At 29.9% G+C, this 56,033-nt stretch carries 53 protein-coding genes; 47 read left to right on the top strand and 6 right to left on the bottom strand.

The genetic code is table 11. From position 1 onward, the window contains the following. The 6 genes from WBG30_RS14825 to hslU all read right to left on the bottom strand — a co-directional run. On the bottom strand, positions 1-105 hold a 105-nt coding region (locus WBG30_RS14825), incomplete at its 3' end, for an adenylyltransferase/cytidyltransferase family protein (RefSeq protein WP_424505429.1). A 60-nt stretch (positions 106-165) separates the two neighbouring features. Beyond that, entirely contained in the window at positions 166-909 is a 744-nt protein-coding gene (locus WBG30_RS14820; RefSeq protein ID WP_424505427.1) for a hypothetical protein, read from the bottom strand. A gap of 11 nt (positions 910-920) precedes the next feature. Continuing rightward, the gene (lpxK, locus tag WBG30_RS14815) at positions 921-1,907 is read right to left on the bottom strand and encodes a tetraacyldisaccharide 4'-kinase (RefSeq protein ID WP_424505426.1); all 987 of its coding nucleotides are present in this window, start codon (positions 1,905-1,907) and stop codon (positions 921-923) included. Positions 1,908-1,946: 39 nt separating this feature from the next. After that, on the bottom strand, positions 1,947-3,626 hold the full coding sequence (locus tag WBG30_RS14810) for a P-loop domain-containing protein (protein ID WP_424505425.1): 1,680 nt from the start codon (positions 3,624-3,626) through the stop codon (positions 1,947-1,949). Positions 3,627-3,638: 12 nt separating this feature from the next. Continuing rightward, the gene (gene smc / locus WBG30_RS14805; RefSeq protein WP_424505424.1) at positions 3,639-7,151 is read right to left on the bottom strand and encodes a chromosome segregation protein SMC; all 3,513 of its coding nucleotides are present in this window, start codon (positions 7,149-7,151) and stop codon (positions 3,639-3,641) included. Between the two features lie 107 nt (positions 7,152-7,258). Then, positions 7,259-8,578 (bottom strand): ATP-dependent protease ATPase subunit HslU, encoded by a 1,320-nt coding sequence (gene hslU, locus WBG30_RS14800; protein ID WP_424505423.1) that lies wholly within the window; start codon positions 8,576-8,578, stop codon positions 7,259-7,261. Between the two features lie 290 nt (positions 8,579-8,868). Between hslU and folE the strand changes: the two genes are divergently transcribed. The 47 genes from folE to WBG30_RS14565 form a co-directional block, all read left to right on the top strand. Then, entirely contained in the window at positions 8,869-9,429 is a 561-nt protein-coding gene (folE, locus tag WBG30_RS14795) for a GTP cyclohydrolase I FolE (RefSeq protein WP_424505422.1), read from the top strand. A 158-nt stretch (positions 9,430-9,587) separates the two neighbouring features. Continuing rightward, the gene (locus WBG30_RS14790) at positions 9,588-10,454 is read left to right on the top strand and encodes an alpha/beta fold hydrolase (RefSeq protein ID WP_424505421.1); all 867 of its coding nucleotides are present in this window, start codon (positions 9,588-9,590) and stop codon (positions 10,452-10,454) included. Further along, positions 10,451-11,833: a phospholipase D-like domain-containing protein gene (locus WBG30_RS14785; protein ID WP_424505420.1), complete on the top strand. Its 1,383-nt coding sequence runs from the start codon at positions 10,451-10,453 to the stop codon at positions 11,831-11,833. The genes WBG30_RS14790 and WBG30_RS14785 overlap by 4 nt, the downstream gene beginning before the upstream one ends. Positions 11,834-12,281: 448 nt before the next feature. Then, a complete protein-coding gene (locus WBG30_RS14780; RefSeq protein WP_424505419.1) occupies positions 12,282-12,821 on the top strand; it encodes a hypothetical protein in 540 nt (179 codons plus the stop codon). 2 nt (positions 12,822-12,823) lie between these two features. Continuing rightward, a complete protein-coding gene (locus tag WBG30_RS14775) occupies positions 12,824-13,408 on the top strand; it encodes a Maf family protein (RefSeq protein WP_424505418.1) in 585 nt (194 codons plus the stop codon). Positions 13,409-13,417: 9 nt separating this feature from the next. Beyond that, complete coding sequence (locus WBG30_RS14770; RefSeq protein WP_424505417.1) at positions 13,418-14,473, top strand: rod shape-determining protein; 1,056 nt, start codon at positions 13,418-13,420, stop codon at positions 14,471-14,473. A 19-nt stretch (positions 14,474-14,492) separates the two neighbouring features. Further along, a complete protein-coding gene (locus WBG30_RS14765) occupies positions 14,493-16,145 on the top strand; it encodes a hypothetical protein (protein ID WP_424505416.1) in 1,653 nt (550 codons plus the stop codon). Between the two features lie 2 nt (positions 16,146-16,147). Further along, positions 16,148-16,678 carry an SMC-Scp complex subunit ScpB gene (gene scpB / locus WBG30_RS14760; RefSeq protein WP_424505415.1) on the top strand — a complete coding sequence of 177 codons (531 nt, stop codon included), beginning with the start codon at positions 16,148-16,150 and terminating at the stop codon, positions 16,676-16,678. A 175-nt stretch (positions 16,679-16,853) separates the two neighbouring features. Next, positions 16,854-17,564 (top strand): pseudouridine synthase, encoded by a 711-nt coding sequence (locus WBG30_RS14755; protein WP_424505414.1) that lies wholly within the window; start codon positions 16,854-16,856, stop codon positions 17,562-17,564. Positions 17,565-17,580: 16 nt separating this feature from the next. Further along, on the top strand, positions 17,581-18,021 hold the full coding sequence (locus tag WBG30_RS14750) for a GtrA family protein (protein WP_424505413.1): 441 nt from the start codon (positions 17,581-17,583) through the stop codon (positions 18,019-18,021). Between the two features lie 12 nt (positions 18,022-18,033). Then, positions 18,034-18,759 (top strand): polyprenol monophosphomannose synthase, encoded by a 726-nt coding sequence (locus WBG30_RS14745; RefSeq protein ID WP_424505412.1) that lies wholly within the window; start codon positions 18,034-18,036, stop codon positions 18,757-18,759. A gap of 57 nt (positions 18,760-18,816) precedes the next feature. After that, positions 18,817-19,110, top strand: coding sequence for an Asp-tRNA(Asn)/Glu-tRNA(Gln) amidotransferase subunit GatC (gatC, locus tag WBG30_RS14740; RefSeq protein WP_424505411.1), 294 nt, complete (start codon positions 18,817-18,819; stop codon positions 19,108-19,110). 11 nt (positions 19,111-19,121) lie between these two features. After that, positions 19,122-20,567 (top strand): ArnT family glycosyltransferase, encoded by a 1,446-nt coding sequence (locus tag WBG30_RS14735; protein ID WP_424505410.1) that lies wholly within the window; start codon positions 19,122-19,124, stop codon positions 20,565-20,567. After that, on the top strand, positions 20,567-21,391 hold the full coding sequence (locus WBG30_RS14730) for a phosphatase PAP2 family protein (protein WP_424505409.1): 825 nt from the start codon (positions 20,567-20,569) through the stop codon (positions 21,389-21,391). The genes WBG30_RS14735 and WBG30_RS14730 overlap by 1 nt, the downstream gene beginning before the upstream one ends. A gap of 104 nt (positions 21,392-21,495) precedes the next feature. Continuing rightward, the gene (gene gatA, locus WBG30_RS14725) at positions 21,496-22,956 is read left to right on the top strand and encodes an Asp-tRNA(Asn)/Glu-tRNA(Gln) amidotransferase subunit GatA (protein WP_424505408.1); all 1,461 of its coding nucleotides are present in this window, start codon (positions 21,496-21,498) and stop codon (positions 22,954-22,956) included. 289 nt (positions 22,957-23,245) lie between these two features. Beyond that, entirely contained in the window at positions 23,246-24,691 is a 1,446-nt protein-coding gene (gatB, locus tag WBG30_RS14720) for an Asp-tRNA(Asn)/Glu-tRNA(Gln) amidotransferase subunit GatB (protein ID WP_424505407.1), read from the top strand. 154 nt (positions 24,692-24,845) lie between these two features. After that, positions 24,846-26,861 (top strand): penicillin-binding transpeptidase domain-containing protein, encoded by a 2,016-nt coding sequence (locus WBG30_RS14715; protein WP_424505406.1) that lies wholly within the window; start codon positions 24,846-24,848, stop codon positions 26,859-26,861. 7 nt (positions 26,862-26,868) lie between these two features. Then, the gene (gene priA, locus WBG30_RS14710) at positions 26,869-29,010 is read left to right on the top strand and encodes a replication restart helicase PriA (RefSeq protein ID WP_424505405.1); all 2,142 of its coding nucleotides are present in this window, start codon (positions 26,869-26,871) and stop codon (positions 29,008-29,010) included. Positions 29,011-29,020: 10 nt separating this feature from the next. Further along, on the top strand, positions 29,021-29,533 hold the full coding sequence (def, locus tag WBG30_RS14705; RefSeq protein WP_424505404.1) for a peptide deformylase: 513 nt from the start codon (positions 29,021-29,023) through the stop codon (positions 29,531-29,533). 50 nt (positions 29,534-29,583) lie between these two features. Continuing rightward, positions 29,584-30,537: a methionyl-tRNA formyltransferase gene (fmt, locus tag WBG30_RS14700; protein ID WP_424505403.1), complete on the top strand. Its 954-nt coding sequence runs from the start codon at positions 29,584-29,586 to the stop codon at positions 30,535-30,537. 10 nt (positions 30,538-30,547) lie between these two features. Further along, positions 30,548-31,195, top strand: a complete 648-nt coding sequence (locus WBG30_RS14695; protein WP_424505402.1) for a redox-sensing transcriptional repressor Rex — start codon at positions 30,548-30,550, stop codon at positions 31,193-31,195. A 27-nt stretch (positions 31,196-31,222) separates the two neighbouring features. Further along, positions 31,223-32,071 (top strand): bifunctional methylenetetrahydrofolate dehydrogenase/methenyltetrahydrofolate cyclohydrolase FolD, encoded by an 849-nt coding sequence (gene folD, locus WBG30_RS14690; protein WP_424505401.1) that lies wholly within the window; start codon positions 31,223-31,225, stop codon positions 32,069-32,071. 17 nt (positions 32,072-32,088) lie between these two features. Next, complete coding sequence (locus tag WBG30_RS14685) at positions 32,089-32,535, top strand: ACT domain-containing protein (protein ID WP_424505400.1); 447 nt, start codon at positions 32,089-32,091, stop codon at positions 32,533-32,535. A gap of 78 nt (positions 32,536-32,613) precedes the next feature. Next, entirely contained in the window at positions 32,614-33,069 is a 456-nt protein-coding gene (gene accB / locus WBG30_RS14680; RefSeq protein WP_424505399.1) for an acetyl-CoA carboxylase biotin carboxyl carrier protein, read from the top strand. Between the two features lie 219 nt (positions 33,070-33,288). Next, the gene (gene rimO / locus WBG30_RS14675) at positions 33,289-34,629 is read left to right on the top strand and encodes a 30S ribosomal protein S12 methylthiotransferase RimO (RefSeq protein ID WP_424505398.1); all 1,341 of its coding nucleotides are present in this window, start codon (positions 33,289-33,291) and stop codon (positions 34,627-34,629) included. A 24-nt stretch (positions 34,630-34,653) separates the two neighbouring features. Further along, positions 34,654-35,211 carry a CDP-diacylglycerol--glycerol-3-phosphate 3-phosphatidyltransferase gene (gene pgsA, locus WBG30_RS14670; protein WP_424505428.1) on the top strand — a complete coding sequence of 186 codons (558 nt, stop codon included), beginning with the start codon at positions 34,654-34,656 and terminating at the stop codon, positions 35,209-35,211. A 12-nt stretch (positions 35,212-35,223) separates the two neighbouring features. After that, on the top strand, positions 35,224-35,490 hold the full coding sequence (locus WBG30_RS14665; protein WP_424505397.1) for a YggT family protein: 267 nt from the start codon (positions 35,224-35,226) through the stop codon (positions 35,488-35,490). A gap of 132 nt (positions 35,491-35,622) precedes the next feature. Beyond that, positions 35,623-36,564 (top strand): 16S rRNA (cytosine(1402)-N(4))-methyltransferase RsmH, encoded by a 942-nt coding sequence (rsmH, locus tag WBG30_RS14660; RefSeq protein ID WP_424505396.1) that lies wholly within the window; start codon positions 35,623-35,625, stop codon positions 36,562-36,564. Continuing rightward, positions 36,561-36,848, top strand: a complete 288-nt coding sequence (locus WBG30_RS14655; RefSeq protein ID WP_424505395.1) for a hypothetical protein — start codon at positions 36,561-36,563, stop codon at positions 36,846-36,848. Before rsmH ends, WBG30_RS14655 begins: the two co-directional genes overlap by 4 nt. 95 nt (positions 36,849-36,943) lie before the next feature. Then, positions 36,944-38,299, top strand: coding sequence for a 23S rRNA (uracil(1939)-C(5))-methyltransferase RlmD (gene rlmD, locus WBG30_RS14650; protein WP_424505394.1), 1,356 nt, complete (start codon positions 36,944-36,946; stop codon positions 38,297-38,299). A 27-nt stretch (positions 38,300-38,326) separates the two neighbouring features. Continuing rightward, positions 38,327-38,938, top strand: a complete 612-nt coding sequence (gene plsY, locus WBG30_RS14645; RefSeq protein WP_424505393.1) for a glycerol-3-phosphate 1-O-acyltransferase PlsY — start codon at positions 38,327-38,329, stop codon at positions 38,936-38,938. Positions 38,939-38,986: 48 nt separating this feature from the next. Continuing rightward, positions 38,987-39,985 (top strand): NAD(P)H-dependent glycerol-3-phosphate dehydrogenase, encoded by a 999-nt coding sequence (locus WBG30_RS14640; protein ID WP_424505392.1) that lies wholly within the window; start codon positions 38,987-38,989, stop codon positions 39,983-39,985. Positions 39,986-40,004: 19 nt separating this feature from the next. Further along, a complete protein-coding gene (locus tag WBG30_RS14635; RefSeq protein WP_424505391.1) occupies positions 40,005-40,832 on the top strand; it encodes a sigma-70 family RNA polymerase sigma factor in 828 nt (275 codons plus the stop codon). A gap of 105 nt (positions 40,833-40,937) precedes the next feature. Next, on the top strand, positions 40,938-42,050 hold the full coding sequence (gene dnaN, locus WBG30_RS14630; RefSeq protein ID WP_424505390.1) for a DNA polymerase III subunit beta: 1,113 nt from the start codon (positions 40,938-40,940) through the stop codon (positions 42,048-42,050). Between the two features lie 155 nt (positions 42,051-42,205). Beyond that, the gene (locus tag WBG30_RS14625) at positions 42,206-42,736 is read left to right on the top strand and encodes a DUF116 domain-containing protein (protein ID WP_424505389.1); all 531 of its coding nucleotides are present in this window, start codon (positions 42,206-42,208) and stop codon (positions 42,734-42,736) included. 9 nt (positions 42,737-42,745) lie between these two features. Beyond that, entirely contained in the window at positions 42,746-45,631 is a 2,886-nt protein-coding gene (locus WBG30_RS14620; RefSeq protein ID WP_424505388.1) for a tetratricopeptide repeat protein, read from the top strand. A gap of 56 nt (positions 45,632-45,687) precedes the next feature. Continuing rightward, positions 45,688-46,044 carry a hypothetical protein gene (locus tag WBG30_RS14615; RefSeq protein ID WP_424505387.1) on the top strand — a complete coding sequence of 119 codons (357 nt, stop codon included), beginning with the start codon at positions 45,688-45,690 and terminating at the stop codon, positions 46,042-46,044. Positions 46,045-46,235: 191 nt separating this feature from the next. Beyond that, on the top strand, positions 46,236-46,850 hold the full coding sequence (locus tag WBG30_RS14610) for a MotA/TolQ/ExbB proton channel family protein (RefSeq protein WP_424505386.1): 615 nt from the start codon (positions 46,236-46,238) through the stop codon (positions 46,848-46,850). Positions 46,851-46,859: 9 nt separating this feature from the next. Continuing rightward, entirely contained in the window at positions 46,860-47,300 is a 441-nt protein-coding gene (locus tag WBG30_RS14605; protein WP_424505385.1) for an ExbD/TolR family protein, read from the top strand. 11 nt (positions 47,301-47,311) lie between these two features. Then, positions 47,312-48,280, top strand: coding sequence for an energy transducer TonB (locus WBG30_RS14600; protein WP_424505384.1), 969 nt, complete (start codon positions 47,312-47,314; stop codon positions 48,278-48,280). Then, on the top strand, positions 48,281-49,675 hold the full coding sequence (locus WBG30_RS14595) for a sigma-54-dependent transcriptional regulator (protein ID WP_424505383.1): 1,395 nt from the start codon (positions 48,281-48,283) through the stop codon (positions 49,673-49,675). Between the two features lie 16 nt (positions 49,676-49,691). Further along, positions 49,692-51,215, top strand: a complete 1,524-nt coding sequence (dnaX, locus tag WBG30_RS14590) for a DNA polymerase III subunit gamma/tau (RefSeq protein WP_424505382.1) — start codon at positions 49,692-49,694, stop codon at positions 51,213-51,215. Between the two features lie 70 nt (positions 51,216-51,285). Continuing rightward, entirely contained in the window at positions 51,286-52,080 is a 795-nt protein-coding gene (locus WBG30_RS14585) for a hypothetical protein (RefSeq protein WP_424505381.1), read from the top strand. Continuing rightward, on the top strand, positions 52,081-52,530 hold the full coding sequence (gene rplI / locus WBG30_RS14580; protein ID WP_424505380.1) for a 50S ribosomal protein L9: 450 nt from the start codon (positions 52,081-52,083) through the stop codon (positions 52,528-52,530). It abuts the gene before it with no gap. An 8-nt stretch (positions 52,531-52,538) separates the two neighbouring features. Beyond that, on the top strand, positions 52,539-53,879 hold the full coding sequence (gene dnaB / locus WBG30_RS14575) for a replicative DNA helicase (RefSeq protein ID WP_424505379.1): 1,341 nt from the start codon (positions 52,539-52,541) through the stop codon (positions 53,877-53,879). A gap of 152 nt (positions 53,880-54,031) precedes the next feature. After that, positions 54,032-55,267: a peptidase U32 family protein gene (locus WBG30_RS14570; RefSeq protein WP_424505378.1), complete on the top strand. Its 1,236-nt coding sequence runs from the start codon at positions 54,032-54,034 to the stop codon at positions 55,265-55,267. A 134-nt stretch (positions 55,268-55,401) separates the two neighbouring features. Continuing rightward, the coding region (locus WBG30_RS14565) for a peptidase U32 family protein (RefSeq protein ID WP_424505377.1) at positions 55,402-56,033 on the top strand (632 nt) is incomplete at its 3' end.

The raw sequence follows: 56,033 nt of genomic DNA, 5'->3' as shown, positions 1-56,033 counted from the left end.
TTTTTTAATAGCTAGGTTTGCCATCTCTATATGTCCTCTATGGATAGGGTTAAAACTTCCCCCGAAAATTCCTATTTTTTCTATTTTATTATTTTTATTATCCATATATTAACATCCTTTTATGTCTTTTCTTTGTATTTAACTGGATGCAACATCACGTTGCTATTATTTTAGTTTTTCTTTTAATATCTCTGTGTAGATATCTTCTTTTTTATATGTAAATTCATTTAGTATATTCCCATAACTAGAGATCTCTAAAGAATCTATAGTTTTAGATGCTCTAATTACTTCTACTTTAGGTGTAGGAGTAAAAGTAGTACTTATTACTCTTTCGAAATCATTAAATTCTGATCTTTTTTGTAAGATATATGACATTCCTACATAAAATACTTCATCTAAAAAATAATTGTCTTTTAATTCTTTCATAAGTTGGTATAAACTCCAAGCCATAGTTGATTTTTCACTCTCAATATCTTCTAATAAAATATAATCAAATAACATCTTAAAAAATAATTGTTTATCTCTTAAAAAAAGTTCTTTTCCATATCTTAATCCAAATATTTTGTCCCCGCTTGCCATAACTTTATTAAAATTATTAGTTAAAGTGTCCATAGAATATTTAGATAACCTTTCAATTTTTTTTATCTTTTCCCTTTGAGTTAGATCAACCATTTCTTCAAGGAGAGTAGTTATGATCTCTTTATAGTTATTGTTATTTATAGTTGTTATAAGTGGGAGAGCGTGATTCATTGATTTTCTTTTAATAGTTCCATCACAATCAATAGTAAAATATGATCTTTTCCCCAATCCTTCTGCTATAGCTTCAATTAATTTTATTTTCCCACCTGTAAGATAAATTTCATAAAATTTATCTATATTTTTTTCTCTGATATCGTCTATTTGAAACATTATTCCTCCTACTATTGAAACAGATTATCTTCTAGCATAGTTAGTTCTACTTTTAGTACATATGTTCTTGGCATATGAAAATTTTGCGGAAGTTTTACAATATCTTTTTCTGTAGTTATTATATAGTCTGCTCCCATTTCATCTGCTCTTTTCATTATTTTTTTAAAGTCTCTTTCTTTAAAATTATGGTGATCTAAAAAATCCATTCTGTCAGTTGCAGAAGGCATAAGGGAAATCACTGTTTTTTCAAAGTTTAGTGGGTTTGCTAATCCACTAAATAATAAGACCTTTTTTTTGTTTACCCAGAAAAGAGGCTTTCTGTCTCCCTTAAGATCTTTTAGGGAAACTACTCCATATTTAGCTACTGAGATATTTTTTTTATATTTAGATAGGTATTTCTTAATTTTTTTTATCTCTCTATCATCTACAAGATCAGCCTTAGTAATGATAAATTCATCTGCTCTTTTAAGTTGTTTTAAATCTTCTCTAAGTGTTCCTAGAGGTAAAAGTCTTCCTCCACCAAATGGATTAGTAGCATCTATTAAAACAATGTTGCAGTTTCTTTCTAGTTTTCTATGTTGATAACCGTCATCTAATACAATTGTATCTATATCAAAATGTTTTTTAGCTAACATGCAAGCAGAATATCTATCTCGACCTACAATTATTGGGACCTTTGTATTTATAGCATGTAAAAGTGGTTCATCACCACTTTCTTTAGTTGTTGCTAAAATGTTTTTTCCATCACTAACGATCATGGGGTCAACCTTTCTTTTTCCTTTGTATCCCCTAGATACTATAGCGACTTTTTTTCCCTCATCTAAAAATCTTTGAACTAAGTACTGTACAGTAGGGGTCTTTCCTGTTCCTCCTACTGTAATATTTCCAACACAAAAAATCTCTATATCGTCTATTTTTTTAGACTTCAAGATTTTTTTGTCATACAATCTATTCCTAAGATTTGTTATTAAATGATATAGGTACGCTAAAAGTTCCATGTAATTCCTCTTTTCGACTATTTTTTTTGTTCATAATAATTATTTTTCAAATATATCTTTACGTAATCTAGTAATAGCGCCTGCAATCTCATATTTTCTAGCTTCTACTAGACTACCACTATTACTCTTTAGTAATTTACTTAAGTTGTTCCTATCTATTTCTATCTGTACATTATCTAATTGATCTTTAAAAGTTTCACATTTTATTTGTGTAAAGATCTTTCTAATAATTTCTCCTGTAAATGTTATTTGACCATTTTCAACATATTGTTCTAAGTGACGAATATCGATGTTTTCTTTATCTATTAGGAGTTCATCCAATTCTCTAGTCTTTACCTTACAACGATCTGATGTAAAGAGTTTTTTTGTTTTCTGGGGATCTAATCTTCTAAATGGAATTGTAAACTTTTGATTAACTCTTCTAACATTTGAATTTTCAAATTTTTTAGAGATGAGCTTTGCCTTTTCAGTGACATCTAAAAGTTTATATTCGTCTAGCATAATAACTCTATCTGCTGTAGAAAAATAATCTCCTAAACCTCCTACTACAATGATAACAGAAATATCTTCAGCTTTCATAGACTCTATTCTTTCAATAAATGGAGTGATAGGTTCCTTTTTATGGGAGATAAGTTCTTGGATCTTTCGATCTCTTACCATAAAATTTGTAGCAGTAGTATCCTCATCGATGAGGAGTGTTGTTGCTCCTAATTCTAAAGCTTCCATTATGTTGGCAGCCTGAGATGTAGAACCACTTGCATTTTCCGTAATAAAATTATGGGTATCTTTTTTGTGAGGTAAATTATTTATAAAATTACTGATATCTAGTCCACCAATCCATCTTCCATCTTCAGCTCTGATCTTTACAGTGTCTCTGTCAGTTATAACTCCTTCACGACCATCTCCTAAAATGTGATTATACACACCCTTTTCAATGGCAGTAAGTAGAGTAGATTTCCCGTGGAATCCACCGCCAGTAATTACAGTGATTCCTTTAGGTATTCCCATTCCATAGACAGTATCACCATTATCGAGACAGAGAGTAATTTCCAAAGATTTAGGAGTTTGAAATGGTATTCCATCTATTAAGACTCTGTCATCGATAGAGCTCATTCTAGCTAATTTTGAATTGTTTTCGATAAAAACTATTAAATTTTCTTTTTTTATAGCACGCCTTATAGAGTCAGATTTCAGATTAGTTATAATGTGTTGTTGTAATCTTTCTAAATCTATATGGGTAATTTTTATTTCTTTAGAAATCTTAGGGATCTCATTAAAGATCATTGTAACGGCACATCTACTGGCAATCCTTCTACCATTAGCAGGTAGTCCTCCATAAAATTTTATGATGAGGATATCGCCTATGATCTCAACGGCTGATCTCTTTAAAATTTCTTGTTTAGGAGATAGGATATTTAATTGTCCGCTTTTCCCTGATCCAGATTTTTTTCCTAGTTTTGAGATCAGTTTATTTAGTTTTCTTAAAATGTAATCCTCAAAAGCTACTTTTTTGCTAGAATTATCATAAGAATCTTTTGAATAACCATATTTTAAAAGGTTTATCTCTACAGAAAAAAGTGATGGAGAAGCAAAGGGGTCTCCTTGAACTCTTAATATTTCCAAGGTATAATCTATAAAATTATATCTTCCCTTGATCTCTTTATAGCCACCATAACTTTTCCCGTCTAGTCTATTAAGTGTTTCTTTTAATTGTTTCATTCTACCTCTCTTTTATACACTTACCGATATTATCTTAGATTCGCCTAATTCTTTATTCATAGTAACACCGTAGAGAGTATCGGATCTTCTCATAGTTTCCTTATTATGTGTAATTAAAATAAACTGTGACCTGTCGGTAAATTCCTTTAATTTACTAATAAGTTTTTTTATGTTTGTTTCATCTAGTGCTGCTTCAATCTCATCAAAGAAAGTAAATGGGCTTGGTTTATACATAAATAGTGCCATAATAAAGGCAATAGCAACCATTGATTTTTCTCCACCTGAGAGCAAAGTTATAGATTGAGACTTTTTGTTCTTAAATTTTACCATTAAGTCAATACCACTTTCAAGGATATTTTCATTATCTACCAATTGTAATCGACCTATAGAATTATTTAGGACCTCTTTACACATATATTCAAAGTTTTTATCAATCTCTTTATATGCACTAAAAAATTTAGTTTCGATAATTTTTTCAATATCTTCTACTAATTTTAAGAGAGCTTTTTTACTAATAATAAGATCATCCCTTTGAGCTGTTATAAATTCATGTTTTTTCGTTAATTCTATAAATTCTTCAATGGCTAAAAGATTTACTAAACCTAATCCTTTGAGTCTTGCCTCTAAACGATATAGAATTTCCTTGGATTCTGAAACAGATGATTCTAAAACAATTTCTTTTATATCTATTAAAGCAGATAGTTTTTCTTCTATTTGAGAAACCCAGCCTGTAGTTTTTTCTAATTTTTCAATGAGGACTTTTAATTTATTCTCTCCTAATATGAGATCTTTTTCAATATTTTTAGTGGCTAAGATTTCTTTTTTTTCCAAAGTTTCAAGTTCCTCTTGAAGATTTTTCTTTTCTTTTATCTCTAGAAATTCTTTTTCATATCTTATATTTTCACTATGGAATTCATTTTGGATATTATTTAATCTTTCATTTAGGTTTTCTATGTCTGAAATAAGTTTCTCTATTTCTAACATAGTTTTTTTACTTTCACTTTGGAACTCTTGAAGGAATCCATTATTTCTTTGGATCTCTCTTTCTAGTTGTTTAACTTGTTCTTTTTTATTTAAATAGTTTATCTTTATATTAGAGTAAGATTTATTAATTAGTTCTATTTCTTTTTTTAAAGATATTAATTTTTTGTTGTTGTCTGCTAAACGATCTTTAGATTTTTTTAAAAAGGCTTCGGTATCAAATTTTTGAGTAGTAGCGTTTTGAAGTTGTTTGTTATATTCATTTATATAATTTATTTCTTCAATTTTTTCCATCTCTATAATTTTTAATTTTTTAACCTCTTTTCTATGACCGTCTGTTAGGTCTGTATGAGTTCTTAAAATTTCTCTAAAGGAATCTTCTTTTGCAACTCTAAGATCGTCGATGTTTTCTAATTTTTTTTCATATTCATCCATATTTTTAGAGTATCCATTATATAAGTCATCTAATTCTTTATGTTTTTTATCTAATTCTGCTACTATCTTATCTAATTTTTTAATCTCTTTTTTTCTTTCAAAGATAATTGAACTAGCAGATTTTATATGTTGTCCACCAGTAATCCGGCCTCTACCTGAGATAAGTTCTCCATCAAGAGTAACTATGTTTCCACGATGAAGGTTGTTTTTAGATATTTCTAGAGCTACATCTGTAGATTTAACTACCAAGAGGTTCCCTAATACAAATTCAACAGGCTTATTATAGATTGAATCGTAATTAACTAAATCGCTAGCATAGCCTAAAACACCATTTTCTGAGATTGCCTTTTTAGAGTTATTTAATTTTATACTATCAAATGCTAAAAATGAGGCTCTACCTCCATTAGACTGTTTTAGGTAGGAGATACATTTTTTAGCTACCTCACTATTTTTTACTACGATATCTTGTAATGATCCACTGACAGCTGATTCTATAGCTGTTTCAAGATGTTCTGGGATATCTATAAGACTTATAAAAGCTCCAGCTACGCCATCAATATTGGCATTTAAAACAGCTTTTACACCTTTAAAGAACCCTTCGTTATTAGCCTCTAATTTTTTTAGGTTTTCTAGTTTTGCATCTTGTCTGCTGAGGTTATAGGCCACTTCTTTTCTCTCATCATAGACTGTATTCATCTTTTGACTCAGGGCGTCTATGTGTTTTTCAGCATCTTCAATGGTATCATCTATTTTTTTTATCTCTATTTGGATATTTTTTTGTTTAGTTTCAAGTAAGTTTAACTCAATGGTTAATTTTTCAATTTTTTTAGTGTATTCAGTAGATTCTTCATCTAATCCACGGATCTTATTAGCACTACTTTTAGTTCTTTTTTCAGAGTTTTCTATCTCGGCAATTAATTTTAGTCTATCTACTTCAGAATCCATAACATGTTCTTTTTGTACTCCAATCTCAATCTCCAGATTTCTTTGATTGAGTTCAAATTCACCTATTTGTTTTTCATATTTGAGGTTATCCCCTTCTAAATTTTTCAATTGTTCTATAACAACATCTTTTTTAGAGTTTAGTCTGTCTAATTCACTGATTTGGTGTTTTAATTTTACATTTAAACTTTCTAAATTTTCTTTTTTGCCAGAGACCTCACGATTAAATCCTTTAATTCGTTCTCCATATAGTACTTTGTCATTGACTAATTTATCTACATCTTTTTTTAAATCAATATTTTTATCTGTCAGTGCATTGACTTCATCGTTGAGGAGGTTTCTTTTTTTATTTATTTCCTCTAACGCAGTTTCTTTTTCTGTGAATTTTTCTTGGAGTTCTTTTAAGGTAAGATTTAAATCAACTCTTTGTTTAGAGAAATCATCTACGATTTTTTGATTGACTTGATATTCTTCTAAGTAGATAGATTTTTTTAGAGTGTTTATCTCGTCTTCTAATTTTTTATATTTAATAGCTTTTTCAGATTGTTTACCGATTTTGTCTTTATTTTCTTCTAATTCACTGACAATAAGATTTATTTTATCGGTTTCTAACTCTACCTTAGAAAGTTTTTTTAAAGCTTCGTCTTTACGAAGTTTTATTCTTTTTATTCCAGCAGCTTCCTCAATGATACTTTTGATCTCTTTATTAGAGGCACTGATTATTTTTTCGACTTTTCCTTGTCCAATAACAGAATAGGCACTTTTCCCTACACCTGTATCTAAAAATAATTCATTGATATCTTTTAGTCTACATCTTTGATCGTTTATGTAGTATTCATTTTCACTTTTTTTATTGATCTTTCTTGTTACTTTGACTATTTCATCTTCTATCTCTAAAGCTTTGTCTTCATTATCTATATATAGTGATACAGTAGCAGTACTTCTAGGTTTTTTATTCTTTCCCCCAGAAAATATTACGTCACTACTCTCTTTTGCTCTTATATTTTTATAAGACTGTTCCCCTAATACCCAGAGAATAGCATCTAATATATTAGATTTTCCACTTCCATTAGGGCCTACGATAGAGGTTATTCCCATATTAAAATCAAGTTTAATCTTATCTGCAAAGGATTTAAATCCATCTATTTCTATACATTTTAAATACATAATTTCCCTCACTTTTCTCTTCTTCAATTTTATAATTTAGTATTATGATAATTTTTTTAACTACTTCTGTAAATTATTGTGTGTTTCAAACTTTAAATTATTCTTTTTTATAGTATATAGTTATCCAAGTTTTCCTCTATAAGTTCATAACTAAATATTTTAACAACATCTTTTTTTCCAATTTTTATAGTGGTTTCTTTTTCATATGGAGCTTCAAACATTATGTTATTTAAGATTTTTTCAATAACACCAGCTAATCTTCTAGCCCCTATATTTTCAATATCTTCATTAAGTTCGATAGCTATTTCTGCTATTTCGTCTATAGCACCCTTAGTAAAACTTAAATTAACTTTATCAGTTTTTAGTAGTTCTTGATACTGAGTCAATAAGTTAAAGTCTATTTCAGTCAAAATTTTCACAAAATCATCTTTATTTAGAGTATTTAATCTTACTTTTATAGGAAACCTTCCTTGTAGTTCAGGCATTAAATCACTAGGGCTAGCCTGTGTAAAAGCTCCAGCTGCAATAAATAAAATATGCTCAGTTCGAACAGAACCATATTTTGTCATAACTGTGGTACCTTCAATTATTGGGAGGATGTCTCTTTGAACACCTTGACGTGAAACTTCACTATTACTACCTTCTCTTTCTGCAATTTTATCTATCTCGTCTATAAACACGATTCCATCTTCCTCTACTTTTTCTACAGCTAATGGTTTTAATTCTTCTAGATCTATATTTTGCTCGATCTCAGTTCTTAAAAGGTATTCAATGGCATTTTTAACACTCATCTTAACTATTTTTTTCTTTCCACCTGGGAAAGAGCTCATAATATTATCGATAATGCCCTTTACACCGTCCTCTTCTGGCTCATTACCAGTGGCAAACACCTCAACCATTGGAGCGTCTGAGCTTTGGTGTTTTTCAACTTCAATTTCTTGGTTATCGTACTTTCCAGTTTTTATTTCTTCTAATAGAGTGTTTTTTTCATTAGGATTGATAGTACCATAAGGTTTTATAAGTTTAGCTACCTTTAGGAAAGTGGAATTCTTATATTTTTCTCTTAATATTTCTATTTTTTCTGATTTTAATTTGTTAAAAGTCATGGAAACAAGGTCTTTTATCATAGACTCAACATCTTTTCCTACATAACCTACTTCGGTATATTTAGTAGCTTCTACTTTGATAAATGGAGAATTTGTAATAGTTGCTAATCTTCTAGCAATCTCAGTTTTTCCAACACCTGTAGGTCCTATTAAGATTATATTTTTTGGAGTGATTTCGTTTTTTAATTTATTATCTGAAATTTGTTTTCTTCTATATCTATTTCTGAGTGAAATAGCTACATTTTTTTTAGCGTCTTCTTGAGAAATTATATATTTATTTAATTCTTCTACAATTTTTTTTGGGATTAAATTTTCTTTCATTTCTTCCTCCTCATAACAGTGTCTAACGACATATTATATACTATTTATGTGGCTATTACAAGAAATGTGTTTATAATATAGGAAGAAAAATAAAGTGTTTTTGATCTTTTAGAATTTTTTTTAGTATAATAAAAAAAATTTGATTTTTTAATGAGAAGAAAGTTTATTTAGAGGTGAAAATGGATGATTTTAAATGAAAAATATGATAAGATGTAAAAAACTATAAGTCATAAATATTTCTATGAATAATTTCATGAAATTATAAAAAGAGAGAGAGGGGAGGGAATTTTATGGACAAGAAGAAGATAATGGATGGAGTGAAGTTGATCTTAGAAGGTATGGGAGAAGATGTAAATAGAGAGGGGTTACTTGGAACTCCAGAGAGAGTAGCAAGGATGTTTGGTGAGATTTGTGGAGGGTTAGGGAAAGATCCGGCAAATGAAATCTCTGTATTTTTTCATGTAGAACATAATGATATGGTTATAGTAAAGGACATTCAATTTTATTCGTTGTGTGAACATCATTTATTACCATTTTATGGGAAAGTACACATAGCTTATATTCCAGAAAATGGAAGAGTAACAGGACTAAGTAAATTAGCTAGAGTAGTAGATATAGCATCTAAAAAACCACAACTTCAAGAACGTCTTAATAGTGAAATTGTAGAAGCGTTAATGGGGAAACTCAGTGCAAAGGGAGTTTTGGTCGTAATAGAAGCAGAGCATATGTGTATGACAATGAGAGGAATACAAAAACCAGGATCAAAGACAATTACATCAGGAGTAAGAGGTATTTTTAGAACAAATCTTGCAACTAGGGAAGAAGCTCTGTCATTGATAAAACATATGTAATAAAAAATTAATTGTAAGATGAGACCTGATAACGAGGTCTCTTTTTTTTTAGAAGAAAAAAATAAAGGGTATAAAAATAAAACACGATACAAATTAGGAAAAAACTTAGAATTACAATATAATTAAACTAATAATAGAAGGTAGGAGGAACATTGGAAATGAAAAAACAAATTAGATTATGGGAGCCTTCTGTAGATGTAACTACAAAAGGAACGATATTTATAATTCACGGTATGGGGGAACACTCTAAAAAATATGAAGGTATAGGTGATTATTTAAAAAAAAATGGATATAGAGTGGCTATAATAGATCACATAGGACATGGAAACAATATAAAAACCTTGGATGAGTTAGGATTTATAAAAGATGAGTTTAAAGCTTCTTTAGAGGAAATTATGATCTCTATTGAAAAACTTAGAGATGATAAACCATTATTTATATTGGGGCATAGTATGGGATCTTTTATGGCTCAAATTTTATTGGATAATGGGATGAAGAATGACGGAATCATCTTATCAGGATCTGCAAGAATATCTAGAATTTCTATTGAATTTGGATGTTTTATATCGCGATTTCTTTTGTTGTTTAGAAATAAAAGAGACACAATATTAAATAAATTATTATTTGGGAGAAATAATCTAAAGTTTTTAGGAAATAAAAAGTTTAGATGGCTATCTAGGGACAAAAAGAGCGTAGAGGAATATGAGAACGACTCTTTATGTGGATTTATCCCTTATACCAGTTATTTTCAAGGTTTATTTTTTCTTTTAAAAAAATCTTCAAAGATTGGAAATAAAAGAAAGTGTATAAAAACTCCTATGTATATTTTTTCTGGTTCAAATGATCCTATTGGAGCTTATGGGACAGGAACTAAAAAATTATATGAATTTTATAAAAAACTGGGATATAGGGATATAACATTAAAAATATATACAGAAGGTCGCCACGAGATGTTAAATGAGATAAATAGATATGAAGTTTATAAGGATCTTTTAGTGTGGCTAGACAGGTGGTCAAGGAGATGAGATGGATTATAAGTTTGTTATTTTTTACTTTTTATGGATGTAGTAATCTTCCGTCAAATATATCTATGGAAAGTCCAATCTATAAGACAGATAATATAGAATTTTATTATGATTTGACTCACAAAAAAGAAAATACAGTCTATACAGAGCATAGAATTTTTAACCAGATGGAAAAAATTATAGAAAATGCTGAGGAATTTATAGTTATGGATGTATTTTTATTTAATAATTTATACAATGCCAGTGAATTTAATTTTCCTAAAGTATCTTCTGGGATAAAAAAAGCTCTAATTAAAAAGAAAAAAGAAAATAAAGATATAAAAATATATTTTATAACTGACGAAATAAATACTTTTTACGGTGTTTATAACACAATTGAATTGGAGGAATTAGAAAAAACTGGGATAGTAGTTATCTTAACCGACCTCACAGAGACTAATGGAGCAAATAAAGTTTATTCAACATTTTGGAAATATTTTTTTAGTTGGTTTGGAACAGGAGGAGGAGGATGGCTTACAAATCCATTTAGTCCAGAAGCTCCTAAGGTAACTATAAGAGCCTATTTGAAATTAATTAATCTAAAGGGTAACCATAGAAAAGTATTGGTGACGGAAAAAGAAGTTTTGGTAACTTCAGCCAACCCTCATAGTGCCAGTGGATACCATTCTAATATAGGTTTTAAATTTGATGGTGGAATAATAAATTCAGTAGTAGAATCTGAAAAAGCTGTAGGAGAGTTATCAGGAATTAAAATGGATCTGCCTACAGTTAAATTTCATAATAAAGGTAAGTACAAGATACAATTACTTACTGAAGGGAAAATAGGAAATATTTTAGATAGAGATATAGATAATGCCAAAAGTGGAGATGAGATTTATATAGGAATGTTTTATTTAGGAGATAAAGTTATTGTTAAAAAATTAATTGGTGCAGCAAAAAGAGGTGTCAAAGTAAGACTGATATTAGATGAAAATAAAGAAGCATTTGGGATGAAAAAAACAGGAATACCAAATAAAGTTACGGGTAAAAAACTAATAGATAAAAGTAAGGGGAAGATAGAGGTGAAATGGTATAGATCCTCAGGGGAACAATATCACACTAAGTTAGTGGTTGTAAAAACTTCTGATAAGATGATCGTAAATGGTGGGTCAGCTAATTTAACTAAGAGAAATATTAGAGACTATACTTTAGATACTAATATAAGAGTCGTAGCGCCTTTAAATTCTAGGTTAGCTATAGATGTAGATGAATATTTTGAGATGTTATGGAACGACGATAGAGACACTTATATAATGGGAAAAGAGAAGTTAGAGAATGGGTATATAAGTAATAAAATTTTATACGATATTCAAAATATAAGCGGGTTTTCAACCTATTAATTTTTAAATAAACTTGAAATAGGCAATTATACAAGTTATTGATGTATTTACTGGATATTTGAATGTTCTAAACTTGTATTTTGCTACTTCATATGATAAAATTATAATAAAAGTTCGATTTTGGATAGATGGGATGGTCAAATTGGAGAAGAAGAGAAAATTTCTTATTTTATTAAAAATTATTTTGATATTATTTTTGGTATATGTTTACATTACAAATGGAAAAAAAATATATTTAAGTGAAACTTATGAGTCTTTGGGAGAGGTATTGGGAGGCTTTAGGAGTGTATTGATTCCATACTTGATATTGAATATTTTTTCGGATTTCATATCAGACTTAAATAAAAGATCAGTCTTTCTAATGAGACTTAATTTTTTCTTTGTTTTTTTGATATGTATTAGTAATTTGCAGTTGTTATTTCACATTGCTGATTTAGATACAGAGGGTTTGGATAAAACAATATTTATCTATCTCTACGGAAATAAAAATTTAGGAATGTTAATAACAATGATCCTATATAAATTTTATTTCTTAGTACCTATTAATATTAATATTGCAGTTACAGGGACAATTCTGTTCTTCTCCTCATTTATCCTCTTTGGGAAAATAATAGGAAATATGATCAGGGGAATACTAAATTATTATCAGAAGGGAAGTCGTGAAAAACGAAAAAAGGTCAGAAAGTTAATAAAAGAAAAAAAAGTAATAAAAAAGCAAATTTTAGAAAAAGAAAAACAGGAAAGAATAGAATCTGAAAGGCAAAGTATAGTTGAAAAAACAGTAAAAAAACAAAGGGAAGAAAGAATTCTACAGTTAAAAAAAAATATGGAAAAAAATAAAAAAATATTAGTAGAAAAACAACTAAAAATCAATGGAATAAACTTAAAAGAAAAAAAAGAAAAAATAGATAAAAAAAATAAAGTATATGAAATAGAAAAGGTGACTAAGGGACAGTTACGCTTTAAATTTAAAAAAGAAGAGGTGTAAAGATGATATTGGCTTCTAAATCTCCAAGAAGATTTGAAATTTTAAATAATTTTGGAATAAAAAAAATAAAAGTAGTTGTTGCCGACATAGAAGAAATAAGTGATAAAAAAGTTTTGGTTGAACAAGTGGTAGATATAGCAGTCAAAAAAGGGGTAGGGATAGCAAATGATTATCCAGATGAATTTGTATTATCAGCAGATACTGTGGTGATCTTGGATGATGAAATTTTGGGAAAACCAAAAAATTATAAAGATGCGTTTAGAACTCTTAATAGTTTATCTGAAAGAACTCACGAAGTTGTAACCGCTTATTCACTGATAAATAAAAATAAAAAGATATTTATTTCGGGATATGATAAAACTATTGTAAAATTTAAAAAGATAACAAAAAAAGAAATAAATTGGTATATAGAAACAGGAGAACCTATGGATAAAGCAGGATCTTACGGGATACAGGGGGTAGGAGCAGGAGTATTGATAGATAGGATAGAAGGGGAATTTTATAATGTCATGGGATTTCCAATATCAAAATTTGTAGATGATCTAAAGAAACACGGAATAAAAATACAAAACATAATAGAATTGTAGGAGGATCAAATGTTAAAAATATTAAAGTTAACTAAAAATATGTTTGGGCTTTTTTCGGAAGACCTAGGAATAGATTTAGGGACAGCAAATACATTGGTATGTGTAAAAAATAAAGGTGTAGTATTAAACGAGCCATCAGTGGTATCAATAAACACAAGAACAAAAGATATAATCGCTGTAGGGGAAAAAGCAAAAAAAATGATCGGAAGAACTCCTGATAGTTGTGAAGCTATAAGACCATTAAAAAATGGTGTAATAGCAGATTATGAAATAACAGAAAAAATGCTCCGTGAATTTTATAAAAGAGTTCATAAAAGAACTTTTTTAAGTAGTCCAAGGGTAGTAATATGTGTTCCTGCTGGAGTTTCTCAAGTAGAGAGAAGAGCAGTAATAGATGTAACATTAGAAGCTGGAGCTAGGGAAGCTTATTTAATAGAGGAACCTATGGCAGCCGCTATTGGAGTAGGAATAAATATTTTTGATCCTGAAGGGAATTTGATAGTTGATATAGGTGGAGGAACTACAGAGATAGCGGTTATTTCATTAGGTGGAATAGTAAGGACATCTTCGCTAAAAGTTGCAGGAGATAAATTTGATGTGGCCATAGGAGAATATGTAAGACAGAGGCATGACCTGCTTATAGGGGAAAAAACAGCAGAGGATATTAAGATAAATATAGCTACTGCCTTGGCAGGGGATGAAGAAGTAACTTATGAGATAAGTGGAAGAAATATATTAAATGGATTACCTAAAAACGTTATTATATCTTCATTGGAAGTACAAGAGGCAATAATGCCGCTAATAAAGAAGATAGTTGAAGAGATAAAATTAGTCTTAGAAAAAACACCGCCTGAGCTGTCGGCAGATATTAAGAGAAAGGGAGTAATATTAACTGGAGGAGGAGCTGGGATTAGAGGCTTAGATCAAAAGATAGCAGAGAGTATTCAATTAGAGGTTAGGCCCTCTGAAAATCCATTAAATTGTGTAGTAAATGGGATAGAGGTGTTACTACAAAATTTTGAGGAATATAAGAGTGTTTTAATATCTCCAGAGAAAGATTATTAAATAAAAGAGGAGGGAGCAGATGAAAAAAAATATACTACTTTTTTTTATTCTAAAAACCCTCCTTTTTTCGAGCAGTGAATTCATAACTTCCAATGGAGAACTGAGTTTTAAATACAGTGAAAAATATAATAAAATAACGAGATTTAATGGAAATATGGAAACTTATAAACCGGATATAGATAGCATCGAAGTTGGCGTGTATTATAAAGGGGAACATTATCTTTTATCAGATTATATAATTTCTAAAAGATTCATTCCTCAAACAAATATTTTTGAGACCGTTGCCAAACTTCCATATGGGGAAATTAAAACTACTTATATTCCCTCTATGGTAGATAAAAGTTCGTTTTATATTGTAAATAACTATGATATAAAACAAGGCGAAACTTTGGAGTTTTTATATCTTTTTAATATGTCAGATAGAAATGGAATAATTGAATATAAAAAAACAAAGGATTATTATAAATATAACGACAATATTTACATAAAAAATTTAAAAAATTCAATGGTGGGATACATCGTTCCAACCAGTGACTTAGAGGTAGTTAAATTAAAAAAAATAGAGAATTCAACTATAAAATACAGGGATCAAAAAATGATAATGTCTAGTAAAGTAAGGATATCAGATCATGAAAAATCAGATATAGTTCAGATTAGGTATAAAAAGGCTCCTAATTTTTTATCTTTTGAAAGTTCTAAAAGGTTACTATCTTTAGAGGGAAATTATTGGAAAGGATGGTTAAAGCCAATTCCTAAAGGATTTGATAAGACAACTCAAAAGATTATGGAAAGATTTTTAATCTACTTGAAAACATCTAATAATGGATTTTATTACTATACGAATATCGGTTTGAGAGAAACTTCTAAAACTAAAGATATCCTTTATACAGCTATAACATTTGTAAAATATGGATATTATGAGGATGCTAAACAAATTTTGACTAGATTAATGGAAAAAGAAGAGGAGTTTGCCTATCTCAATAAAACAAAATTAACAGTTGAAGAAGTCCAAGAGGCTTATGTATATTTGAATTATTTAAAAGAATCAGGAAATACTAAATTTTATACTGAAAATATAGAAAAAATCAAAAAAAAAATTAATACTATTGTTATAGGAATAAAACAAGATCTCGACAAAAAAAATATATTAGAAAAAGGCTATGAATTTAAGATCTATTATTATAGTTATAATCTTTTAAAATTATATAAAGAAATAGATGGGGACAAAAAATATATTTACATGGAAAAAACATTAAATAATTATCTACTTAAAAACTTTATTTTAGATGATGGGATAAAAAAATATGTTTTAGATAAAAAAAGGACTTATTCTAAATGGGAATATTTAAGATTTTATGATGATGTAGGAACCAAAAGGTTGATAGATAAACTTTATAGTGACAGCATTTTTAAAAGGTACCCTTATTTTAGTAGTAGGAAAGAAATAGATGTTGAAACAAATTTAAGCCTGTTAGGAGGAGTTTACGTGAATAATTTGTCGAGATTTGGAGATATTAATCTATTACAACTCAATGAAGATATAGAGGAAAATTCTATGAAGATACCTAATAAAATTTATTTGAAAGGTGAAAAAAAATATGAAATTAATGGTATTGATATATACTTAATATCTAAATACTTGAATACCATATATGATAGGAGTGAAGAATAAATATGGAAAATATAGGTAAAGAAATAGAAGCAATGTTATATTTGGCTTCAGAATTAGAAATAAAAGAATTGGCTAAATTTTATAATATAAAAATGGAAAAAATGGTAGAATGCCTAGATAAACTAGAGAGAGAAAAAAAAGTTTCAGGAATAAATTTAAAAATGGAAAAAGGAATGGTATATTTTGAAACCAATCCTAAATATGGAGAGAGAGTTCATAACTTTTTTAATCAAGAAAGTAAGCCTAAAAAACTTTCTAGGGCAGCCATGGAAACTTTATCTATTATAGCTTATAAACAGCCAGTAACAAAAAGTCATATTGAGTCTATAAGAGGGGTAAGTGTAGAAAGAGTTATTTATAATTTAGAAGAAAAGGGATTAGTGTATCCTAGTGGAAGACTAGAAACAATAGGAAGGCCTAATTTATATAGTACAACGGATAATTTTTTGAATTATTTAGATATAGAAAGCTTAATAATGTTGCCAAATTATGCAGAAATAAGAAAAAAACTAGAGGAATCTGAAATAGATTAAAAAATTTAGTGTAGTTAACTATTTTATTTTTTAGTACTAAAAAATGAAGAATTTTAATTCGTGTAAAAGGGGAAATAACAAAAATAAATAAACCGAGAATTATACTGATTGACATGAAAAATAATTAAATTTTATGAATATTTGCATCATTTATGGTAAAAAAACGGAGGAAAAAATGGAAAAAGTAAGATTAAATAAATACCTTGCATCTATAGGGATAGGGTCAAGGCGTGAAATAGATAAGATGGTAGAAGAAAAAAAAATAATGGTAAATGGCGAATATCCAAGTCCAGGGGTAAAAGTAAATATTAAAGATAAAATATCGATAGATGGAAGATTAATAGGGAAGACAAAAGAAAAAAAAGTATATTACATATTAAATAAACCTAAAAAAGTAATAAGTGCTGTAAAAGACGATAGAGGGAGAAGAACTGTATTAGACTTTATAAAAACAAAGGAAAGGATCTATCCGGTAGGAAGATTAGATTATGATACCGAAGGAATGATCATATTAACAAATGATGGAGATCTTTATAATAAAATAATTCATCCTAAAGGTGAAGTATATAAAAAATATTTAATACAGGCAGTAGGGCATATTAAAAAAATAAATTTAGGACAGCTAAAAGCTGGATTAAAATTAGAAGATGGAATGACATTACCAGCTAAGGTAAGGTTTTTAAAAGAGGAAGGAAGTACTTCTTGGTTAACAGTTTCTATCAGAGAAGGAAGAAATCGTCAAATTAGAAGGATGTTAGAAACTGTAGGACATAGAGTTATAAGCTTAACTAGAGTGAAAATAGGGACTATTGCTATAGGAAACTTAGAGGTTGGGAAGTATAGAACCCTTACAAAAGAGGAAATAAAGTATTTAAAAAATATTTAGAAGGAGAGTTGAAAAGTTGGAGATAATTAAAATATTTGTGAAGTTTGGATTGGTAGGAGCTAGTGGAGTAATAGTAAATATGCTTATTTATACTAGCCTTATAACTCTGGATGTGAACTATCTTATGGCTGCTACAATAGCTTTTTTATTTGCAGTGAGCAGTAATTTTTACTTAAATTTTATTTGGACGTTTAAAGGTAAGGGAGAAGGGAAAAGTATAAAGAAAAAATATTTACATTTTTTTATAATAAGTTTATTAAATTTTATAGTTAACTTGTTGATCTTAAAGATTACGGTAGAATTTTTATCGGTAAATGAATTGACCTATGATATAATAAAAAAATATGCAGGATCTAATCCTGATAAAGTAATTAAAATAATAGCTCAAATGATTGGAATAGGAGTAGCTACATTTTTTAATTTTTTTGGGAATTACTTTATAACATTTCGAAAATAAAAGGAGAAATTGATGAAAAAAACATTGATAATTATACCTACGTATAATGAGAGTGAAAATGTTGAAAAATTACTGGAAATGATATATCAGGTGAAAAAAGATCTGAATATATTAATAGTGGATGATAACTCTCCAGATAAAACCTACGAGATAATAGAGAGGTTGATGGAGCAAAAATATAAAGGCAGATTATTTATCCATAAAAGAAGTGGTAAATTAGGACTAGGAACAGCTTATATTGCTGGATTTAAATGGGCCTTAGAAAGGGATTATAATTATATATTTGAGATGGATGCTGATTTTTCTCATAACCCAAAATATATTCCTGAATTTTTAAAAGAGATAAAAACTCACGATTTAGTAATTGGAAGCAGGTATGTACCAGGTGGAGGAGTTGTAAACTGGGGGATCATAAGAAAATTTATCAGTCGTGGAGGGAGTTTATATTCTAGAATAGTACTAGGAGCTCCGATAAAAGATTTTACTGGTGGATTTAAATGTTTCAAAAGGGAAACACTAGAAACTTTAAATTTAGATAAGATAGTATCTAATGGTTATTCTTTTCAAGTGGAATTAAACTATAAAGTGTGGTTAAAGGGAATGAAAATTAAAGAAACTCCTATTATATTTGAAGATAGAACCTTAGGGAAATCTAAAATGAGTAAAAAAATATTTTTAGAAGCTATATTAAAAGTATTATGGATGAGAAAAAATAAAAAGTTTTTAAAAGAAAATTAAAAATAGAGACATCATCTACGAAGTAGAAAAGGTCTAAATAAAATGTGGAGGAGAAATATGGCATTAACGAGAGAAGATGTATTAAAAGTAGCGAAATTATCTATGTTGGAATTTAAGGAATCAGAAGTTATGACTTTACAGAACGAATTAAATGATATCTTAGAGTTCGTATCTAAATTAGATGAAGCAAATGTAGAAGGTGTAGTGCCTATGACTCAGGTAAATGAAATGTATAACTCATTTAGAGAAGATGTCGTGAGAGAGTCTTTAACTAAAGAAGAAGCAATAAAAAATGCTCCTGAAGAGGTAGAAGGATCGTTTGCAGTGCCTAGAACTGTTAGTGGAAATTAAGGAGAAATTTGATGATAAAAGATATATTAGATAATTTTAATAAGAAAAAATTCATAATATTTCTATTGGGAATTACTGTTTTAAGGTTAGCTATAGGTAGTTATTTGAACTTATCTGATGATGAGGCGTATTATTTATTGTGGTCTAGAAATTTAGGGATGAGTTATTATGATCATCCGCCACTTATCGCATATTTAATATGGCTGTGTACATCAATATTTGGTGAAAATAATTTTTCTATGAGACTTGTATCAGTGGGGATGATATTTGCAACTAGTATATATATCTATAAGATCTCCTATTATCTATACAAGAGTGAGAAGATAGCTGGTATTTCAGGATTGATATTTAATATATTACCACTGTATTCATTTCTATCTATAATGACATTACCAGATTCACCATTAATCTTACTATATACCATGGTCCTTTATTATTTTTTAAAGGTCATCTATGAAAAAGATTGCAAATCTTGGTATATTATAGCTATATTGACAGGATTGGGACTACTCAGTAAATACAATATGTTTATGGTATATCCAAGTATATTTTTCTATCTATTACTAAGTCGGGAAAATAGATTTTGGCTTCTAAAAAAAGAGCCGTATATAGCATTTATTATATCTATACTTATTTTTACACCTGTTATATATTGGAATTATTCTCATAATTGGGGATCATTTGAGTTTCATTTAGAAGGAAGACAAAATAAAACATTTAGATTTAGACCTACAAAATTTTTTCAATTTGTAGGAGGGCAAATAGGTGTAGTATCTCCAATTTTATTCTTTGGGATATTTATGAGTTCTATAAAAAACTTTAAAAAACCAGATGTAAATATATTATTTTGGTTTGCATTACCGCTCATTGCAGTATTTACCTTTAGTTCTTTGTCTAATAGCTCAAAAGTTCATTGGTTAGCTTGTGCATATATACCTATGATAATAGTTTTTGTGAAGTATGTTGAGTTTAATAAGTTATGGCGGATAGGAATCGTACTCAGTGCAAGTTTATCTCTAATTTTATATTTGGTAGCTACAACTCTCGTAGTTCCTTTAAAGCCAAAAGAAAATGCTTTGGCTGATATGCAGGGATGGGATATAGCTGCCAAAAGAGTACAACAAATATATGATGAATCGACAAAAGACGGTGAAGAATGGTTCTTATTTGGAGATAGATATCAGATATCTTCCCAATTAGCTGCTTATTTACCGAAAAAAGAATATGTATATAATCTTAGTGGTGGAATAAGTCAATTTGATTATTGGAAGGATAGAGATGGAATAATAGGAAAAAATGGTATCTTTGTAGCTCATTCATTTTACAATAGAAAACCAGAAGATAAATTTTTGTTTGATAGGGTAGAACTAGTAGATACAGTTGTATTTAAAAGATGGGGAAGGGTTCAAAGGGAATACTTTATATATAAAGTGTATAATTTTAAAGGGAGAAAATAGTGAACAAAGAGACGTTGATGATAATAATAGTTATTTTGATAGCTATAGATGTATTGAGAGAGGGTTATTTAAAGGGTTTTGTAGGAGCTTTTTTAAAAAATATTATAAGATATAAAAAAATAGCTCTAATAGGTTTAGTTGTAACTATATTTACTATAGTTTATTTAGATCTTCCTGTAGCCAAACAATTTTCTAATAAATATTATGATAAAATTTTGCAAGGAGTAGAAAATGGTGCTAGAACAGCTACCCCTGAAGAGATAGTGGTATTGCAGAAAAAAGCTGAAGTAGAAAAAATCAATAAAGAAAAATATTCAAAATATGAAAGATTTTTAGCTAACCAAGGAGATGGAGATACAACTGCTGCTAATGTAGTGATACTACTCCTACTAGGAACTTTATTTAAAAATAAAAAATTAAGAAAAGTTTCTAAAGAAGCTCTAATGACGATAATTGCAGCAGGGTTACTAGTAAATATATTAAAATATATAATATCTAGATTGAGGCCGGATGTGAATATGTTGCCTTATCAGTTTTTTAACTGGGCATCTTGGATAGGTGGAAATGAAAGCATAAATCCATTTAAAAGTGCAAGTGCTAGTCTGCCTTCAGGGCATTCAATAGTATCTGTGGCAGTAGCTTTTTCATTTTATTATGGATACAAAAATAAATTCATTAGAGGACTTGCTATAGTTTATGCTCTAGCGTTAAGTTGCTCAAGAGTATATGGGACAAGACATTGGTTAAGCGATATCATCTCAGCAGGATTTCTAGGGGTGTTAGTAGCTAAGACAATATATGAAATAAATAAAGAAAAAAAATAGTTCCTTTTTCCCTTTTGACATTTAAAAATTTAATTTTTTTAAATATTCATCGTTAAGGGAAAGCGCCATTAGGCAAAAGAGGTTAAAATATCGAGGAGGAGAAGATGTTATACAAACATACGGCAACAGAGCTAAGTGCTATGTTAAAGGCAAAAAAAATAACAGCAGTAGAATTAATAAACAATATATTTGATAGAATTGAAAAAACAGAATCAAGACTTGGGAGTTTTACTCTATTAAAAAAAGAAAGTGCTTTAGAAAAGGCAAAACAAGTGGATGAAAAAATAGCTAGAGGTGAAGAATTATTACCCCTAGAAGGGATTCCTATTGCTATAAAAGATAATATGGTATCTAAGGGAGATTTAACAACATCAGCGTCTAAAATTCTTTCAAACTATGAAGGAATCTATGATGCCACTGTAGTAAAGAGACTAAAAGATACAGGTGCAATAATAATAGGGAAAACTAATATGGATGAATTTGCAATGGGCTCTACTACAAAATCATCTTATATAAAAGAAAGTAAAAACCCATGGGACTTAGATAGAACTCCAGGTGGATCTTCAGGTGGATCAGCTTCATCAGTAGGATCAGGACAAGTAACGTTATCACTGGGATCAGATACAGGGGGAAGTATAAGACAGCCAGCTGCATTTTGTGGAATAGTAGGACTGAAACCTACTTATGGAAGAGTTTCTAGATATGGACTCATGGCATTTGCTTCATCACTAGATCAGATAGGACCAATGGGTAGAAGTGTAGAAGATGTAGCTACTTTATTTAACGTAATCGGTGGATATGATGAAATGGATGCGACATCTATAAAAACAGAAATGCCGGATTTTACAGCTAATTTGGATGGGAATATTAAAGGTATGAAAATAGGAGTTGCTAAAGAATATTTCATCGAGGGTTTAAATCCTGAGATAAAGAAGGTGACTGAAGAAGCTATTGAAAACTTTAAAAAATTAGGAGCAGAGATTGTTCCAATAAGTTTACCTAATACAGAGTTTGCTCCAGCAACTTATTATATAATTGCCCCAGCAGAAGCTAGTTCAAATTTAGCTCGTTTTGATGGAGTGAGATATGGATATAGAGCCAGTAATTACGATGGTATAGAGGATATGTATATCAAAACTAGAAGTGAAGGATTTGGTCCTGAGGTAAAAAGAAGGATTATGATAGGAACTTATGTACTTAGTGCTGGATACTATGATGCTTATTATAAGAAAGCTCAAAAAGTAAGAAGACTTATTAAAAATGATTTTGAAAAGGCGTTTAATGAAGTAGATGTTATCTTAACACCTGCTACCCCTGGAACTTCTTTTAAATTAACAGATAAGAAACTTCCTGTAGAATTATATTTAGAAGATATATTTACAATTCCAGCAAACCTTTCTGGAATTCCAGGACTTGTTATTCCAGCAGGAAAGGTAGGGAACCTTCCAGTAGGAATACAACTTTTAGGAAAAGCTTTTGATGAAGCAACTATATTAAAAGCTGGAGATGCTTATGAAAAGGCATATACAAAGATGGAAATACCAGAATCTGAATTTAAAAAATAGTAAAGGCTATTAAGAATAATTGAAATAATTAAAGATTTAGTCACCAATTATCAAAAAAATAAAAATAAAATGTAAAGCATACAAAGATCATTTCTAGGTTTAAAATCAAAAAAAACTTTGGGAGTCTCTTTCTCTCTTTTCTTAGTGTTGAAGGGCTAAATCTGTATTCAAGTGTCAGATTTTAGTCTGTGTCAAATGGTTTTATAAAAATGGATCTTAATAATTATGAATATTGATAGAGAAGAGAGGATAAGAAAAGTAATAAAAATAATAAAGAAGGAGAATATATATGGTTAGAGAATGGGAATCAGTAATTGGGCTAGAGATACATTGCCAATTAGATACAAAAACAAAAGTATGGTGTGGATGTAGTAGTGACTATGATAACTCAGTAGAAAATACACACACATGTCCAATATGTTTAGGACATCCTGGAGCATTACCAAAACTTAATAAAAAAGTGTTAGATTACGCAATCAAAGCAGGATTTGCATTAAATTGCGATATAAATAAAGAGAGTAAATTTGATAGGAAAAATTATTTCTATCCAGATACTCCTAAAAACTATCAAATAACTCAATTTGATCATCCATACGCTGAAGGTGGGCATATAGATATTAAGTTATCTAATGGAGATGATAAGAGAATAGGAGTTACTAGAATACATATAGAGGAAGATGCAGGAAAATCTATCCATGCAGGAGAAGAATCTTTTATAAACTTCAATAGAGCATCTATGCCCCTTATCGAGATCGTATCTGAACCAGATATGAGAACTTCAGGAGAAGCTTACCAATATCTTAATTTAGTAAGAGATGCACTAAAATACACAAAAATTTCAGATGTATCTATGGAATTAGGATCTCTTAGATGTGATGCTAACATATCTGTAATGCATAAAGGAGCCAAAGAATTTGGGACAAGGGTAGAGGTGAAAAACTTAAACTCATTTAAAGGTGTATCTCGTGCTATTGACTATGAGATCAGTAGACAGATAGAAGAAATAGAAAATGGTGGGGTAATCAACCAAGAGACTAGACTTTGGGATGAAGAATCACAAGTAACTAGAGTGATGAGAAGTAAGGAAGAAGCTATGGATTATAGATTTTTTCCTGAGCCAGACTTAGTAAGAATAGTAATTACAGATGAGCAATTAAACAGATTACAAAGTGAGATGCCAGAATCTAAGGTAGTTAAGATAGCAAGATTTATAACGGATTATAAGATTAGTGAAAATGATGCTGAGACATTATCTAGTAGTATTGAATTGGCTAATTACTTTGAAAAGGTAGTTTTATCTTCTAATAATCCTAAACTTAGTTGTAACTGGATTTTAACAGAAGTACTTAGAATTTTAAAGGATAACAATAAAACTATTGAAGAATTCTCTATCAATTCAAAGGAATTGGGAGAAATCATAAAACTAATAGAGAAGGGTGCTATATCAAGTAAGATAGCTAAAAAATTATTTGAAATTAAATTAAATGATGAAAGATCTCCTATGAAAATAGTGGAAGAGGAAAAAATGGCACAGGTAGCTGATACTTGCGAGATAGAAACTATGGTAGTAGAAGTAGTGACAAATAATCCTAAATTAGTAGAGGACTATAAAGTCGCTGACGAAGGAAGAAAACCAAGAGTTATAAAGGGACTTATGGGACAAGTAATGAAAGCGTCTAAAGGGAAAGCAAATCCTAAGATGGTTATGGACATATTAACAGAAAAATTATCATAAAAAAAGAGCGGTATTTCGCTCTTTTTCTGATATCAACAAAAGGGGTGAATAGGTGGAAAATAAAAGGAAGATAAGAAGAAGAATAATAAATTTACTTATAATTTTTCTGATAATATTATTCTTTTTGCTCAATAAAATTAATGTTGCAGTCACTTTGTTAATAATTTTTTCATTTGGAAATACAGTTAGATTAGTGCTAGAAAAATCCAAAGGTATGGAATTATTTAATCAGAGAACATATTTATTTTCTTTTATTATGGTGCTTTTCTTTGGTCTATTAGGTTTAAGACTGGTTCAAGTGCAGTTGATAAAACATGAGAAATTCACAAAATTGGCAAAGGATCAAAGTTATGGTAAATACTACCTCAATGGTAAAAGGGGAAAGATATTAGACTCTACAGGAAGGGAATTAGCTTATGATGTAGATGTCTATAAAGTTATAATAGATCCAAAAAGATTTTATAAATTAAAAGAAAAAGATGAAATAGTAAAGGCATTAAAAAAAATACAGCCTTTTACAGTTAAAAATTTTAAAATAAAGCTAAAAGAAAATTTTTATAGGAATAAAAGGTATATAAAAATAATGAATAAGATTGATGAGGTTAAAAAAAGTAAGATTGATAAGATCTTATCAAAATATAAGATTAAAGCCAACGAAGTATATTTCGAACATTCAACTCAAAGAAAATATTTTTCCTATCATGAGTTAGCACCGATAGTTGGATTTATGGGGGCTTATTCTGGAGAAGAGAGAAGAAAATTAGGCGCTTATGGGATTGAAAGATACTATGATAAGTATCTAAAGAGGAATAAAATAGAAAAGAATGGATATTATACTAATTTTAGGAATTTACTCCTCCCTTCAGATAAAAAAAATAATGATTTTATAGAAAAAGATGGAAATAATGTACAGCTAACTATAGATTATTATATCCAATATATATTAGATGATGAAATGCAAAAACAATTTAAAAAAGTAACTCCTAAATCAGCCGTGGGAATAATAATGGAACCTAATACTGGAAAAATATTGGCAATGTCTAGTTATCCAAGAGAAAAAAATATAGCTTATTTAAATAATAGAGCTATAAGATCCCAATATGAAATGGGATCGATATTTAAACCTGTAATCATGGCAGCAGCATATGAAGAAGGAGTAATAAATGACAATACTAGACTTGATAATCCAGATGGATATATCATGAGATATGGTCATAAAATAAGAGATAGTGACTCCCATGGGGTAGGCCAAATAAGCCCACAAACAGTTATGAGAGTTTCTAGTAATGTGGGGATGTCGTTGATTTCGGAAAAGTTGAATCCACCGACATTTGAAAAATATTTAAAGAATTTTAACTTGTATGAGAGAACAGGGATAGATACATTTGGAGAACTGGCTCCAAGACAATTACCTTATAAAAGATGGGATGGAATGAAGAAATATACCATGTCTTATGGGCAAGGGATAGCCATAACACCACTCCAAATGATTGGAGCTTTGGCTACTACTGTAAATGGTGGAATATATTATGAGCCTTATTTAGTAGAGAGCATAAAAACTTCTGGAGGAGTAACGATAAGAAAGAATGTACCTAACCCTAAAAGAAGGGTTATTTCTGAAAAAACTTCCAAAAAGATACGAGAGATGCTCAAAGAAACTGTGGAAAAAGGTACTGGTAGAAATGGTGGGATCTTAGGTTATTCCATTGGAGGAAAGACTGGTACAGCACAACTAAGTGGTCATGGAGGGTATCTTAAACACGAATATATGTCTTCATTTATGGGGATTTTTCCATCAGAAAACCCAAAATATATAATGTTAATTATGTTTGAAAAGCCTCATGCAGAAAGCTATTGGAAAAAATTTGGTGCTTGGGTAGCTGCTCCAGTATTTAAAGATACCTTGGAGAGAATACTAAAATATAAAGGGATAACACCGGAAAACGTAGATATTTTAGAAGGAAAAAATTATAAAAATGTTTTATCAGAAAATTTAGATATAGATTTTCTGCCTGATTTTAAAGGGAATGGTGTAAGGTCAGCACTAATGATAGCAAATAAATATAAGATAGAGATAGTAATTGATGGTAAAGGCCAAGTAGTAGAACAATACCCAAAACCGGGAACAAAAATTGAAAGTATAAAAAAAATAAAGATAAAATTAAGGTAGTGATATTATGAACTATGTACTGTATGTAGAGGGAGTAGAAAATGGTTTTTACACCTATTTAGATATAGAAAAAAAGTATAAAATTGGAGATCATGTATGGATTAATTTTAGGAGGTCTAAAAAAGTTGGTGTAATCTTGTACGAAGATAAATCTCTTGACCACAAATTTAAAATAAGTGAAATTTCAGGAAAAGTAATGGAACAAGTATCTTATTCAAAGGAATTAATACTACTTTTTTTGTGGATAAAAAATTATTACCTCTGTAACTTTGGAGATATTATTGGGGTATCAAGACCTAAAAATATAAAAATTTCTTACAGTAAGAAGATCATTTTTAATAAATCTTTTATACCTATGGATGAAAATGAAAGAGGGTTTATAGAATATATTACTAAAAAACAAACAGCTGCTAAAACTACAATGGTACAAAAATTTGGTAAAAAACTACTAGATAAGTTCATAAAATCCCAAGTTGTATTAGAAAAAAATACAATTAAAGAAAATAAGTATTTAAAAAATAAGGAAAATAGTATAAAATATAAATACAATAGAAAAAAATCACACTTGACTACCGAACAGACAGAGGTAAAAAACAAAATACTAGAAGGTACTAAAAAATATTACCTTTTAAAAGGGATAACTGGTTCAGGAAAAACAGAGGTATATATCGAACTTGTAAAAGATGCACTAGAAAATGAAGGAGGAGCTATATTCTTAGTTCCTGAGATTTCTCTTACGCCTCAAATGATAGATAGGTTTAAAAAAGAATTTGATGAAATCGCAATTTTACACAGTAGGCTAACAGCAAAAGAACGAGCTACTGAATGGGAAAGTATTTATTCTGGTGAAAAAAGAGTTGTGTTAGGTGTACGATCTGCAATATTTGCTCCTGTAAAAGATCTCAAATATATCATAATTGATGAGGAGCATGAGGGGACTTATAAGCAAGATAGTAACCCTAGATATAATGCAAAATATGTGGCTATAAAAAGAGCAGAGATAGAAGGGGCTAAGGTTCTTCTAGGGTCTGCTACTCCATCTATCGAATCTTATTATCATGCTACTCAAGGGATATTTCAATTATTAGAATTAAAGAAAAGATATGGAGAAGCAATTGAGCCAGATATGAAATTAGTAAACATGAAGGATGAAAAAAATGATTTTTTTAGTGAAGATCTAATAGAATATATGGGTGGAAGACTGAGAAAAGATGAACAGATAATGCTTCTCTTAAATAGAAAAGGGTATTCGACCTTTGTTCAATGTCATGAATGTGGGCATATAGAGACTTGTCCTCATTGCTCTATTTCTCTTAGTTATTATAAAAAAGAAGGTCTTTATAAGTGTAATTATTGTGAATATACTAAAAGGTATTCTAATGTTTGTAGTAACTGTGGAGAAAAATCGTTGGAGTTTTCAGGCAAGGGTACCGAAAGAGTGGAATCGGAGTTAAAGGAACTTTTTGATCTACCTATTTTACGTGTAGATTCGGAGACAACCAAGACCAGAGACTCTCATAACAGGATATATTCTGACTTTTTAAACAAAAAATACAATATAATGGTGGGAACGCAGATGATATCTAAAGGATTCCATTTTCCTGAAGTGACCCTTGTAGGAATAATAAATTCGGACAGTATATTGAATTTTCCAGATTTTAGAGCTGGGGAAAAAACTTTTCAATTGGTGAGTCAGGCAGCAGGCCGTGCAGGCCGAGCTAAGAAAAAAGGTGAAGTTATAGTCCAAACATACCAACCTGATAACTATGTAATTCAAAAAATAATAAATAACGACTATGAAGGTTTTTATGAAGAGGAGATAGAAAATAGAAAAATACTCAGTTATCCTCCATTTTCTCGAATAATAAATATTATTATCTCTTCTAAGGAAGAGGATGGACTAGAAGAATATAGTAATGAGTTTTATAAAAAAATAAAAAAAGATACTTTAGAGATGTATGGGCCCATGGCCCCTCCAATCTATAAGATGGGTGGGAACTATAGAAGTCAGATATTTATAAAGGGAAATCGTAGTGAGATAAACCGGTTAAAAGGGAATATAGCAGAAACAGTGCTAGAATTTAAAAGTAGCGATAAAAAAAATAAATATAGAATAACAGTGGATGTAGATCCTATAAATTTAATGTAAGAGGTGAAAGATGATTTACGAAATAAGAACATACGGAGATCCTGTACTTAGGGAAAAAAGTAAAAATGTGGAAAAAATTAATGATGATATCAGAGGAATATTAGACGGGATGATAGAGACTATGAGGGATATAAGTGGGATAGGGCTAGCTGCTCCTCAAGTTGGGATTAACCTTAGAATGTTTGTAGTAGAAGCGGAAGAAGGGGTGGTTAGAAAGGTAATAAACCCTGAATTTCTAGAGTATTCTAAATCTTCTATAGATCACGAAGAGGGTTGCCTTAGTGTTCCTGGAATACATAAAAAAGTAAAAAGACCCGAAACTTTAAAAGTAAGATATTTAAATGAAAATGGTGAAAGTATAGAAGAAGAATTAGAAGAACTTTGGGCTCGTGCATTTCAACATGAAAATGACCATTTAGAAGGTATTTTATTTGTAGATAAAATAGCACCTGTGGCTAAAAGATTAGTAAGTAAAAAATTGTTGAATATGAAAAAAGAAACATTGAAAAAAATGGGGAAATAAGATTCTCTTTATTAGAAAAAAAGAAAAGATAGTAACAAAGGAGAACTAATTTGAAAATATTATTTATGGGAACACCTGAATTTGCATTAAATTCACTTAAAACATTAGATGAAAATCATGATGTTATTGGTATTTTTACTAAAGTAGATAAACCTAATACCAGAGGAAAAAAAATAAAATTTAACCCAATTAAACAATATGGATTAGATAATGATATTACTGTATACCAACCTAATTCAGTGAAGACAGAGGAAACTATAGAATTAGTGAAGAAATTAAATCCTGATCTTATCGTAGTCGTGGCTTATGGTAAAATATTGCCACAGGGATTGATAGATATTCCTAAAAAGGGAATAATCAATGTTCATTCATCTCTTTTGCCTAAATATAGAGGCGCTGCTCCAATTCATGCTGCCATAATAAATGGTGAAAAAGAAAGTGGAGTTACTATAATGGATATAGTACAGGAATTAGATGCTGGAGATATAATATTACAGGCTAAAACACCAATAGATGAAATGGATACTTTAGAAGACCTACATGACAGATTAGCAATTATAGGAAGTGAAACTTTATTAAAGGCTGTAAGTCTGATAGAAAGCGGAGTCGCTACTAGAACTTCTCAAGATGAAAGTAAAGTGACTTTTGTTAAACCTATCAAAAAAGAAGAATGTGAAATTCATTGGGATCATTCTATGGAAAAGATATATAATTTCGTGAGAGGATTAAACCCATTTCCGTCTGCATATTCATTTTGTAATAAAAAATTATACAAGGTGTATTTTGTAGAAAAATATGATAGAGTCTATGGTGGAGAACTTGGAGAAGTTGTAGATTTAGTTAAAGGAAAGGGACCAATTATAAAGGTATTAGATGGGAGTTTAATAATAACAAGTGTAAAACCAGAAAACAAAAGGAAAATGACTGGATCAGATTTAGTAAATGGAAATTACATTAAAATTGGGGAAAAATTTAGTATAGGCAGGAAAGCAATTCAATTATAGGGGGAGACAAGTGATTATAAAAGAAAAAAGAAGTGGTATATCTTCAAGGGTAATAGAGAGATTAACTAAATATCTAAGATGTTTAGAAAATTTATCACCTGAAGATTATATATCGTCAGAAGAATTAGCGGTAAAAATGGGCTTTACAGCAGCTCAAATTAGGAAAGACTTATCTAATTTTGGTGAATTTGGAATAAGAGGAAAAGGATACCAAATTAGAACTCTTTACAGTGATATTGAAAGAATATTAGGAGTACACAAAACAAATAATGTAATAGTTATAGGAGCAGGAAGACTTGGGGGAGCATTGGTATCAGAGCCTGAATTCACAAAGGAAAGTTTTAATATAATAGGGGTATTTGATAATTCAGATACTAAGATTGGAACTGAAATGAAGGGAATTAAAATCAGAGATGTAAAGGAAATTCCATATTTTTTACAATCTAAAGATAGAGTAGATGTAGCAATATTAACAGTACCTAAAAAAGTAGCTCAACAAATGGCTGTAGTATTGGTAGAATCAGGAGTAAAATCAATTTTAAACTTTGCACCAATAAACTTAGAAGTACCAGATCATATAGCGGTTCAAAATATAGATCTATATGCAAAATTACAAGAATTAAATTATTGGAAGGAACAATTAGTGAATAACAATTAAATTATTAAAAGGAGAAATTGATAAATAATGACTAAAATAATTGATGGGAAAAAGGTATCGGCAGATATAAAAGAAGAAATAAAAATAGAGATAGAGAAAATAACTGAAAGTGGACAAAGAGCACCAGGGCTAGCAGTAATTATTGTAGGAGAAAATCCTGCTTCCAAAGTTTATGTGAATTCAAAAGCAAAAACATGTAATGCATTGGGTATGTATTCTGAAAAACATGTTTTAGATGCAGAGATTACAGAGGAAGAACTTTTAAAATTAATAGAAGGATTAAATAATAAAGAGAAAATAGATGGTATATTAGTCCAATTACCATTGCCAAAACATATAGATGAAGATAAAATAATTGAAGCTATAAAACCAGAGAAGGATGTAGATGGATTTCATCCAATAAACTTAGGTAAATTAGTTATAGGGAAAAATGGGTTTAAATCTTGTACTCCATATGGTATCATGGAGTTATTAGAAAGATATGAAATAGATCTAAATGGTAAAGATGTAGTGGTAGTAGGGAGAAGTAATATAGTAGGGAAACCATTGGGAATTATGTTAACAAAAGCAAACGCAACTGTAACTATATGTCATAGTAGAACAAAGAATTTATCAGAAAAAACTCTAAATGCTGATATAGTGATAGTAGCTATAGGAAGAGAAAAGTTTTTGACAGAAGATATGGTGAAAAAAGGAGCGGTAGTAATAGATGTAGGTATCAATAGAGATGCTTCAGGAAAACTATGTGGAGATGTAGACTATGAAAATGTATCTAAAAAAACATCATTGATAACGCCTGTACCAGGTGGAGTAGGACCGATGACAATCGCAATGCTTATGAAAAACACAGTAAAATCAAGAATGGAAAAAATATAAACTAATGGGGTGGAGATATGGGAAATGAAACAAGAGAATTTTTTATAGTTGATAAGAGAATATTACCTAATTCGATTCAAAATGTAATTAAGGTGAATGAAATAGTTCAAAAGGAAGGAATATCAAAGTATGAAGCAATAAAAAGAGTTGGAATAAGTAGAAGTACATATTATAAATATAAAGATTTCATTAAACCGTTTTTTGAAAGTGGGAAAGATACGGTATTTAATATAAATATGGCACTTCATGATGAACCAGGAACTTTATCTAGAATATTAGATGTAATAGCAGTTTCAGGAGTGAATATTCTTACAATAACTCAAAACATACCTATTGATGGAATTGCAAGAGTAACTTTAGCACTTAAAACTAGTGCAGATACACTAAGAAATATAGAAACAATGTTAGAAAAAATAACTGAGCAGTCAGGTGTAAGTGAGATAAGAATAATAGGAAATAATTAAACCTTATTCTGTAATAGGTTAAAAAATAAAAATATAAGGGTAATGCCTTGTGCTTATCCCAGAATAGTAGGGGGAAATATGAAAATAGATGTTAAAGCCATAAAGGAATTATCTGAAAATATAGAAAAATATGGACTAGAGGAAATAACTTTAGAGAGTGAAGGGACTAAAGTTTCTCTAAAAAGAGAGATTGAAAAAGAGGTTGTGACGCAAGTAATTGCAGAACCAAGAGTTGTAGCATCAACTCCTAAAAAAGCAAAAAAATCTAAGGCGAAAGAGGTAGAAAATAAAAATTACGATTCTATAAAATCACCTATGGTAGGAACATACTATGGTTCACCATCTCCAGATGCAGATAGATTTGTAAAAGAAGGGCAACTAGTAGAAGCTGGAGATATTTTATGTATCGTAGAAGCTATGAAACTTATGAATGAAGTAAAAGCAGAAAAAAAATGTAGGATAGTAAAAGTAATATTAACTGACGGTGGGCCTGTAACTAAGGGAGCCGATCTATTCTTAATGGAAGAAGTATAAAGAGAACCATAGAAAAGGTGAAAGGCGACTGTCTTTCATCTTTTTATGTGGCAGAATAAAATTAAAAACCTTTATAAAATGGATGTTAAATCAATAGGATCTTAAGATCGAAAATATAGTAATTCCTAGTTAAATATGATATAATTCAAAGATAGAAAAATATGAAAGATAAGATCTAAAAATTGTTTTTAAACAAAAAAAATAAGGTAGGAGTAAAATATGAAATTAGCAGTTATAACTTTAGGTTGCAGTAAAAACCTAGTAGACACAGAGCATTATTTAGGAATCTTAGTAAATAAAAGAGGGTTTGAATTAACTACAGAGGTAGAAGATGCAGATCTATGTATTATAAACACTTGTGGATTTATTGGTGATGCAAAAGAGGAATCTATTACTACTATATTAGGCGTAGCAGAGCATAAAAGAAATGGAAAATTAAAGAAGATAATTGTAGCAGGATGCCTTGCAGAAAGATATGCAGATGAATTGTTAGCAGAGATGCCAGAAATAGATGCTATAATAGGAACTGGTGACGTAGATAAAATAGAGGAAGTAATAGATGAAATATATGCAGATAAAAGAGTTGTTAGAAGTGAATCTTTAGATTTCTTAGCTAATGCCAAAACTGATAGAATTATCACGACTTTTCCCCATACTGCATATCTAAAAATAGCAGAAGGGTGTAATAGAAGATGTACTTACTGTATCATCCCTAGTTTACGTGGAAAACTTCGTAGTAGAACTATCGAAGATATCATAGTAGAAGCTAAGAACTTAGTCGCTAATGGTGTGAGAGAAATAAATTTATTAGCTCAAGAAACAACAGAATATGGACTGGATCTATATAAGAAAAAAGCTTTACCTGATCTAATGAGAGAATTAGCTAAGATAGAGGGATTAAAATGGATTAGAACGTATTATATGTTTCCTAATTCAGTAACTGAAGAACTTATAGAGGTTATGAAAACAGAAGAAAAGGTATGTAATTATTTTGATATCCCTATTCAACATGTATCTGACTCTATACTACAAGGGATGAAAAGAGCAATATCAGGAGATGCTTCTAAAGAATTATTACGTAAGATTAGAAGAGAAATTCCTGATGCTACATTCAGAACATCTCTAATCGTAGGATTCCCTGGTGAAACAGAAGATGACTTCCAAGAATTAAAAGAATTTGTAGAAGAGTTTAAGTTTGATTATATAGGTGTATTTAAATATTCGAGAGAGGAAGATACTGTAGCTTTCGATATGGAAAATCAAGTAGACGAAGATACAAAACATAGAAGATGGGTAGAACTTACTAATCTTCAAGCTGAGATTGCAGAAGCAAAAAACAGATCATTCCTAGGAAAAGAGATTGAAGTAATGATAGATGGTGTATCTGATGAATCTGAATATATGCTAGAAGGAAGAACGAGAGGGCAAGCTCTAGAGATAGATGGAAAAGTATTGACAAATGACGGAACTGCTAAACCTGGGGAGATAGTAAAAGTGGTAGTAGAACAAAACTTTAATTATGACCTGTTAGGACCTATAGTAACAAATGAAATTAACTAATCTTTAGGAGGAGTGAAGATGAGTATGAATATGCCTAATAAACTAACCATGGCGAGAATAATTTTAGCGGTTCCATTTATTTATTTTTTAGGAATATCTAATGGAGATGGTGGGTTTATATATAGAATGATAGCTTTAGTATTGTTTATGGTAGCATCTATTACAGATTTTTTAGATGGATATATAGCTAGAAAAAATAATATGATCACAGATTTTGGGAAGTTAATGGATCCCTTAGCAGACAAAATATTAGTTATATCAGCATTAGTGGTATTTGTAGAAGTTGGTTTTTTACCTTCATGGATATCTATAGTAGTTTTAGCAAGGGAATTTTTGATCAGTGGAATCAGATCACTAGCTGCTGCTAATGGGGAAGTTATTCCGGCGGGGAAGCTAGGTAAGTATAAGACAACTGCTCAAATGGTTGGAATAATATTGATAATGATATTAGGGGCAACGAAAATAGAGTTGATAGGAGTTCATTTAAATGTTTGGATAATGTTACCTTCTGTAATTTTGACTATATGGTCAGGATGGGATTATTCAGTGAAAGCGAAACATTATTTTATGAATATGGAATAAATGGAGGAATAGATGATTTTTATATACAAAATAGTGAGTTATGCGGTAGAAATATTAAAGGTTTTAATTTTATTAAGAATTATATTGTCATGGATCGCTCCTAATAGTAGGAATGAATTTATTGAATTGATCTATACGGTTACAGAACCAATATTAAGACCATTTAGAGTAATGATTCCTTTAGGTGGTGCTAGATTAGATCTATCGCCAATATTGGCATATTATGTATTAGGTTTGGCAAAATATTTGATCTTTAGAATATTGAGTATGATTTCATAGTAGGGGTAATTCATGAATTATCTCTACAAAATTAATAAAGTCTGCCCGCCACAGGCGGGCAGACTCTTTGTCTTTACAGATGTGCCAGATCTTAAAAGTCAAAAGTAAATTAAAAGTTAAGTAGGAGGAAGAATGCATAAAGAGATAGAGTGTGAATATCATATACCAGTGTTGTATGAAGAAACTTTAGATAACTTAGTTACGAATACAGATGGTGTATATGTAGACGGTACACTAGGAGGAGGAGGTCATTCAGAAGGAATAGTGAAGAGACTTTCAGGAAAAGGTGTATTGATCTCTATAGATCAGGATCAAAATGCAATTGATTTTGCAGGGAAAAGGCTAGAAAAATATGGCGATAAAGTAAAAATATTTAAATCTAACTTTCAAGAGATGGATAGTGTAGTATACATGGCAGGATATGACAAAGTAGATGGAATAATGATGGATATAGGAGTTTCTTCTAAACAGCTAGATGATCCTGAAAGAGGTTTTTCATATAAATATAATACTCGTTTAGATATGAGAATGGATAAAAGTATGCCAATCTCAGCTTACGAAATTATAAATGATTATGAAGAGGAAGAAATTTCAAGGATTATATATGAATATGGTGAAGAAAGGTATGCTAGAAAGATTGCTAAATATATAGTTTATAATAGAGCAGAAAAAGCTATCGAAACTACTGGAGATTTGGTAGCAGTAATAAAAAAAGCAATTAAAGGACATCCTAAGAAGCATCCAGCTAAAAAAACTTTCCAAGCTATAAGAATAGAAGTTAATAAAGAGCTCGATGTACTTAAAAATGTAATTGATAAAGCAGTAAATCTTTTAAAACCAGGGGGAAGATTAGCTATAATTACCTTCCATTCATTAGAAGATAGAATCGTAAAACAAAAATTCAAAGAATTATCTACAGATTGCCTCTGCCCATCGCATCTATTGGTTTGTCAATGTAATCATAAAGCTACAGTTAAGCGTATAACAAGAAAACCTATTATTCCAAATACCGATGAATTAGAATTTAACACTAGATCACATTCATCTAAATTGAGGGTAATAGAAAAGTTATGAGAAAGAGAAAGAAAATATTAATAATTTTATTACCAATAATTTTTTTAATCTTTATGGAAGGATTACGTTTACACTATACAATAGAGGCTGTTAGAATAAGTAAGGAAATTAAAATTCAAAAAACTTATAATCTGAATCTTCAAAAGGATATATCTAGAGAAAAAATAAAACTGATAGAAAAAATGGACTTGAATACGATGAAAAAACGAGCCGAAGAAGAGATAGGAATGGAAGTTTCTGAATCTATAAACTATGTTAAAATAAAGAAAAGTGTATCGAATTAAAATAAAAAGGTTTGAAACTTGACTTTGAATAGTTTAGGTTGTATTATAAGTAAGTAGTGGTTTAATTATAAATTGTTATAAAAAAGGGGTATAAATTGAAAAAAGGAACTATAGTAGAAATTAAAATAGATAAGATAATTTTTGGTGGAGAAGGATTAGGATATTATGGTGATTTAGCTGTTTTCGTGCCTATGTCTGTTCCTGGTGATGTTTTAGAAATCGAAATAATTTCGTTTAAAAAAACCTATGCAAGGGGTCTTATAAAAAAAATAATAACGCCTGGTATAGATAGAATAGAAGGGGATAAAATAAGTTTCGAAGAACATCATGGATGTGACTTTGCTATGCTTAAATATAATGAGCAATTAAAGTATAAAAAACTTATGGTAGAAGATGTACTTTCTGGAATAGGAAAGGTAGATCTTGAGAAGGTAGAAATACTAGATACTGTAGGAGCAAAAGAGCAATTTAATTATAGAAATAAAGTAATTGAGCCATTTGCACGTAAAAAAGGAAAGGTAATTTCAGGGTTCTTTAAAAAGAAATCACATGAAGTTTTTGAAGTAGAAGAAAATATTCTTCAATCTAAATTAGCAAACGAGATTATAACAAGAATAAAAGAACTCCTAAATGAAGCTAAATTAAGTGTATATAACGAAAAAGCTCATAAAGGAATACTAAGACATATAATGGTTAGAACTACTTCGTTTAATGAAGCTATGGTTGTACTTATTATTAAAGGAAAGGTAGATTCAAAGATAGAAAATGTTCTAAATACTTTATATAATGAAAATGATAAGATTAAATCTGCTTACGTTTCTATTAACAATAAAAGAACAAACTTCGCTTTGGGTGAGCAAAATATCCACCTATTTGGAGAAAAGTATATAAAGGAAGAGTTATATGGAATTGAGTTTAATATATCTCCTACATCATTTTTTCAAATCAACATAGAGCAAACTAAAAAGTTATATAAACAAGCTATCTCTTATTTTGACGATATAAAAAATAAAAATATAGTAGATGCTTATTCAGGAACAGGGACTATAGCTATGATCCTATCAAAGGATGCTAACAAAGTGTATGCAATAGAGATGGTAGAATCAGCTACAAGAGCTGCAATAAAAACTAGTAAAGAAAATAATATAGAAAATATAGAATTTATAAATGGTAAAGCTGAGGAAAAATTAATTGAATTGATAGAGTCAGGGAAGCAAATAGATTCAGTAATATTTGACCCTCCTAGAAAAGGAGTGGCACAGAATATATTGGAAAAATTATCTGAAACTGATATAAAAGAAGTTGTATATATTTCGTGTAATCCATCAACATTTGCTAGAGATACACAAATATTAGAAAAGTTAGGATATAAATTAAATAAAGTTTGTCCAATGGATATGTTCCCAAATACTAGTCATATTGAGGTAGTAGGGAAGTTTTCAAAGAATTAAAAATAAATAGATTATCTAGGAGGTAAGATGGAGGTTAAATTAATAATTTTTTTAATAGTAGCTTATTTTATGGGGTCTATTCCAACAGGTGTAATTATAGGAAAAAAGTTTAAAGGAATAGATATCAGGGAGCATGGGAGTAAAAATACTGGTGCTACTAATGCTTATAGGGTATTAGGATTACAATATGGAATAATTGTTCTTTTGGCAGATGTACTAAAGGGATATCTACCGGTTTATCTGGCTAGTTTATCTGGACTGGATGGATGGAAACTTATTTTGGTAGGACTGGTAACTATAGTTGGTCATACTCTATCGATGTTTTTAAAATTTAAAGGTGGAAAGGGTGTTGCTACTAGTTTAGGAGTATTTATATACTTAGTGCCAAATATGGTTTTAATATTACTTGTTGTATTTTTATTGATTGCATTTTCAACTAAATATGTTTCATTAGCTTCTGTATCAGCAGCAGGTTTATTTCCAATATTGGTTCTTTTTATGCCTATAAAAAATGGGTTAGGTAAATGGAATATGTTTGGATTTGCCCTTGTGATAGCTATATTTGTAATATTTAAACATAGAAGCAATATCCAAAGACTTCTTCATGGAAATGAAAATAAATTTGGAGCTAAAAAATAATTTTAATAATTAAAAATATTTTAAATGATTAAAAAAAAGGAGTAAATTATGGGGAGAATTGTAGTGATGGGAGCAGGCTCTTGGGGGACAGCTCTCGCTAGGATTATGGCGTCGAAAGGAAATGAGGTTACTCTATGGGATTATAACAAAGAGAGAGCAGAATTGTTACAAAAAAATAGAGTAAATGAAAAGTTTTTATCTAATGCTAAATTTCCAGAAACTTTAAAGGTAACATCTGAGACAGAAGGACTATTAGATGAGGTAGAATATCTTATCATGTCTGTACCGTCTCAAGTATTGAGAAGCGTTATAGGTAAAGTCAGTAATCAATTGACAGAAAAAACAATAATTGTTAATACTGCCAAGGGGATAGAAATTTCCACAGGGATGAGGTTATCTCAGGTGATTAAAGACGAAATATTGGGAAAATTCCACAAGAATATTGTTATTTTGTCTGGACCTACCCATGCAGAGGAAGTGGCTAAAAACCTTCCATCTACAATAGTAGCTGCAGGAGAATCTGATAGCGCTAGAAAAATCCAAAAATTATTTAATACAGAAAGTTTTAGAGTATATGAAAGTAATGATATTATCGGAGTAGAACTAGGCGGTGCTGTAAAAAATGGTATTGCAATAGCTGCAGGAGTTGCTGATGGTATTGGTTTTGGAGACAATACAAAGGCAGCACTTATAACTAGAGGTTTAGCAGAAATGGTAAGGTTTGGAGAAGCTCTAGGTGCTAAAGCTGAGACTTTCTCAGGACTTAGTGGAATGGGTGACTTAATAGTGACTTGTGCTAGTACTCATAGTAGAAATAGACATGTTGGGCAAAAATTAGGTGAAGGAAAGAAATTGCAAGAGATCTTAGATGAAATGGAAATGGTAGCTGAAGGAGTACCGACTGTGAAAGCTGTCTACGAATTAGCTCAAAAGAAGAAGGTGTCAATGCCAATATTAGAAGGTGTATACAAGGTATTATATGAAGATAAATTAGCAACTGAAATGGTAAAAGAATTGATGACTCGAGACTTAAAGAGAGAATTTTAAAACTAAGGATGATGAGACTATGGAGAGGACAAAAGATTTGGTATCTTTATATTTAAAAGATATTAGGCAGTATGAAATTTTGACAAAGGAAGAAGAATTAAAACTACTTATAGCAGCCAAAAATGGTTGTGAAGAATCAAAGGAAAAATTAATTCTATCTAATTTACGATTGGTAGTAAATGTTGCTAAAAAATATACTAGAAAAGGATTAGGTTTAATAGATCTTATTAGTGAAGGTAATTTTGGGCTTATTCATGCTATTAAAAAATTTGATGTGGAAAAAGGATTTAGATTTTCAACTTATGCAGTTTGGTGGATTAAACAATCTATAACTAAGTCTATTATTAGTAAGGGACGTGAAATTAGGATACCATCTTATAAGTATGATATGTTGAATAAGATAAATAAATATATTATGAATCATGTGATGGAAACCAGTAAATATCCTGATTTTAATCAAATATCAAAAGGTTTAGATATACCAGAGGGTAAAATTCAAAAAGTAATGTTAGAATTTCAAGATCTGATGTCTTTAAATGCATCCATAGGGGAAGATATTTTCTTAGAAGATACCATAAGTCAACCTGAGGAACAGTCACTTGAAAATCAAGTTTTAAGAGAAATAGGTAAGGAAGAGATAACCAAGATGCTAGATGCTCTTAAACCTCGTGAAAAAGAGATAGTGAAGTTAAGATATGGGATAGACGGGTATGATATTCACACTTTAGAAGAGATAGGTAAGACATTTAATATCACAAGAGAAAGAGTTCGACAAATTGAGAAAAAAACTTTATTAAAACTTAAAACACGGTTTAGTGAAGAATTAAAGCCTTATTTATTTAAATAATATAAGTTCCCCTCCTTTTTCGGTGGGGAATCTTTAATTTTAGTGGTAGATGTGGTAGAATAAATTAAAATTGAAAATAAAGTTTAAAAGATAGGGAGGTAGCAATTGAAAATAAAAGTGAATAGACAAGAATTTTTAAAAACTTTAAGAACAGTGAGCAAGGCTATCACTGAAAATAAAATAAGACCTATTATCTCAGGGGTATATATGGAGGCTGATGACACTACTATAATTTTAAAAGGAACAAATTTAGAGTTGACAGTTACATCTAAGATGGAAGGAGAAGTAATTAAGGGTGGGAACCTAGTGTTTTCTCATCAATTGGTAGAAGAATATTTAAAAGAAATTAATGATATGGAAATAACTCTTAGTATAGATAATGAAATTCTTTTGATAGAAACTGAAGATTCATCTTCTGAATTTTCTGTCTTTGATGCTTCTGAATATCCAAAAATTAGAGGCTTTCAAGGTGGTGAAGAGTATAAATTACCTATAGAACTTTTTGTGAACTTATTAGAAAAATCAAAGTTTGCTGCTTCTCAAACGACAGATAATATATCAATAAATTGTTTGAGAATGGAATTAGAAAATGGGATGTTAAAATTAATTTCAACTGATACCTATAGATTGGTTTATATAACTGAAAAAGTAGATCTAGATGGATCACTAAAAGTTAGTCTACCACTAAAAAGTGTAGAAGCAATGATAAAAATTTTAGCATCAAAAAAAGTTGAAGATATAACTTTTGCATATGAAGGAAATCAAGTTAAATTTATGGTAGGAGAAACTGAAATATTAACGAGGGTTATTGATTTGCCGTTTCCAGACTATGACGGAATATTAAATGCAACAGGATATACAAAAGAAGTTTTAATAGATTCAGCGGAATTTAAAAATGTTCTTAAGAGGGTTCAAATATTTGTTAGAAATAATGCAGAATCTAAAAATAGTGGGATATTTGAATTTAAAGATGAGTTACTAGAGGTAAGTGGTATATCTGAAGTAGCTAAGATCAATGAGACTATTGGAATAAAAAAAGATGGGGAAGATCTAAAAATATCTCTAAACGTGAAGTTTTTACTAGATTATCTTTCTTTTATAGAAAAGGGGAAAAATGTTTTATTAAGTCTTTCGACATCTTGTGGTGCAGTAGAATTAAAGATAGAAAATGAAAAGAATTTTAAATATTTGGTAATGCCTTTAGCATTAAAAGATTAAAAATATAAGAAAGCTCAAGTTTTGGTTAAAACTTGAGCTTTTTTTGACGGTGTAATTTTAATATGATATACTAATTAGGGGTACAATATGTAAGAATCCCTTGAATAAATAAGGTTTACAAAGGTTTTTATTGTAGACCTAATGGAGAAGATAATATGTTGAAAATAGTTATTTTAAGGTTGATATATCTCCTATTTTATCTTCTAGTGATAATAGCTAGAAAATTTTCTAAAGAGGAAATCGAAAACAGCAAGATCTCTAAGGTATTTATTCGTTTTAATAACAGTGTTGTATTAAAACGATGTAAAGATGTATCTGCAAATCAAGTATCGATCTTACTCCCTCATTGTATTCAAAATTATGAATGTCCGTTGAAGGTGACATCTAGGGTAGAAAATTGTAAGGAATGTGGGATGTGTAAAGTAGGAAATATTCTAGAATTACAAAGAAAATATGGAGTGAAAGCTAAGATTGCTACTGGTGGAACATTAGCTCGTAAGTTTTTAAAGGAAACTAAACCAAAACTTGTAATAGCTGTAGCCTGTGAAAGAGATTTGGTAGCAGGAATCTACGACGCTTTTCCAATGTCTGTGTATGGTGTATTCAATAAAAAAATAAATGGACCATGTTTTAATACCGATCTTTCAATTCAAGAAATTGAAAATGTATTGAAAAAATTAAAATAGGAGGAACTAGTGAAGAAAAAATTATTAATTTTATCCCTTTTGATCGTAGTGAGTGGTCAAATTTTTGCTACAGATAGAGATGATATGAAATATATTGATAAATTATATGAAGCTAAAGAATATTCCATGGCTACTGATGAACTAAAAACTTTTGTAGGGAAATACCCTGATAGTAGCTATCAAAAAGTAGCGCTAGGGAGACTATCAAAAACTCTCTATCTTAATAAAGAATATAAGAGTTCTATAACTTATTTTAATCAATATTTAAAGTTAGAAAAATTAAAAATAGATGAAAAAAATGAAGCACATTATTATTTAGCTAGAAATTTAACTTATCTAAAAGATTATAATAAAGCAAAAAAAGAAATAAATTTAATAGGGGAGAATTCTCCTAAGAAAATAGATGCTATCTATTATTTAGGCATATCGTACTATGAAAATACTAGATATGAAGAAGCTAAAAAAGCTTTTAAATATCTTATTACAAAACCTAAAAGATCAAAAGATGCTCTCTTATATATTTCCTTATCATCTTATAACAATAAGGAATATGTAAATAGTACTATCTATTTAGATGAATATTTAAATGGGTCATCAGATGGGAAAAACATAGAGTTAGCTAGTTATATGTATGGAATGAATCAATATAAATTAGGCAATAATGAGATGGCTATAAAAAAATTGACAGAGGTAGAGATAAATCATCCTCAGAGTAAATATATAGCAGATGTAAGGTACGGTCTTTTGGATATTTATTTATCTAATGGAGATATGGTAAAAGCTGATGAGTACTACAAAAAATTAATGGGTGGTGCTAATGAAGAAAAAGCTAATACACTTTTAGCTGATTATTATTTTTCTCAAAAGAATTATGAAACCTCTATGAAATATTATGAGTTAGTAAAAAATTCTAAAGATCCAAAAGTTATATATGGATCAGCTTTTAGTATGTTTAAAGTAGGAGAATTAAAAGGGAATATAGAAGGTGGAAAGTTAATTGAGAGATCAAAAGTAAAATTTGTAAATCTTTTGGGAACAGATTTAAATTCTGAAGGGATTTATTATATGGCGCTGATAGATTTTAGAGCTAAAAGATATAGTGAAGTGATAAAAGATTTAAAATCTTATGAGGAATCTAAGATGAAGAGAGAATATAAAAACAATATAGATCTATTTTTAGGGAAGTCTTATTTTGAGACAAAAAACTATAAAAAATCTAGAGTTTATTATACCAATGTATATAATAGAACACAAAGCAAAGAAGGCCTCTATCAATTGATCTTGGTTAATAGTAGATTAGGAGATTTAAAAAACATAAAATTAAGGTTTGATGAATACAAAACTAAATTTTCTACTGATATAGAATATAGACAAAAAATATACCTTATAGTAGGAAATACATATTATAAAGGTAAAGATATAGGGAGAGCTAAAGATGCTTATAAAGAATACTTAAGATCTTATAATGATACTAAAATTTCAGAAAATTTAATAACTATATTAGTCGCTGATGGAAGTTATAAAGACCTTATAACATACCTGACTCCTCAACCTAAAACAGCAGAGAATAGATATCTTTTAGGAATTGCATATTTAGGAATAGCAGAATATAATAAAGCAGTGGAAAAATTTGAAGGAGTAATAACAGGAAAAGATGGAAGTTTGGTTCAAAAAGAAAAAGCTAGCTATAACCTAATAAAAACTCATTTTGCTGCTAAAAATTATGATGATGCTATAAGATATGCAAAAGAATATTTTACAGTGATTGAATATAAAAAATATAGTAATGAAGTGATGGATTTAGAAGCACTTTCAAAATTTAGAATGGGTAAATATTTAGAAGCCAGAGAAATGTTTGGTAAATTGGGGGAGAATCCAAAATATAAAGAGTATAGTAAATTTCAAATAGCAGAGACATATTATAATGAAGGAAAATTTGATATGTCCTTTATGGGATATAACAACCTCTACGAAGAGAACAAGAAGGGTGAATATGCCTTAAGATCTTTATATTGGGGAATAAATATTCTTTATACACAAGGTAAATATGAAGATGTGATTAAAAAAAGTGGGGAATTTAATTTAGAGTACCCAAAGAGTAACTATATAGCAGACGTTAATTTTTATAGGGCAGATGCATATTTTAAATTAAATGATATAAAGAATGCAGCTAAAACTTATGTGAGAATATATCAAGACACAACAGATGAAAAATTAAAAAACAAAACAGCTAAGGAACTTACAACTTTATATTACAACGTTGATGATTACGAAAATGCAAACTTATGGAAGGAAAAAATAAGTGATTCTAATGAAAAGGTATATTTCTCAGCACTTATCTATGAAAAGCAAGGGAAGATAGATCTTGCTATAGTTGAATATAAAAAATTAATAGAGAGCGTGGAATATGGTAGTAAAGTTAACTTTAATTTAGCTAGTTATTACTATAAGGGGAAAAACTATGATGAAGCAAAAAAATACTATGAAAATATATTAAAGGTAGAAAATGGACCATATAAAGATACTGCTACATATCGTATAGGTCAAATATATTTCAACTCAAAAGATTATAGTAAGGCACTTAGAAATTTCATGAGAATAGAACTTTTATACGAAGAAAGTAATCTAAGAGAAGCTGCAAAATTAAAAATTGCAACAATCTATGAACTTCAAAAAGAGGAAGGGAAAGCCAGAATAACCTATGAAGAATTCTATGAAACTTATCCGAAAAGTAGATACAGAGGATTAATATTAGAAAAATTATTAGTAATAAACCTAAATGAAAAAAAGGTAGAGGAAGCAAAAAAATATTATGAGGAACTTGTTATTGTAAATAAAGGTGTTGCAGAAAACTATACTTCATACTTTGATAAAAAAACTATGAAAAAGAAGTAAATGCTAAGGAAAAAGGAAAAGAGATATAAAAATCAAACAATAACTAGGAGGGTCAAATGAGACGATTTATAAGTGGATTATTATTAGTAATGATGTCAATGAGTATTCTGGCAGAAGGAAGTGGAGCAGAAATTCAAAAAGAAGTTAGTGGTGTTAACAAAAGTACTACAACAGAGGGAAGAACATTGTTAGAAGGGAAAGAAAAAGGTCCTACATTACAAACAGTTGACCTAAACTTGATAAACAGTGAAAATCAAAAGTTAGAAACTACAAATATAGAATATAATCAAACTGAGAAAACTGATGATCTTTTAGCAGATGTAAGTGAGAAGAAAACTCAACCTAACTATGTGGTATGGGGACTAGGTATATTAGGAGTATTAGTAGCAGGACTGGCGTTGAGTTCAAAATAAGACGCCTCCTTTCTATAGGAATCTATGAGTATTAAAAACTTGATTTTTAATATTCGTAGCCCTGTGAGAAAAGAAGGAAAAGAGAGAACTCTGTGTATCTTTTTTCATCCTCCGTGTAGCTCTGTGACAAATGCGTTTTTGGGTTGTATACCTGATGGAGAAAATATAAATTAAAATAAGGAGATAAAATTATGATAGAAATATTTAAAAGTGGTGGGATGTTAATGTATGGAATTCTCCTACTATCTATAATGGGTACGACAGTAATAATAGAGAGATTTGTATATTTTTTAAAAAATGAAAAAGAAATAAAAGGGGACTTAAAAGCTCAATTAGAGGAAGCTATTATTTCTAAAGACAAGGAATTAGCTATAAGTTTGTGTGAAAGTGAAAATTCATCTAGTTTAAAAGTATTGAAAGAACTTATATTAGAACATGATTTTGATAAAAAAGTAAATATTGAATATTTGGAAGAAAAAGCTAGAGAAAGAGCATTGATAGAGATCCCTAAACTAGAAAATCATATGTGGTTATTAGGAGTAGTGGCTCATGTAACTCCACTAGTAGGATTGTTAGGAACCGTTTCAGGAATGATCGCAGCATTTAGAGTCATAGCAGTAGTAGGTTCAGGAAAGCCAGAGATGTTAGCAGATGGGATATCTCAAGCTTTAATTACTACAGCAGCAGGACTGACAGTAGCTATACCTGCTCTTATATTATATAATTATTATAATAAAAAGATCGATCATGTGGTAAACGAAATAGAAAAAACTACCGTTGAGTTTATCAACTCTCTTAGAAAATAAGGGGGAACTATGAAAATACAAAGACTGAAAAGGAAAAACAGTAAAAACTTGATATTGGATATGACTCCATTAATAGATGTAGTATTTTTACTCCTAATATTTTTTATGGTAGCTACAACGTTTCAAGATGTAGATTCTAGTGTAAATATTGAACTGCCAAAATCTAGTTCAGAGCACAAGATAACTATTAAAACTTTAGAAGTGAAGATAAACAAAGATTTAGAAATATATCTTATAGTAAAGGATCTAAATGGTAAAGATGAGATGATGAAAGTAGATCAAGGCGACTTGAAAGAAAAATTAGGGCAGAAATTAGAACTTACAGAGGATAAAAACGTAATTGTAAGTGCTGATAAGAGTGTGAACTATCAATCTCTTATAGAGGTATTAGATATAGCTAAGGAAGCTGGAGCAGGTTCATTAGACCTCAATACTAAAAGTTTAAATTAGGAGGTGATAAGGTGAAAACAGATAGAAATGATTATTTTAATAAGATATTTGTAGGAGTCCTTATCCTTCATATAGTATTTCTCTATATAATGCCAGGTTTAAAAAAAATAGTGATAAAGGAGCCAGAAGTGAGTAAGATCACAATTGGGATAAATAACTATTCCGTTGATAGTGCTCCTAAGAAAATTATTGAAAGAAAAAAAACTCCTGAAGTTATAGAATCGGAAGAAGTTTTACCTGCAGAGGAAAAAGAACTGAAAATTACAAAAATAAAAGAAGATCCTAAAAAAGAAACTTTTAAAAAGTTAGAAAAAAAAGTGCAACCTAAAAAAATATTACAGGTAACTCAGTCATTTGATGATTTGGATATATTAGAAGCTTTGGATTCTCCTAGAGAAATAAATAAAAGTGTAGAAAATGATAAACCTAAGATAATAAAGGTTTCAGAGGTAGAAAATAAAAATAAGATGAATAAAATTGAAGATAGGAAATTAAATGAAGTCGTTGAGGATTCAAAAGATAGGATTGAAGAAAATTTAGATCTAGTAGAAGTAGCAACACTTGATAATAAAACAGAAGAAATTGTAGTGAAAAATGACTCAAAAAATGGTGTACAAGATATGAGGTGGAACAACCTTATGAGTGAAGAAAATCCGAATATAGTAGGGCCTAAATCAGGGTTGAAAGTAGGATCTATAGATGGAAAATCTAAAGTTATTTGGGATCCATCTAATAAAGATCCAAAATATCCTTTGGAAGCAGAAAAAAATGCTCAAACTGCTGATGTAAAAATAATTTTAGACGTAGATACTGATGGAAAGGTTCTTAAAGTAAGATTAATTAAAACAGGAGTAGATATAATAGATAGAGCTGTAGAAAGTAAAGCTCGTGACTGGAATATAAAACTTATAAATAGCGGAATGGCTATAAGTGGAAGTGTCATGGTCGAATACAAATTCAAGTTAAAAGGTAGGGAATAAATGAATATATTAGGAATAAATTTAACGGAAAAAATAAAGGAATCATTACTGGAAAATTTAGATGGAGATTTCTCTTTTGAAAATAGTTATAGTAATTTAGATGATTATATAGAAAATACTAAATATAATCTTATAGTAATGGACATAGATGGTTTAGAGGAGATAGATCAAACTAAAACAGTAATAAAAGAGATCTTTGAAAATCAGAATAAAGCTATAATTATAACTTTAGGGGAAAGAGCGACATTAGACCTAATAGCCTGGGCAATTCAACTGGGTGTATATGACTATCTTCTAAAACCAATTGAAGAAGATGAAGTAATAAAGATCGTTGAAAAAGCATTGAAGGACCAAAAATTAAAGGCTGAAAAATTAAAGAAAAAAGAGACGCCTAAGGGGACTGTAATTGGAAATAGTCCTAAAATGGTAGAAGTATATAAAAAAATAGGGAAGGTAGCCACAAATAAAATACCAGTACTTATAAGTGGTGAAAAAGGGAATGGGAAAAAAGCGGTAGCTAAATCTATCCATAGATTTAGTTGTATGAAGGAAAAACCATTTGTTAGTGTAAACTGTACAGCATATCAAAAAGAGTTTTTAGATAGAAAATTATTTGGATATGAAAAGGGAAATATATTTGAATCCCAAGTGGAACAAATTGGTATCTTAGAAAAAGGTTATGGTGGATCGATCCATTTAGGGAACATAGAATCACTAGATCTAACTCTTCAAGCAAAATTATTAGGAGTACTTCAAGAAGGAGCATTTTTTAGAGTAGGTGGATCAAAACTTATAAAAACTGATATAAGAATAATAGCTACCACAAGTGTGAACTTAGAAGAGTTAATAATGAATGGAAATTTCATCGAAGAACTGTACCATAGACTTCGAATATTAGAAATAGAGATACCACCACTAAGAGAGAGAAAAGATGATATACCTCTTATGATCCATCATTTTATCAAAAGATTTAATGATGAATTTTCTAAAACAGTCAAAGGAGTGTCTACTCCAGCTATGAAAAAAATAATGAGATATGACTGGCCAGGAAATGTAAGGGAATTAAAGTCTGCTGTGAAGTCAGCCATGGTATTATCTAGAGGGAAAAGTATCTTAGTTGAAGATCTTCCTTCTAATATTATTGGAAATAAAACTACCAAAAGAAGGGGAGATATTCAAGATTGGATATTATCTGACTGGGTAGAGGGAGAGATCCAAATGTTACAGGGATCTAATCAAAAAGATTATTATGGGAATATAATATCTAGAGTTGAGAGAGAATTAATAAGACAGGTATTAGAAGTGGCCAATGGAAAAAAAGTAGAAGCAGCAGAAACATTGGGAATAACAAGAAATACACTACGAACAAAGATGAATAACTATAATTTAGATTAGAGTTTGAGGAGATAAGATGCATATAACACTTTATAGAAAGTATAGACCGAGTACCTTTGATGAGGTCGCTGGAGAAACCGATATAATAAAAACTATAAAAAATTCTTTAAAGGGAAATAAAATGGCTCATGCATATTTATTTACAGGTCCTAGAGGAGTAGGAAAGACAACTACTGCAAGACTAATAGCCAAGGGATTAAATTGTATGGAAAATGGTGTTACTGATACACCATGTAATAAGTGCGAAAACTGTATAGATATTAGTAAAAATAAATTTATAGATCTTATAGAAATTGATGCGGCATCAAATCGTGGAATCGATGAGATCAGGTCATTAAAAGATAAGATAAACTATCAACCTGCTAAGGGTAGAAAAAAAGTATATATAATAGATGAGGTTCATATGTTAACGAAGGAAGCTTTTAACGCTCTCCTAAAAACATTAGAAGAACCTCCAGCACATGTTATCTTTATTTTGGCAACTACTGAACCGGATAAGATATTAGAGACTATTATCTCAAGATGTCAAAGGTATGATTTTAAACCTATAAGTGAGAAAGAATCTATAGATTACCTCCTTATGATAGCTAAATCTGAAGGGGTAGAAATAGATAAATTAAGTTTAAAATTGGTCTATGAAAAATCTGGTGGTAGTATGAGAGATGCTATCTCTATCTTTGAAAAATTAATCTCTTCATGTTATGGTGAAGATATTACTTTAGAAAGAACAGAGGTTGTATTAGGAGTTATCCCAGAAAAAAAACTAGCAGAATTTTTGGAGATAATAGGAAAAAATGACTTAGTTAATGGGATCACATTTTTAGATGGTTTATGGGATGACTCTATAAACGTAGAGGAGTTTTTAAAGAGTTTCGCTTACTACCTAAAAGAAATGATGATTGAAAAAAATTCACCTTTTAATATAACAAAATCTATAGCAATAATAGAAGATATATTTGAGGTAATGGGTAAATTTAGATATGAAGAGGATAAGAGAATCTTAGGGTATGTAATTTTACATAAGATAACGGACTTTAAAGAGGACGTAAAGGCAATTCAAGAATTGCCCATGCAATCACCCGTACGAGAAAAGGTTGTTGAAAAGATAGTCGAAAAAATAGTGTATGTAGAAAAAGAAGTTCCTGCTAAATCATCTGAAGAAATAGAGGAAATTAATGAATTGCCTGTACAGGAAAAAACAATAGATATAAGTATAGAAGATGTCAAAACAAATTGGAATGACATTGTAAATGAATCTAAAAAGAGAAAGATGCCGTTGATCTCATTTTTATCTACTGCCATACCTACTAATGTAGAAGAAGGATTTTTACACATTGGATTTTATGCAGAAAACAGGTTTCATAAAGAAAGTATGGAAAAACCATATTATAACGATATATTCTTAGGAGTGCTTAAAGATAAATTTGGTGGCAGAGTAGCTGTAAAATACGATCTTTTAAATGAAAAGAATAAAATTGTAGAAGATAAGAGCGATTTTGTAGAAAGAGTAGTTGACTTTTTTGATGGTGAGCTTATCTAATTCTTAACTAATTATGGGATTTATGATACAATAAGGACTGTGGAAGTAAATGAAAAAGGGAGGCACAATCATGATTAGAGTAACTTTAAATATTATCTTATTATTTTTAACGTCATCATTGATACCATTGGTGTCATTTATCTTGCCGGCTTATAAAATAAAAAAAATGCCTAAGTTAAATTCTAAGCATAGACTCTTTGCAAATTTAATTTCTGGTGGAGTAATATATTTTATAGATGATAAATTGTTCTTTGTTTATGTAGGATTTTTTCTCTTATTAGAAGGGATGTATTATGTGTTTGAGAGAAGTTCTATAGAGATATTTGATAGAATTTTCATCTCAACTGCAGTAACTACAGCAATGGGATATTTATTTATGAGAGTATTCATTGGAACACCAAATGATTTGGTAACAATACTAGATGGTATATATAGGGAATATTTAATTTTAGATCAAACTATGATAACTACTATGATGGGGTATGTTAAACAGCACCTATTGTTCGTGATGTTTACCTATTCACTAATAATAAATTATTTTACATATTTTATACTTAAGGGGAAAACATACAGAAAGTGGAATATTTCTTACCTATGGGTATTGATATATATAGTCACATTTTTTATAGATAAGACTTTAAAAATCAATAATTTTTATGTTAAAAATTTATATTCAATAACTACTTTGATCTATGTAATTTATGGAATAAAAGTATTATATAATATGTTTAGAGCAAGAATAAAATGGAGGGTATATGGAAAGGGACTAGCAATAGTAACTGCATGTTTTTTCCCAATAGGGATCTTTATTTTAGGTGTAATGAATAGTTTTGGAATAATAAAAATAAATAAAAGGAGGAAATAAATGTCAAAATTAAAAGTGATACTTAATACAGACGTAGCAGGGCAAGGAAGAAAGGGTGACATAGTAAGTGTATCGGAAGGATATGCTAAAAACTTCTTATTAAAAGGTAATAAAGGAATTATAGCAACTGATGAAGAAATGAAAAAATTAGAGAATAAAAAAAATAAAGCGGAAGCAAAAGATCAAGCAGAAACTGTTGTAGCAGAGGAACAAGCTAAAAAATTAGGTGAAAAGACTTTATTCATGAAAGTAAAAGCTGGAGAGAATGGAAAAGTATTTGGTTCTATAACTAATAAAGAAATAGCTGAAGCAATAAAAACTCAATTTGATATGGTAATAGATAAGAAAAAAATAGATGGAAGTATAAAAAAAATAGGTGAACATAAAGTGAACTTAAAATTACACAAAGGTGTAAAGGCTAGCTTAAAAGTAATAGCTGAGAGAATGTAGGAGAGAATATGCAAGGTATTGATAAATTAAAGATGGTTCCAACTAGTATAGAAGCTGAAAGATCGGTATTAGGTGGAGTTTTATTAAAACCTGATTCTCTAGAAGATGTTGTAGAGATAGTAAAGCCAACTGATTTTTATAAGGGAGCACATAGAAATATCTATGAAGCTATGTTAGTGGCCTATTCTAGAGGAGAAGTAATAGATCCTATAGTTTTAATAAACACATTAAAAAAACAGAATAAGTTTGAAGAAAGCGGTGGAGAAGCTATTTTATATGAAATTATAGAACAGGTTCCGACTGCTGCGAATATCTTAAATTATGCTAGAATAGTAAAAGAAAAATCTACACTGCGTAAATTGGGAGATATTGGTACTCAAATAGTGGAGATGACTCATGAAGGCTATGAAGATATAGATGATATACTGGATAAAGCTGAAGGGATGATCTTTAAAATAGCTGAAAATAAAGAGAGTAAAGATGTAATAGAAGTAAAAGATATTATATCTCAAGAATATGAAAGATTGGAAAAATTAATGGATAATAAGGGAATGACAACAGGAATTTCTTCAGGATTTAAACATTTTGATGAGATGACCAATGGTTTTCACCCTTCAGACTTAGTAATCTTAGCAGCTAGACCAGCTATGGGTAAGACAGCATTTGTTCTGAACCTAGCACTACAAGCTGCTATAGAAGAGAAAAAAAGTGTTATGATATTTAGTCTGGAGATGTCAAATTCTCAATTACTTCAAAGATTTTTAGCTGCAAAGGCTAGGATTCCCCTTTCAAATCTAAGAAATGGTTTTTTAGAAGCAGATCATTGGGTAAAATTAGGATCAGCCAGTTCAAAATTAGCTGAATCTAGTATCCAAATAGCTGATATGCCAAATATAAATGTTATGGAAATCAGAGCCATGGCAAGAAGAGCCAAGGCAGCAGGAAAATTAGACATGATTATCATAGACTATCTACAGCTTATACAGGGTAGAGATAAAAATGGTGAATCACGTCAACAAGAAATCTCAGATATATCTAGATCACTTAAGATTATAGCTAGAGAATTAGAAGTGCCAGTAATAGCACTATCACAGCTTTCACGTGGTCCAGAACAAAGAGCTGATAGGAGACCAATGTTATCAGACCTGAGAGATTCCGGTGCCATTGAGCAAGATGCCGATATGGTAGTTTTTCTTTATAGAGATGATTACTATAACGAAGAGAGTGAAGATAAGGGAATAGCTGAAATTATCATAGGTAAGCAAAGAAATGGTCCTGTAGGAACTATAAAACTACGGTTCTTCCATGAGTATACTCAATTTGCAGATTATACTACAAGTATAACTTAACTCTTGAGAGAGAGGTCTTATCAAATATAGATTAAATTTTATGGAGGGGTAATTCATGAATTACCCGTACTGTAAATTTTTAGAAAAAGAGTAATAAAAGTTAGGGTGCAAGTCTGCTTTTTATAAACATATATAAAAGGAGATGTAAAAGGATGAAAAAAAGAGTAGAATTATTAGCTCCAGCAGGAAATTTTGAGAAGTTAGAGATGGCATTTCATTATGGTGCTGATGCAGTATTTTTAGGTGGAAAAGAATTTAGTTTGAGAGCAGGTGGACATAACTTTGATAGAGACGAGTTAGTAGAAGCTGTTAAATACGCTCATGCAAGAGATAAAAAAATATGGGTAGCTCTAAATATAATTCCACATAATGATGAGATGGATGCACTACCAGAGTATGTTCAATTTTTAGAAAAAACAGCTGGTGTAGATGGTGTAATAGTAGCAGATTTAGGAATTTTGGAGATAGTCAAAGAAAACTCAAACTTGCATATAAGTGCAAGTACTCAAGCAAGCAACACTAACTGGAGATCAGTTAAGATGTGGCAAGAGATGGGGGCTTCTAGAGTTGTTTTGGCTCGGGAAGTATCTTTAGAAAATATCAAAGAAATTAGAGCTCATGTTCCAGATATCGAAATAGAAGTATTTATTCATGGAGCACTATGCATGTCTGTATCAGGTAGATGTTTACTAAGTAACTATATGATAGGAAGAGATGCAAATCGTGGAGATTGTGCTCAGTCTTGTAGATGGCAATATAATGTCATGGAAGAGGATAGTAATGGGGATAAGAAACCTGTTTATAGTGAAGATGAACCTACGCATATATTTAATTCAAAAGATCTATGTACAATAGAATTTATAGATCAGATATTAGATGCAGGTGTGGACTCACTAAAAATTGAAGGAAGAATGAAGGGTATTTATTATGTTGCAACAGCTGTAAAAGTGTATAGAGAAGCAATCAATAGATATTATGAAGGAAACTTTAAATATAGTGAAAAGTGGTTAAAAGAACTAGAAACAATGTCTCATAGAAAATATACGTCTGGGTTTTATTTTAATAAACCAAATTCAGATTCACAAAATTATAACAACAGAAATTCATATAGTCAAAGTCATCAATTAGTTGCAAAAGTAGCAGAGAAACTAAGTGAAAATGAGTATATCTTAGAAGTAAGAAATAAAATATTCACTGGTGAAGAGCTAGAAGTCGCAAGTAATAACGGTAATCCAAAGATTATTGTGTTACCAGAGATGGAGATTACAAAGAAAAGAATAACAAGTATGGTAACAGATGCTAATCCGAACTCCGTTGTAAGGGTAAAGATAGATGCAGATATGAATAGACTTGATATGATAAGAAGAGTTTTACCAGAAGCAGAATAGAGGAAAAGAACGTGATGTTCTATATAGATAAAAGAAACCACAGATTATTTTAATTTCTCTGTGGTTTTGGTTTATAAAAATATTGTGAAATGAAGGTGCAAGAAATTCATGAGATTTTTAAGGAGTAAAAAAAGATGAGAAAAACAGAATTAGTAGCCCCAGCAGGGAATATGGAAAAATTAAAGTTAGCTTTTGAAAATGGAGCTGACAGTGTATTATTAGGTGGGAAAAAATATAACCTAAGAACAGGAAGTCATAATTTTACAGATGAAGAGCTAGAAGAAGCTGTACATTACGCCAAAACACATGATAAAAAAATATGGGTAACACTAGATATTATTCCACATAATGAAGAGTTAGAAGGTTTAGATGAATATGTTAAATATTTAGAAATTATTGGTGTTCATGGTGTTATGGTAGGAGATCTAGGAGTTTTCCAAGTTGTCAGAGAATTTTCTAACTTGAAGATAAGTGTATTAACTCAAGCAAGTAATACTAACTTTAGATCCGTAAGGATGTGGCATAAGTTAGGAGCTTCTAGAGTTATCTTAGCTAGAGAGATATCTATTGAAAATGTAAGGGATATTAGAAATAAAGTTCCTGAAATAGAATTAGAAATATATGTTCACGGAGCTATGCATATGTCTACTTCTGGTAGAAGTTTACTAACGAGTTATATGTCTTCTAAAGAAGAAAATTTAGATTCAAATAATGCACAGTGGAAATATTCTGTAGAAGAGGTAACGAGACCTGGAGAATATATGCC

It is taken from the genome of Psychrilyobacter sp., from assembly GCF_049671765.1.
Classification (GTDB): Bacteria; Fusobacteriota; Fusobacteriia; order Fusobacteriales; family Fusobacteriaceae; genus Psychrilyobacter.
Note: the sequence above shows the minus strand (reverse complement) of the source record. Positions and strands in the feature narration are given on the sequence as shown.

Excerpts from the sequence above, each read along its gene's own strand:
- WBG30_RS14820 (WP_424505427.1), bottom strand. The coding sequence starts at position 909 with ATGTTTCAAATAGACGATATCAGAGAAAAAAATATAGATAAATTTTAT.
- lpxK (WP_424505426.1), bottom strand. The coding sequence starts at position 1,907 with ATGGAACTTTTAGCGTACCTATATCATTTAATAACAAATCTTAGGAAT.
- WBG30_RS14810 (WP_424505425.1), bottom strand. The coding sequence starts at position 3,626 with ATGAAACAATTAAAAGAAACACTTAATAGACTAGACGGGAAAAGTTAT.
- smc (WP_424505424.1), bottom strand. The coding sequence starts at position 7,151 with ATGTATTTAAAATGTATAGAAATAGATGGATTTAAATCCTTTGCAGAT.
- hslU (WP_424505423.1), bottom strand. The coding sequence starts at position 8,578 with ATGAAAGAAAATTTAATCCCAAAAAAAATTGTAGAAGAATTAAATAAA.
- folE (WP_424505422.1), top strand. The coding sequence starts at position 8,869 with ATGGACAAGAAGAAGATAATGGATGGAGTGAAGTTGATCTTAGAAGGT.
- WBG30_RS14790 (WP_424505421.1), top strand. The coding sequence starts at position 9,588 with ATGAAAAAACAAATTAGATTATGGGAGCCTTCTGTAGATGTAACTACA.
- WBG30_RS14785 (WP_424505420.1), top strand. The coding sequence starts at position 10,451 with ATGAGATGGATTATAAGTTTGTTATTTTTTACTTTTTATGGATGTAGT.
- WBG30_RS14775 (WP_424505418.1), top strand. The coding sequence starts at position 12,824 with ATGATATTGGCTTCTAAATCTCCAAGAAGATTTGAAATTTTAAATAAT.
- WBG30_RS14770 (WP_424505417.1), top strand. The coding sequence starts at position 13,418 with ATGTTAAAAATATTAAAGTTAACTAAAAATATGTTTGGGCTTTTTTCG.
- WBG30_RS14765 (WP_424505416.1), top strand. The coding sequence starts at position 14,493 with ATGAAAAAAAATATACTACTTTTTTTTATTCTAAAAACCCTCCTTTTT.
- scpB (WP_424505415.1), top strand. The coding sequence starts at position 16,148 with ATGGAAAATATAGGTAAAGAAATAGAAGCAATGTTATATTTGGCTTCA.
- WBG30_RS14755 (WP_424505414.1), top strand. The coding sequence starts at position 16,854 with ATGGAAAAAGTAAGATTAAATAAATACCTTGCATCTATAGGGATAGGG.
- WBG30_RS14745 (WP_424505412.1), top strand. The coding sequence starts at position 18,034 with ATGAAAAAAACATTGATAATTATACCTACGTATAATGAGAGTGAAAAT.
- gatC (WP_424505411.1), top strand. The coding sequence starts at position 18,817 with ATGGCATTAACGAGAGAAGATGTATTAAAAGTAGCGAAATTATCTATG.
- WBG30_RS14735 (WP_424505410.1), top strand. The coding sequence starts at position 19,122 with ATGATAAAAGATATATTAGATAATTTTAATAAGAAAAAATTCATAATA.
- gatA (WP_424505408.1), top strand. The coding sequence starts at position 21,496 with ATGTTATACAAACATACGGCAACAGAGCTAAGTGCTATGTTAAAGGCA.
- gatB (WP_424505407.1), top strand. The coding sequence starts at position 23,246 with ATGGTTAGAGAATGGGAATCAGTAATTGGGCTAGAGATACATTGCCAA.
- priA (WP_424505405.1), top strand. The coding sequence starts at position 26,869 with ATGAACTATGTACTGTATGTAGAGGGAGTAGAAAATGGTTTTTACACC.
- def (WP_424505404.1), top strand. The coding sequence starts at position 29,021 with ATGATTTACGAAATAAGAACATACGGAGATCCTGTACTTAGGGAAAAA.
- folD (WP_424505401.1), top strand. The coding sequence starts at position 31,223 with ATGACTAAAATAATTGATGGGAAAAAGGTATCGGCAGATATAAAAGAA.
- WBG30_RS14685 (WP_424505400.1), top strand. The coding sequence starts at position 32,089 with ATGGGAAATGAAACAAGAGAATTTTTTATAGTTGATAAGAGAATATTA.
- accB (WP_424505399.1), top strand. The coding sequence starts at position 32,614 with ATGAAAATAGATGTTAAAGCCATAAAGGAATTATCTGAAAATATAGAA.
- rimO (WP_424505398.1), top strand. The coding sequence starts at position 33,289 with ATGAAATTAGCAGTTATAACTTTAGGTTGCAGTAAAAACCTAGTAGAC.
- pgsA (WP_424505428.1), top strand. The coding sequence starts at position 34,654 with ATGAATATGCCTAATAAACTAACCATGGCGAGAATAATTTTAGCGGTT.
- WBG30_RS14665 (WP_424505397.1), top strand. The coding sequence starts at position 35,224 with ATGATTTTTATATACAAAATAGTGAGTTATGCGGTAGAAATATTAAAG.
- rsmH (WP_424505396.1), top strand. The coding sequence starts at position 35,623 with ATGCATAAAGAGATAGAGTGTGAATATCATATACCAGTGTTGTATGAA.
- WBG30_RS14655 (WP_424505395.1), top strand. The coding sequence starts at position 36,561 with ATGAGAAAGAGAAAGAAAATATTAATAATTTTATTACCAATAATTTTT.
- plsY (WP_424505393.1), top strand. The coding sequence starts at position 38,327 with ATGGAGGTTAAATTAATAATTTTTTTAATAGTAGCTTATTTTATGGGG.
- WBG30_RS14640 (WP_424505392.1), top strand. The coding sequence starts at position 38,987 with ATGGGGAGAATTGTAGTGATGGGAGCAGGCTCTTGGGGGACAGCTCTC.
- WBG30_RS14635 (WP_424505391.1), top strand. The coding sequence starts at position 40,005 with ATGGAGAGGACAAAAGATTTGGTATCTTTATATTTAAAAGATATTAGG.
- WBG30_RS14625 (WP_424505389.1), top strand. The coding sequence starts at position 42,206 with ATGTTGAAAATAGTTATTTTAAGGTTGATATATCTCCTATTTTATCTT.
- WBG30_RS14615 (WP_424505387.1), top strand. The coding sequence starts at position 45,688 with ATGAGACGATTTATAAGTGGATTATTATTAGTAATGATGTCAATGAGT.
- WBG30_RS14610 (WP_424505386.1), top strand. The coding sequence starts at position 46,236 with ATGATAGAAATATTTAAAAGTGGTGGGATGTTAATGTATGGAATTCTC.
- WBG30_RS14605 (WP_424505385.1), top strand. The coding sequence starts at position 46,860 with ATGAAAATACAAAGACTGAAAAGGAAAAACAGTAAAAACTTGATATTG.
- WBG30_RS14595 (WP_424505383.1), top strand. The coding sequence starts at position 48,281 with ATGAATATATTAGGAATAAATTTAACGGAAAAAATAAAGGAATCATTA.
- dnaX (WP_424505382.1), top strand. The coding sequence starts at position 49,692 with ATGCATATAACACTTTATAGAAAGTATAGACCGAGTACCTTTGATGAG.
- WBG30_RS14585 (WP_424505381.1), top strand. The coding sequence starts at position 51,286 with ATGATTAGAGTAACTTTAAATATTATCTTATTATTTTTAACGTCATCA.
- rplI (WP_424505380.1), top strand. The coding sequence starts at position 52,081 with ATGTCAAAATTAAAAGTGATACTTAATACAGACGTAGCAGGGCAAGGA.
- dnaB (WP_424505379.1), top strand. The coding sequence starts at position 52,539 with ATGCAAGGTATTGATAAATTAAAGATGGTTCCAACTAGTATAGAAGCT.
- WBG30_RS14570 (WP_424505378.1), top strand. The coding sequence starts at position 54,032 with ATGAAAAAAAGAGTAGAATTATTAGCTCCAGCAGGAAATTTTGAGAAG.